Origin of the sequence: Ascidiaceihabitans sp. (genome assembly GCF_039986515.1) — a bacterium.
In the GTDB taxonomy this organism is placed as follows: Bacteria; Pseudomonadota; Alphaproteobacteria; order Rhodobacterales; family Rhodobacteraceae; genus Ascidiaceihabitans.
On sequence record NZ_JBDWQO010000007.1, the window covers coordinates 792,968 to 849,833 of the forward strand.

Genomic DNA, 56,866 nt, shown 5'->3' on the forward strand with positions numbered 1-56,866 from the left:
CGGACGCACAACCGCATGGCTGTTGCGTGCAGCAAGAACCTGCAACTGCGCCACGATGGAACGCAGATCATTCGGGGCGTGTTCGCCGTCAATCAACAGCCAATCGAAACCCGCGCCTGCGCTGATCTCGGCTATGTAGGGATCAGCAAGCCCCAGCCAGCATCCCAATTGCAAATCACCTTTGGCGATGGCGTGTTTAAACGGATTGCGCGGTGCAGGCATGGTGGCTTCCCCTTAGGCAAATGAGATGTCGACGTGACCAAATCCGCCAAAATCGGCAGTGATCTTTGCGCCAGACGGGCATTCAACGGGGCGGATGAAACTGCCTGACAAGATGATCTGACCCGGTTCAATGCTTTGACAGTATTGCGCCATGCGACGTGCCAGCCAAACCACGCTTTCGACGGGATCGTTCAGCACCCCTGCCCCAAGGCCGGTTTCCTCAACCTCGCCGTTTCGCGATGTGATCGCACCGACCCAGCGCAAATCGAACGCATCAATTTTGTGTTTTTGTGGGCCAAGAACAATGCCAGCATTGGCCGCATTGTCACTGATGGTGTCGTACACTTTGCGGGTGGCACCCGTTTCGGGGTCAGCCCGTAAAATCCGGGTATCCAGAATTTCGATGGAGGGCGCGACATAGTCTGTGGCCGCAATCACGTCATCGCGCGTCACCTCTGCACCGCCCAATGGGGCCTTCAGAACAAACGCAATCTCGGCCTCGATCCGTGGTTGAATGAAGCGGCCTGCAGACACCGTGGCGCCATGATCAAACGCCATATCGTCAAACAAGATGCCGCTGTCGGGAATGTCGATGTTCAGTGCATATTGCATCGCTTTGGAGGTCAGCCCGATCTTCCAGCCAATGACGCTGCGCCCTTCTGCCAGCTTTGCGCGGTAAATCGCGTTTTGCACCGCATAGGCGTCGTCCATGCCCATTTCGGGATGGGCTTTGGTCAACAACCCGATCTGCTGTCCGGATTTCTCGGCGGCCAACAAATCGGCGGCGGCTTTTGCGTGATCTTGCGGTGTCATAGGCGCTCGTCCTCGACGGTGTTGCGCAGGGTGCCGATGCCGTTCACTTCGACCTCGACCACGTCGCCGGGTTTCAGGTACTGCGGCGGATCAAGACGTGCGCCTGACCCTGTGGGCGTGCCGGTAACGATGATATCGCCGGGCTGAAGCGTCATAAAGGTCGAGATATATTCGATTTCGCGCCGGATCGGGTGCATCATACGCGACAGCACATCATCTTGGCGCACTTCGCCGTTCACCCGCGTGATGATACGGGCATCGTCCAACTGGCTGGCATTTGTGAAGGGCACCAGCCACGGACCAATCGCGCCCGAATTGTCCCAGTTCTTGCCTTGTGTGACATTGAATTTGGCATGACGGACCCAATCGCGGATCGTCCCTTCGTTGCAAAGAGTGATCGCCGAAATATGGTCGTAGGCATCGGCCTGACTTATGCGCCGGCCCGTCTTGCCGATGACAATGGCCACTTCGCCTTCATAGTCCAAGGTTTCGTTTTCCGGCGGGCGGATCAGCGGGCGATTGTGGCCGGTGAACCCGCTGGCAAAGCGTGGGAACAAAGACATGTATTTGGGTTGCTCGGACCCGTCTTTGTATTCCGCATTGCGGTCGGGGAAATTCACGCCAACACACAAAATACGCGGGGCGTTTGGCAGTACCATTTCAAATTCGAAATCCCTATGCGTCACGGCCTTGTTTTGTGCGGCTTCCTCTAGCGCTGCAAAACCACCCGCCTGAACCACATCCAACAACGTAGGCCACTGCGGAAAATCAGCGTTCAGGGCAATCATGCCGTCGTCTGTCACTGCCCCGTAAAGGGTTTGATCATCTGCGGTATATGTCGCGTATTTCATTGAATTTGCTCCCAAACTTCGCGGATGACGGCATGGGCCATCATCACATCATCGCGTGTTGTATCGAATTGGCCCACTTGGAACCGGATTACCTTTTGCCCCTGAAACGCGCCCTGCGTCAGGTAAATACGCCCGTCGTTATTCAGCGTATCAACCAACCGCTGCTGCATCGCGTCATCGCCTGGGCAGCGAAACGAAAACAGGCTTAGGATCGGGTCCGTGGTGATCTCGAACCCCTCCAACGCGCGAATGGCATCGCACAGTTCTTGCGCCCAAGCGACGTGATTGCGGATGCGTGTGCGCAGCCCCTCAAGCCCGTAGGACCGCAACAAGAACCAGATTTTCAGCGCCCGGAACCTGCGCCCAAGCGGGATTGTCCATTCAGAATAGTTCGTGACAGCGTCGCCTGTGGTCTTCAAATACTCAGGTTCGATCTTAAGCGTGTTCAGTTGCGGTGTCGCATCCCGCAAGAACTGCACAGAACAGTCAAACTGTGCCCCAAGCCATTTGTGTGGATTGAACACGATACTGTCAAAGCCGTCGACGTCTTCCCAAAATTCCGACCGGAATTCCGGGCAGATCATCGCCGACCCCGCCCATGCCGCATCGAGGTGGGTGTAGAGGTCATGTTTGGCCGCAACTTTCAAAAGCGGACCAAGCGTGTCGGATGCGCCGATCCCCGTGCCGCCTGTGATTGCGATGATCCCTGCCGGTGTATGGCCTGCGTCCAGATCGGCGGTGATTGCGGTTTCCATTGCCGCCACATCTATCCCGAATTGTGCACCCTTTGTTGGGATTTTGACCAAATTTGCCTGCCCGATCCCTGCGACCCAGCATGCGCGATCAATGGATGAATGCACCTGATCGGAACAGTAAATCCGCAGATGGCCCTTGCCTGACAATCCGTCTTTGTTGCCTGTGTATCCGGTAGCGCGTTCGCGCATCGTCAGAACCGCAGACAGCGTCGCCGATGATGCGCTGTCTTGAATGACGCCGGTAAACCCGTCCGCCAGCCCAAGCGCTTGACGCAACCAATCAACCATCACGCCCTCGACTTCTGTGGCGGCGGGTGACGTTTGCCATAACATGCACTGGGCAGCGACGGTGTTAACCAGTTGTTCCGCCAACATCGACGGTGGTGCGGCGTTTGCAGGAAAATACGCAAAGAAACGCGGATGCTGCCAATGTGTCATGCCGGGCATCACGATGGCTTCAAAATCTGCAAGGATCGCCGCCATATCGTCGCCCGCCTCGGGCGGTGTCGGGTGCAACTGCGCAGCGATCTCCCCGACCGCAGTCTGGGCGCGTACAGGTATATCGCGCAATGACTTGTGATACTGCGCCCCCCAGTCAGAGATATGCTTGCCCCAATGGGCGAATTCGTCCCAGTCCATGGTTTACTCCGCCGCTTCAATGCCACCCATACAGATGTATTTGATTTCCATAAAATCATCGAGACCCTGCCGTGCACCTTCACGTCCCAGACCTGATGATTTGACCCCGCCAAACGGTGCCTCCGTTGTCGACACATGGCCTGTGTTAACACCCACCATCCCGTATTCAAGCGCCTCGGACACCCGCCACACACGCGCGATGTCACGGCTATAGAAATAGGACGCAAGGCCGAATTCGGTGTCGTTTGCAGCAGCTATGACTTCGGCCTCTGTGTCGAACTTAAACAAAGGCGCCACCGGACCGAAGGTTTCCTCAGTGGCCACTGCCATGTCGGATGTCACACCTGTCAGGATGGTCGGTTCATAAAACGTGCCGCCCAATGCGTGGGGCTTGCCCCCAAGGGTCACAACCGCGCCTTTGCCTGTGGCATCAGCAATATGGCTACTGACTTTCGCGACAGCTGCGTCATTGATAAGCGGTCCAAACACCACACCGTCATCCGCACCATTGCCAACAGGCAAATCCTTGACCTTGGCTGCCAGTTTTTTGGCAAATGCATCATAAACCCCCGCCTGCACGTAAATGCGGTTCGCACAGACGCAAGTTTGACCATTGTTGCGGAACTTCGACAAGATCACCCCGTCAACGGCGGCATCCAGATCGGCATCGTCAAACACGATGAAGGGCGCGTTGCCGCCCAGCTCAAGCCCCAGTTTCTTGATCGTGGGTGCAGATTGCGCATAAAGTTTCGCGCCCACACCTGTTGATCCGGTAAAGGTCAACTTGCGTACAACCGGACTGCTTGTCAGCACGCCGCCAATGGTCGCCGCATCCCCGGTAATGACCGAAAACAGACCGCTGGGCAGACCAGCCTCTTCAGCCAATACCGCCATTGCCATGGCCGAAAATGGCGTTAATTCGGACGGTTTCAGAACCATCGCACAGCCCGCAGCAAAGGCAGGCGCCGCTTTTCGGGCAATCATCGCGTTCGGGAAATTCCAAGGCGTGATTGCGGCCGTGACCCCGATGGGTTGCTTGACACACAAGATGCGTTTGTCGGGGGCATTGGTTGGGGTGATGTCGCCATACGCACGGCGTGCTTCCTCGGAAAACCATTCGATAAAGGACGCGCCATAGCCGATCTCGCCTGTCGCTTCGGCCAATGGCTTGCCCTGCTCGAACGTCAGGATGCGCCCAAGATCATCTTGATGGGCCATCATCAGATCAAACCAGCGCCGCAGCACATTGCTGCGATCTTTGGCCGTGCGTGCTGCCCACGCCTTTTGGGCGACCTCAGCCGCATCAATCGCCTGTTGGGTTTCGGCGGCGCCAAGGTTTGGAACATATCCCAACACAACACCCGTCGCGGGGTTCGTTACTGCGATATCTGCGTCGCTTCCGGCAATCCATGTGCCCCCGACAAAGGCCGCTTGGCGAAAGAGGTCGGGGTTTTTAAGGTTCAGACCCGTCATGGCGCAATAATCGGGCTGGCTTGGATTTCAGAATCTTTGGTATCGACGCCAACAAACGTCGTGCCGTGTTTGAACCAGCTTTCCGGTGCCGCCGCCCCCCAAAGTGTCTGGCGTTGCGGGTCTTGCAGGTCCCATTTGATCGGCTCCAGATCCGGATCAACGGTCTGGTAGTCAGAGCAGTAAATCTCGATCCGGTGCCCGTCGGGGTCAAGGATATAAAGGAAGAACGCATTGGAAATGCCGTGGCGACCGGGGCCGCGTTCGATGTTGTCGACATAGCCGGTTGTGGCCATCAAATCCAGCAAATCAATGATGTTCAACGGCGTTGGCACCCAGAACGCAACGTGGTGCATCCGTGGGCCTGTGCCATTGGTGAACGCCATGTCATGCACGCCCCCTTTGCGGTGCATCCACGCGGCCCAAAGCTTCTTGCTGTCGTCATCTTCGGTATATTCCGTCACACGGAACCCAAAATCGCTGTAAAATTCCACGGACGCATCAACGTCATGGCTAAAGCAGTTAAAGTGGTCGATCCGCAGCGGCTTCACACCACGGTACAGCGCATATTTTTGATGGATTGGCGCAAGGCGGTCCATCTTGTGATAAAATTCCAGCGGAATGCCCATGTTGTCAGAGGTCAGCAGCGTCTTGCCTTGGTACGGGCGATCCACCCAGGACGTCGGGCGGCCTTTGCCTTTGAAATAGGCTTCGGCCTTGTCCAGATCGGCTTCATCGAAGGTTTTGAAACCCATGACCTCGACTGTGCCCGGTTGATCGGACTTTTGCAAAATGATGCAGTGGTGGCCGCGTTCTTCCATGGCGCGCAGATAAATGTGGCTGTCGGATTCATCTGTCACCTGAAGGCCCACGATCTCTGTGTAGAACGTGCGCGACGCAGCCAGGTCTTTCACGTTCAGACACACATGGCTTAGGCGGATGGTGTTAAAATCGGGATACAGATTTGGTGCGGGTACGGGCATTACAGCGCTCCTAACTTGGTGATTTTATGGTGTCCTGTGGCAAAGCCGATGTGCTTTTGCTCCATGTAGAATTCAAACGACCAATCGCCGCCATCGCGCCCTATGCCGCTTGCTTTGACGCCACCAAAAGGGGTGGGCAAGTGACGGACGTTCTCGGAGTTGACCCAGATCATGCCGGCCTCAAGGGCTTCGGTGAAGCGCAGTGCACGGGTCAGATCGTTGGTCCAGACATAGCCTGTGAGGCCGTAATCGATGTCGTTGGCCATCTCAAGGGCGTCTTCTTCGGTGGAGAACGGAATGGATGTCAGCACAGGGCCAAAGATTTCTTCTTGTGCGATGCGCATTTGGTTGGTGGCGTTGGTGAATAGCGTGGGGCGGATGAAATACCCCTCGTCCCCAACCGTCACACCACCTGCGGCCACTGTTGCACCGTCATCTTTGGCAATGTCAAAATAGCTGGTGACTTTGTTAAAGTGTTCTTCGGTCACAAGCGGTCCGATTTCAGTCGCCGGATCCAGCGGATGGCCAACTTTGATGTTGTTGACCCGCGCCACCAGTTTGGCCTCAAAATCTTCGCGGATCGTGTCTTGGATCAGCAAGCGTGACGATGATGTGCAGCGTTCGCCATTGATCGAATAGATCATGAAAATCACAGCATCCAAGGCGCGATCCAGATCGGCATCTTCAAACACGATGACAGGGTTTTTGCCGCCAAGCTCAAGGTGGTTGCGTTTCAGCGTATCTGCCCCTTGCTTGGTGATCAGCGACCCTGTGCGGCTTTCGCCCACAAAGGCAATCGCTTTGATCTTGGGGTGTTCACACAGCGCTTTGCCGGCCCCTTCACCAAACCCGTTGACGGTGTTCAATACTCCGGGGGGCAGGCCTGCCTCCTCGGCGATCTCAACCAAAAGACGCGCCGTCAGTGGCGATGCTTCGGCCGGTTTGTGCACCACTGTGCAGCCTGCCGCCAACGCTGGCGCAATCTTCCATGTGGACAACATAAAGGGCGTGTTCCACGGCGTGATAACCCCAACCGGCCCGATGGGTTTACGCGTTGTGACGTTCATAAGCGTCGGGGACTGCAATTGCTGTCCGTCGCGGGCCTGCACGACTTGATCTGCAAAATAGCGGAAGTTCTCTGCACCGCGCAGGGCCGCTTTGGACATGAATTTATAGGTCTGGCCGGTGTCCCAGCATTCGCACAGCGCGATTTCTTCGGCGCGTGCCTCGATGCCTTCAGCGATTTTGATCAGGATTTTCTTGCGCTGCAATGCAGGCATATCGCGCCATGCAGCAAAGGCATTATGTGCTGCATTGGCCGCCGCGTCGATGTCCACAGCCGTGCCATGTGCCACGTCACAGATCAAGGATTTGTCCACGGGTGACGAATTTTGGAAAACACCACCATCGCCTGCCACATCTTGCCCCGCGATCCGGTTCAGGATGCCGGTTTTGCGGAACCGGCCCAGAAAGCCGTCCAACTTTGCAATGTTATCATCGAGTACAGTCATGATTGATCCTCCAGGTGGTCGCGAATGTTGCCAAATTTAGGCGACAGATCGGCATTGATGTCGCGCATCTCGGCAGAAAGCGCGATGGAACGGGTGGCCATAGCAGGGGCCATGAAATCTTTGAGCGCGGCAAAGATGCGCGTGATTGCGTCACGTTTTACATCATCAACACGCCCTTCGCGCAAGCGCACGGACAAGTCGATAAACCCGTGTTTTGGATCGCCATTCGCCATTGCAAAGTGATCGACGCGCGTGGCCCGCACCCGAACGCCCGCCATGGGGAACGTGTCGATCAAAGCGGCCTCGGATCGGATGACTTCGCACAAAGCGGCCATATCCACGACATCCTCAAGGTTGGCTGAGTATTCGATATGGAAGTGAGGCATTTCATTTCCTTAACATGTTAATTGTTGCCAAGTTAATTAATGCTATGATGCATTGTCAACATCTTCTTTGGCCTGCATTTGAAGGAGATCGAAGATTTGAGGCACCATGACCAAGCAGCTCCCCTCCACGTCCCGATCCTTACCCATTGCGCTGATCCGCGCCCGTGAAGGCGTGATGTCCCCGATCCGTGACATGTTGTCGGAAACGGGCATCACCGAACAACAGTGGCGCGTCTTGCGCGTGCTGGTCGAATTCGGCCGGATGGACGCCAAAACTTTGGCAGACCGATCCAGCCTGCTGTTTCCAAGCCTGACGCGCATTGCCGCGACACTGCGCGACAAAGATCTTGTGACACAAACGCGCGACGACAAAGACCGCAGGCGCCAATTCATCGAGATCACCGCCAACGGGCAAAAGATTATCGACGACCACAGCCCCCAAGCCGCACAGATCGTAGCGGGGTTCAAAACGGCCCTAGGTGACGACGACTATGAAAGATTGCTGGATCTTCTGGCGCGTCTTGATCCCGGCGCAGATCCCTAAACCGCAACGGTGCCGTCTGCGCACCACCCATCAAATATCTCAAGCACTTTGTCGGCAAACCCCGCGTCATTGATGTGGCACGCAATCCTATGGGCCGTAACATTGGCAGGCAAAGTCGCTTCAATTTCAGTCAGAAAATCCGCAAGACCGCTTGCGTTGTGCAAATCAGCGCCTGCGCGGTCCCATTCGCCCAAACCGTCTTCGGGCAAGATCATTGCGACAGGTCCTTTGGCGGTGGCCAATTGGGTGGAATGTGCGCGCGCAACCTCTTTGCGTTCCTCTGCCTCCAGCACGATCGATGTCAAAAGGCGGTTGTGTTCGTGATTCATATGGGCGTCCCATCTGGCGTCCAACGGTTGCCATCCCACAACGTCCACAAGGTCATAGCACCCCGGCGCCACGATCTGCGGCGTGCCATTCGCCCCTGCGTTGGTCAAACGATCCGCCCCTGCGGAAATGTTTGAACCATGGATATGATTGCCTAATTCTTGGGTGCAAAGGTCAAGGACACAGGCAAAAGCCCCCTGCCCTGCAAGGCTTTCAAACGCCCGCCCCCCCATGCCAGTTGCATGAAACACAGCGACCTCAAAGCCGCGGTCTTCCAATGCGGGCTTCAATGGGATCACGTATTTTAATGCCGACGTCCCAAGCGACATCATCCCGATCAGGGGTTTGTCAGGATCAGGCATCTGCACCGCGCGCGCCGCACCAAGGACAGCGCCCGCGGCCTGGCTTAGCGACGCTTTGCAAACCGAGTTCAAACCGTACAACCCGCCTGCCCAAAGGATCATTTGAGTATCCGCCGCAAGCCGTTCTGCGGGGATAAGCGGGGAAAACGAAACCGTGGACACGATGTATTTAGGCACACCAAGCGGCAAGGCGGCAGCCACATCCAACGCAAGATCAGTGCCCATTGTACCGCCCAACACGATCATTCCGTCGAATTTACGTTCCTGATAAAGCCTTGCGGCCAACAGCGACGCCCCCGATGCCATGATCTGCATTGCCGTGTTTTCGTTGCCTGACGCGATGGCGGCTTTGATGGTGCTTCCGCCCTCTCGTGCGACATCGTGTTTGGAATAATCGCAAGGCTTTGACGGATCGCCCAGCACCGACACATCCATCGTCACAACGTGGCCGCCCTGATCGCGAATGACACCCGCCAGAAACCCCAATTCGTCGTCCTTGGTGTCATAGGTCCCGATAACGAGAATGGTTTTGTCAGTCATAGTTTGATCCAGGCTGTTTTAAGATTGGTATATTTTTCAATGGCATGCAGGGACTTGTCCGATCCGTTTCCGGATTGACCGACACCGCCCAAAGGCACAGTACCGTCGGCGCCGCCATATGTGTTGATGTGCATCACCCCCGTGCGCACGTCGCGTATCATACGGTGTGCGCGGCTTAGGTTTGATGTCCAAGCCGCCCCCGCCAAACCATACACGGTTGCATTTGCCAATTGCACTGCCTCATCGTCGGTGTGAAATGGGGTCACGCCCAAGACGGGGCCAAACACCTCTTTTTGGGTCAATGTTGCATCGCGCGTCACGCCAGTGACAATCGTGGGCGCCATGTAATAGCCGCCTGTGTCCTGCATAATCCGGTCGCCACCGGTGATCACCTGCCCACCTTCGGCTTTGGCGGTGTCAACAAATCCAAGGTTCGCATTCAATTGTACTTCGGAATTGACCGCACCGATATGTGTGTCGACTTTCAACGGGTCTCCGACGCGCATGGCCTCGGTTGCTTTGACAACGGCCGCGACGAAATCATCATGGATTGACGCTTCGACCAGCAACCTTGATCCCGCCACACACACCTGTCCGGCGTTGCGGAAAATGCCACCCGCAGCGACCTTTGCGGCCTCGTCCAGATTGGGGGCATCGGCAAAAATAATGTTGGGGGATTTGCCGCCCAGTTCCAGATAAACCCGTTTCATGTTGGACCGTGCCGCGTAGTCCATCAGCCGCCGTCCCGTGCCGCCGGATCCCGTGAAAACCAGCACATCTATGTCCATCGACAGGCCCATAACCTCGCCCACGACGGCGCCTTCACCTGTCACGGCGTTCAGAACGCCAGGCGGCAACCCGGCCTCAAGCGCCAGATTACACATTTTCATCAATGACAGCGACGCTGTTTCGGACGGTTTCAGCACGACTGAATTGCCCATCGCCAATGCAGGTCCAAGTTTCCAGGCCCCGATCATCATCGGGAAGTTCCAAGGAATGATCGCCCCCACAACACCCACCGGTTCCTTGTGGATCATGCCCAGCACATCCGCCCCCGTAGGGGCAATTTCGCCATAAATCTTGTCCAGCGCTTCTGCGTAGTAGCGGATCGTGCCGGCCGCTGATCCCGGTTCGGCCTTAAGCGCCATGCTGATTTCGGTGCCATTGTCGCGCACGCCAAGTACGGCAAGTTCAAGTGCGTTGGCCTCGATCAGGTCGGCCCATTTCATTAGCACCTTTTTGCGGGCAGCGGGCGGTTGCCCGGCCCAACGACGGTCCTCAAACGCGGCGCGGGCCGAGGCAATCGCCGCGTTCATATCTGCGGCTGTGCCTTTGGCTGTGGTCGTCAAAAGCCGCCCGTCAATCGGTGACAGAATGTCCATCATTCCGCCGTCAGACGCAGGAACATGTGCGCCCTCAATCAAATGGGAAAATGCGGGAACGGGTTGCGCACGAAGGGCGTCAATTTTTTGCTGGTCCATTGGTCCTACCGTTGCTGGCTGTCGTGAAAATCGTGATCTTCTTGCGGCTGTTGGGCGCGGTATTCCTTGATCAAGGTCCGCACATGCAATGCCAGAACCAACAAGATAATCACAAACAATACAAAGGTGATGGGCCGGTCGATCATATCGAGCGGTGACTTAAGCCGCGGCATGGCAGAGCGCAGTTTGACCTCCATGATGCCGCCCAAAACCATGCCCAAGATGATTGGCACAATCGGCAGGTTCAGGCGTTTTAAGATCAAACCGAAGACACCGAAGACGGCGGCGATCATGCAATCTGTCAAAGAATTTCGCAAAGAATAAACCCCGACAAACGACAGGATCAGGATCATCACACCCAGAAACCGTGTCGGCACGCGGATGATTTTTGTCAGCAAATTCGTCGAGAACAGCAAAAACACCATCACAATGACATTCAAAGCAATCAGCGCGAAATAAAGGCCGTAAACCAGATCGATGTTGTTCTGAAAAAGCTGTGGTCCGGGGATCACATTGTGCACGTAAAACACCGACAACATCATCGCGGTCAACGCTTCACCGGGAATGCCAAGCGCCAGCAAAGGGATCATGGCCGCAGCAGGCACAGCGTTGTTCGCGGCCTCGGATGCGATCAGCCCTTCAGGCGATCCTTTGCCAAATTTGTCCGGATCCTTGGATGTTTTCTGGGCGTAGGTGTAGCTCATGAATTGGGCGGTGAATTCGCCTGTGCCGGGGATCATTCCAAGGATCACACCAAAACCGGACGCCACCGTTGCCACACGTTTGTGTTTTAGCAACTCGCGAATACCGACAGACATGCGCCCCTTCACCGGTTTGGCGTCGGGGCTGCTGTCAGGATCACCCAGCAAGAAAAACGCTTGGCTCAATGCAAAAAGGCCAAGCACCACAACAATCAGGTTCACCCCTGAACTTAGAAACGAATACCCAAACGTGTAGCGCTGCGTGTAGGTCACGGCGTCCAGCCCGATGGTTTGCAAAAAGATGCCAAGCATGGCCAGCATCCCGGCTGCAAAAATTTGACCGCGGTGGGCCAAAATCACAAGAATGATGCCCAAAAGAGCCGCCAGAAAAATCTCGCGGCTTCCGAACATAGGCGCAATAAGCGCAAGCACAGGCGACAGCAAGATCAGGCAGCCAATACCAAAAATCCCCCCCCAAAAGGAGGCGGAATAGGCCAGTGACAGCGCACGGTGACCTTCGTTGTTTTTCGTCATGGGATAGCCGTCGTAGGACGTCAGCGCATTCACCGCAGTGCCCGGCGTGTTGATCAGGATCGCAGGTATTGCGCCGCCATACATGGACGATCCGTAAATTCCCAAAAGCATCGTCAGACCCACAATCGGATCAAGCGAGAACGTCGCAGGCAGCAAGATCGCAATAGCGACCGCAGGGCCGACACCGGGGATCGCGCCGATTATGACGCCACCGATTGACCCGACAAACAACGCAAGGATCACATCCCAGCGGGTTAGCATTTCAAGGCCAAGAAAGATATTTTCCATCGCTTAAGGTCCGATCAAAAGTATGTCAGCATGATTTGGCGCACACCATCCGGCAGCACCTCATAAATTCGACCTGCAGGCAAATTGACCTTCAGCAGGGTCTTGAACAAAACGACAACCACAAACGACGACACGGCGGCTGCACCAAGCATTTTGGCGCTGCGGTATCCTGATCGCAGGGCCAGCAGAACTGCAAAAATGATCGTTGTGGGCAGGTAACCCGCGTAAGGCACCACCGCCGCATAGACAATAAACCAACCCGCATATTCGATAGATTTGACCCAATGCAGGACCTCGCGCCACCGCCCGTCGATGCGTTCCGACAAAGCCGATCCAAGCAGATGAAACGCCGCAAAAAGCGTCATCGCGCCAAGTGACACGGCAGGCCAGAACCGTGGCTGTGCTGCCAGCTTTCCGCGCGATTTATAGGCGGTTTGATCAAAAATCTCTGACAAAAGAAACACAGCGCCAATCAAAAACACCCAAGCAAACACGATGTCTCCGGGGCGGCGATAGCGTTTGAACAAAGATTGAAGCGTTTTGACGCGCGACATGGCCAGCCCCCCGATCAATAATTTGGACAGTCAGAAAGTTAGACAGTCATAAATAGAAATGGTCGGGCCGCAAAAATGCCGCCCGACCAAGGCAGGCTTACTCAGCAAGTTTTGCTTCGATGCCGGCCATTGTTTCCATATCTTTTTTGATCTGCTCGACCACTTCACCAGCAGGCTGCCAGTAAACAGACGCACCGGTTTCTGCAGCCAGCTTTTGTGCGCGCTCGGACATCATTGTCTTTTCAGCGACAGCAATGATCTTGTCTTGGACATCTTGCGGTGTGTCGGTGCGCACGAACAAGCCATTCCACAATGCCACATCCAAATCAGGTGCCAATTCGGACACAGTTGGCGCGTTTGGCGTGAGCGGAATACGCTCGGACCCAATGGAGGCCAGAACCTTGACCGTATCAAGACATGGCAAAATCAGTTGCAGCGTTGTGTTGATAACATCCACATCACCCGAGGCCAGTGTATTGCAATCCAGTGCATCAAAAGCGGCATCGGCTGCATAGCTAAAGCCCAATTCTTTGGCCAAACCGAATGTCACCTGCGTTGGGACCAGCGGTGCGCCAAAGTGTCCAAGCACCACGTCGTTGTCTTGTGCGTGGGCGGCAAGACCTTTCATGTCGTCGTAAGGCGTATCGGCACCGGCCGCGATGACAAACGGATATGTCAGGAAATTGCCAAGCGGCACAAAGGGGTCCGGGTTCAGCTCTGGAATGCCGATAAACGGACCAACAACCGGGATCGCAATGATGAACGATCCGATGGTGTAGCCGTCAGCAGGTGCGTTTGCGACGTCAATCGCACCCGGAAATGGGCCACCGCCCCCGCCCGGTTTGTTCACAACGGCAGTTGGCACACCGTATGCTTCGGAAAAATCTTCTGCGATCATGCGTGTCAGCACGTCTTCCAGATCACCCGGAGGCCACGGCACGATAAATTCAACTGGCTTCTCCGGGTACTCCGCCAAAGCGGGTCCTGCGAGGGTTGCCAGCGCAAGCGACATGGCTGTCATCGACTTCGTAAACTTGGACATTTCTTTCTCCCTATTATTGGTTCACATATTGAACCGCTGTTCTGTAAAAAAGGTTGCCTTGTTAATTAACCTGTGTCAAACTTTTTTTGCAAAAGCCGCAATGGGGCCGTTTCAAATGTCGTCCGTGATCAAAGCACTCGATCTTCTAAGTCACTTTTCTGCCAGCCAACCCGAAATTGGCCTGTCACATCTGTGCCGCATTGCAAAACGTGACAAGGCAACAACCTATCGCCACCTCCAGGCGCTTGAAGTTGCGGGATTTATTGAACAGAACCCTTCAACCAAACAGTACCGTCTTGGTCCGGCCGTTCTGAAACTTGCGCAGACCCGCGAAGCCACGGTGCCCCGCAAAGCCAGCACCGAAGGCCCCTTGTTTGACCTGACTGAAAAAACGGGCGAGACGGCGCATGTTACGGTTTTGTCTGGCACAAAGATGTACGGTTTAGCCGCCTGCGAGTCGCAACGGCATGGCACCCGCGCGATCATCGACATTGATGTTTTTCCGCTCCACGCAACCGCGTCGGGCCTGTGTGCATTGGCTTTCGGCCCTGACGCCTTGATGAATGCCGCAGTGTCCAACCTTACCCCGTTCACCAAAAGCACCGACACCGAACCGGATGCTTTGAAAAAGACGGTTCAAGCGATCCGCCAGACGGGATTTGGACGCGCAATGCGTACCTATGAGGCCGAGCTTGAGGGGCTGTCAGCCCCCCTGTTTGACCAGACAGGCCAGTTTGCAGGTGCCGTGTCCGTTGCAAGCGTTGCCACGCGGTTCACGCCTGCCTTGGAACGTACCATCAAAGAACACCTGATGATCGCCAGCCGCGACATCAGCCGCAACTGGGGTGGCACCATCCCGGACGATATCGAAGGTCTTTGGGCCACATCACTCACCGCTCGCCATGAATTGGAAACCGGATCATGAAAGACTCAAACTTTCTTAAAGAAAACAACGGCCGCCTGATGTGGCACCCGATGACGTCCCCCAAAGACAGCATCGACAACCCGCCAAAAATCATCACGGGATCGACGGGTGTAACGATCACTGACATCGACGGACATTCCGTTGTCGACGGTGTCGGTGGCCTATGGAACGTGAACCTTGGGTATTCGTGCCAACCGGTCAAAGATGCGATGGCGGCGCAGCTTGATAAATTGCCCTATTATTCCACGTTTCGCGGCACATCCAATGACGTCGCGATTGAGCTTTCGTATGAGCTGTCCGAGTTTTTTGAGCCCGACGGCATGGCCCGTGCCTTCTATACATCCGGCGGATCGGATTCAGTTGAATCCGCCCTGCGTCTTGCGCGCCAGTACCACAAACTGCGCGGCGAAGCGGGCCGCACCAAATTCCTGAGCCTTAAAAAAGGCTATCATGGCACCCACATCGGCGGCGCGTCGGTAAACGGCAACGCAAACTTTCGCACGGCTTATGAACCGCTATTGCCGGGCTGCTACCACATCCCTGCCCCCTACACCTACCGCAACCCATTCAACGAGACGGACCCTGAAAAGCTGGCACAGCTGTGTGTGCAGGCGCTTGAAGACGAAATCGCCTTTCAAGGGGCCGGCACAATTGCGGCTATGATCATGGAACCAATCCTTGGTGCAGGTGGCGTTATCCCCCCTCACAAATCATTTGCGCCAATGGTGCAAGACATCTGTAACCGCCACGGTATTTTGCTGATCACAGACGAAGTCATCACGGCTTACGGACGCACTGGGGCATGGTCCGGTGCGCGGCTTTGGGGCATCCAGCCCGATATGATGTGTACCGCAAAGGCAATCACAAACGGTTACTTCCCGTTTGGTGCGTTGATGCTGGGGCACCGCGTTGCAGAGGTGTTTGAAAACAATCCCGATGCAAAAATCGGCCACGGATATACGTATTCCGGCCACCCTGTTGGGGCTGCGGCAGCCCTTGCGTGCCTGAAAGAAACCAAACGCCTGAACGTGATTGAAAACGCCGCCGCACGTGGCGCCCAGCTTTTTGAAGGGGCGCAGGCGTTGATGGCGAAATACGACATCATCGGTGATGTACGGGGCGGCCACGGCTTGATGACCGCGTTGGAAATGGTGTCGGATCGCACCACCAAAAAGCCGATTGATGCCGCCACCGCACAGATCGTTCAGGACGTCACATATGAAAACGGTGCAATGGTGCGTATATCTGGTCCAAACCTGATCCTGTCACCGCCCCTTGTGATGACGCAAGACGATGCGACCATTATTCTGACCGCCATCGAGGCGGGTTTTGCTGCGGCGACAAAAGGTTAAGGCATGTCAGACGCGTACTTGGACCTTTGTGCACCATGAGCCGGACAACCAAAGAACTGATCGCAGACCGCGCCCGGTTGATGGGGCCAAATGTCTCGACGTTTTATGACGATCCGGTGCATTTTGTCCGTGGTGAAGGCGTTTGGCTGTGGGACGCAGAGGGGCGCAAGTATCTGGATTGCTATAACAATGTCCCGCATGTGGGCCACTGCAACCCGCGTGTCGTGGACGCAATCTGCCGTCAGGTTGCGACGTTAAACACGCACACGCGCTATCTGCATGATGGCATTCTGGATTACATCGAAAAGCTGACAGGCACGATGGATGCGTCGCTGGATACCGCAATCCTAACCTGCACCGGATCAGAGGCCAACGACATCGCCTTGCGTATGGCCGAGGCCGTCACCGGCAAGCGCGGGATCATCGCCACAGACGCCACCTATCACGGCAATACGTCGTTGGTCAGCCAGTTGTCCAAGTCCAACATTCCCGCAGTGGGCTTTGGTCTTGGGCAATATTTCCGGTTCGTTGACGCACCCGACAGCTACCGCAGACCTGACCCGGACGGCACGATCTTTGCCGCACAGGTCGCGGATCAGATCGAGGGGTTGATTGAGGACGGCACCGGTTTTGCCGCCCTTGTCGTTTGCCCCTATTTCCTGAACGAAGGCTTCCCTGACAATCCCGACGGTTGGCTGAAACCCGTGGCCGAGGTTGTGCACAAAGCCGGTGGCCTGCTGATTTGCGACGAAGTCCAATCCGGCTTTGGGCGCACAGGCACCCACCTTTGGGCACACGAGAAAATGGGCGTCGTGCCTGACATCATGGTGCTGGGCAAGCCCATGGCCAATGGCCACCCTGTGGGCGGGGTTGTGGCGCCCCGCGACATCGTGGCTGCGTTTCGCAAGGGCTACCGGTACTTTAACACCTTCGGGGGCAACCCTGTGTCCTGTGCTGCGGCCATGGCAGTGCTTGAGGAAATCGAAACCGAAAGCTTGCAGGCCAATGCCAAGACCGTCGGCGATCACGCGCGCATCCGCATGACCGCGCTGGCGGCAAAACATAACGTTATTGGCGATATCCGCGGCTCGGGCCTTATTTTTGGGGCTGAACTGGTTACAGATCATGCCACCAAAGCCCCCGCCAGCGACCTGACGGACCGCATCATCAACGCGATGCGGGCGCGTGGCATTATCCATTCAAAACTGGGCCGCCACAAAAACGCGCTTAAAATCCGCCCGCCAATGCCCTTTTCGATCGAAAACGCGGACCTGCTGTTTGACACGCTTGATGACGTGCTCAGCGAGGTCACAAGGTGAATGCAACCATCGACAAAGCGGTGCACCTTTGGGGGCTGGCAGATGCCACATACGCCCTTGTCGCGGCCCGCGAGAACGCAGTCTACAAGGTCACAACGCCCACCAGTACATTTGCGCTGCGCTTGCACAGACACGGGTATCGCACAAACGCAGAACTGGCATCAGAACTCGCCTGGATGAAAGGCGCGGGTGATTCTGGTATCAGTGTCCCCTTCCCTATCCCGTCGAAAACTGGTGACGTAATGCATGTGATCGACGGCGTTCAAGTTGACGTTTTGACATGGCTTTCCGGTGAAACCCTTGATGTTGTATTAAGCAGGTCAGACACAAAATCCCGCACCGCTTACTTTCAGACGCTTGGAATAGCTATGGCGCGGTTTCACCAAATCTGCGATGAATGGCAGCCCCCGAAGGACTTCACGCGCTGTGCGTGGGATGCTGAAGGGCTTCTTGGCGAGACGCCACTTTGGGATCGGTTTTGGGACAATCCCGCGCTTTCAAGCGCTGACCGCCGCGTGCTTATGGCGTTTCGGCAAACGGCCCAAGCAGCGCTTGCCGACCATGCCAAAGATCCGGATTATGGCCTGATCCATGCCGATCTTGTTGCGGCGAATGTTATGGCGGATGGTCCCGATTTGCAGTTCATCGATTTTGACGATGGCGGATACGGGTATAGGTGTTTTGAGCTTGCGACTGCGCTGCTCAAACACATCGATGCCCATGACTATGCGGACTTAAAACAGGCTTTGATCAAAGGGTATACATCCACCCGCCCTATCGACCTTGGCCACCTTGATTTGTTTATGGCACTGCGGGCCGCAACATATGTCGGATGGAACATCACGCGGATGGGCGAAGACGGCGGCGCGGCGCGCAATGCGCGGTTTATCACAACAGCAACACGGCTTGCTAAAGACTTCACTGGCTGACACCAAAGGCTTTCGAAAAAAGAGGCGCACTATGCAATTTCATCTTAATGGGTTCAAACCGGGGAACTATCAGGTTCCCGATGCGGCACGCAAAGCCTACCCCACGCCACCAATTCAGGATTTGCCAACTGAGGTCGACGTGCTGATCGTAGGCACCGGCCCTGCAGGTTTAACCATGGCCCGCCAGATGTCAGAATTTGAAGACATCAGCACCTGCATTGTGGACATGGCGGATGGTCCTTTGTTGTTCGGACGTGCCGACGGCATTTCGTGCCGCACGATCGAAATCATGGAAGCCTTCAACAGCAGTGAAATGGTCGAGAAAGAAACCTATAAGCTGATGCAAAACACGTTCTGGGAACCGGATGCGGCCAACCCCCAAAACATCAAACGTACCCACAAAATCGCTGACGCGCGCCTTGGCATGTCCGAATTCACACATGGCATCGTTAATCAGGCGCGCCTTCACGAACTTTTGTTGGATGGTATGGCGCATGCGATCACCAATTTACGGCCTCACTACAGCCGCGAACTGCTTGATCTGGTAATTGATGAAAGCCTGACCCAAGACCTGAATGCCCACCCGATCACCGCGACGTTCAAACGGGTGGATGACGCCGGGCGCGACAAGATCGAAACGGTAAAAGCGCGGTTTGCGGTTGGCGCTGACGGGGGGCGCAGCCGCGTCCGCAAAAGCCTTGATATTGCACTTGAGGGGGACAGCGCCGACAAGGCTTGGGGCGTGATGGACATTCTGCTGAACACGGATTTCCCCGATATCCGTGTCAAAAGCTTCATCCAGTCCAAAGATCATGGTGCAGTCATGACGATCCCACGCGAAGGGGGGTATCTGATCCGCTTCTATGTTGAGCTTGACCTGATCGACAAAGACAAACGCGCGTCAGACATAAAGATGACCGAAGTAGACATCATCGCGAAGGCGCAGAAAATTTTCCACCCCTACACTTTGGATGTCAAAGAAGTCGCATGGTGGTCGGTCTATTCTGTCGGGCAACGCCTCGCACAGCGTTTTGATAATCGTCCCGCTGATCGTTCCGATGACATCATCCCACGTGCTTTTGTTGCAGGTGATGCGTGCCACACCCACAGCCCTAAAGGGGGTTGGGGCCTGAACACATCCCTGCCTGATACCTTCAATCTGGGCTGGAAAATGGCTGCCGTTCTACAGGGCAAAAGCAAACCTGCCTTGCTGGCGACCTACAGCACCGAACGCCGCAAAGTGGCAAACCAGCTGATCAACGCAGACAAGGAGCTGTCCAAAATTGTGGCCACGCGCCCCACCGCGGGCGATGCGTCACAACAAGCAAAGGTCGACACTGCCAAGATTGAAGCTTTCATGAAACGTCAAAGCGGTTTCGTTAGCGGCACGTCCATCGAATATTTTCCGTCCTACATTTGCACCGGTCAAGACAACCAACATCTGGCAACAGGTTTCAAAATCGGCCAGCGGTTCCATTCGGTCAAAGTGTCGCGCGTGGCGGATGGCGGACACCAGCATTTGGGTCATCTGGTCAAAGCAGACGGGCGCTGGCGCATTTTTGTGTTTGGTGGAACACAAGATCCGACACAGACGTCATCAGAGGCCTATAAACTGATCGATTTTCTAGCAAACGACGCCACTTCGCCTGTGAAGAGATATACGCCGACAGGTGCCGATTGTGATGCGGTCATCGATACCTATGCAATTTTCCAGCAATCAGATTTGTCCATGCACGATCTGCATGATCAACTGTGGCCGGCGAAGGGCAAATACGGTTTGCGGGACTACGAAAAAGTGTTCCACGCGCAGGACGGAAACGACGTCTACGATCTTCGCGGAATTGACCGTGATCACGGCTGCGTCGTGATCGTACGGCCTGACCAGCATGTCGCCTCGATTTTGCCTGTTGCAGCGCATGCAGACCTGGCGCAGTTTTTTGATGCCTTCATGATTGAGCAAAGCTGAAAGATGATGCGCTGATCTCTATTCTCAAGGCAGTTTGTGTAGAAATCCGAAGGGCATTTGCATGCCCCACGTACGCTACCGAACTGTCTTGGAACGGGGCGCTAGGTTCAAGCAATAATGGTCTAGATTTTCATGAGAGGTAAATGGCGGACAGACAGGGATTCGAACCCTGGAGACGGTCTCCCGCCTACACACTTTCCAGGCGTGCGCCTTCGACCACTCGGCCACCTGTCCGTTGGGGTGCGTTTAGCAAGCCCTTGCACCGCTTTGCAAGAGGCAAAACGCACCCAAAGTCATCAATCGTCAAGATGCAGATAAACGCGCCGGTTCATCCGGCCTTTTTTCTCGATCTTGCCCAAACGCAGGCTGCCGATTTCGCCTGTGCGTGCCACATGGGTGCCACCACAGGGCTGCAAATCAATCTGGTCTGAACCCGAACCGATACGGACCAGTCGCACGCGCCCTGCCCCGCGTGGCGGCTGCACAGACATGGTTTTGACCAGTTCGGGGGTTGCATTCAACACAGCCTGATCAACCCAGTCTTCGCTGACAACCACATCCATATCAACAAAAGTGTTCAACGCCTGTTCGATCACGTCACGATTTTCCGGCGCATCGGCCATGTCAAAGTCCAAACGGCCATGTGTGGCACTGATCGACCCGCCTGTGACCCCGTAAGGCAAGGTCACAGACAACAGATGCAACGCCGTGTGCACGCGCATGTGTTTGTAGCGGCGCTCCCAGTCCAGTTGTTGGACCACAGTCGCCCCTACAGGCGGCAATGCACGGGGTTCGGCGGGAACCATAACGATCTGTTCTTTATCCCCTTTGACGGTTGTGGCGATTGGCAAATGTTGTCCGTCCCACACCAACACACCACTGTCACCGGGTTGCCCGCCGCCTGTGGGATAAAACAGCGAAGCATCCAGCACCACACCACCCTCAGCGGTGTGGGCGATCACGCGGCCCTGCGCCTCGCGTAGATAGGCGTCATTGCGAAACAGTGGATCAGTCATGTGCCGTCGCCTTTCAAAGCCTCAGGATTGCGCAACCAGATGTCACGTTGTGCAAATGGTATCTCGATGTTTTCGGTCGCAAAGCGTTCCGCAATCTGGTGGTTCATTTCGCTTTTTACCGACAACATCCAATTGACGTCCCGCAAGATAACGCGAATTTCGAAATCAAGTGAATCTGCGCCAAACCCCGAAAAGACGACCGCTGGCGCCGGATTTGCCAGCACCATCGGATGTGCACCTGCGATTTCGCGCAATATCTCTTCGATGCGCCGGGTGTCGTTTCCGTAAGCCACGCCCACAGGCACAATCAAACGCCCGATCGTATTGCCACGGGTGTAATTTGTGACGGTTCCCGACACCAAATCCGCGTTGGGCACAATCACATCGGTACGATCAAATGTTTCGATGCGCGTGGAGCGTACAGAGATATCGCGGACGTATCCCATTTGACCGCCAACTTGGATCCAGTCCCCTTCCGAAATGGGACGTTCGATCAGCAATATGATCCCGGATACAAAGTTGGACACAATGTTTTGCAAACCAAAACCGATGCCCACCGACAACGCCCCGGCCACAATCGCCAAAGAAGACAGATCAATGCCCGCAGACGTAATTGCAATCAACGCTGCCAGAAATATCCCCACATATCCCAAACCGGACACCATCGCCACCTGAGCACCTGGATCCAGTTTCGTTTTGGGCAAAAGGTTGTTCTTCATCGTGCCCTGCACAGCGCGTGTCAGAAAATAGCCGATCATAAAGACAACGATCAACGTAATGAAACTGCCCGGGCTGATGGTTGTATCGCCTATCGAGACCCCGTTGCGAAACCGCGACCACAGCTCTGTAAGATCGGTCAGACGTGCGCCCCAAATCAAGGCAAAGACCGGCAAGGTCAGAACCAACAGGAAGAAATTGATCAATGTCGGCAGCAGCGCCTCGGACGGGTTGACCGAAGGGGAAAAGAACGCAAACAAATCACGCACGGCCTCATTAATTTGCGTGATGGCACCACACAACGCCAATGACAAAATGGCCGGATAGATCAGGGCCAGCGCAGCACCAGAATATCCGATGATGGCCAAAATAGGCGCCCCGAGACCGATGATCATAGAGGCCTTGGACAGCAGCGGCACCACCTGACTGCGATACGAGCCTTCTGCTGACAATGTGCTTTTCGATGGATCGCTTTTGTGCAGCAATTGGCCGATACGGAACAAAATTATGCCCGCCAGAGCGATCAATGGAAAATCAAGAACAGCCGTTGTTTCCAGACTGTGACGATCAAAATCGCTGAGGCCTTCCAGCAAAAAGCGCAATGCAAGAATGATGCCCAAAAGCATCGCATAGACGCGCCCTTCCCAGCGGCGTTTCGGGCCAAGCCCCATTGGGGTTTCGACTTCTTTCGCTTTGGCGAAAATGCGGCTGCCCAGCCAACGCGACGAGAATATGATCACACCGACGATGGGCAAGCTGCTGATCAGCATGTCTCCGCGCGGGCCATAAAAACCTGTCGCATCCAAGGCCTGCATCAAAGCAAATATGCCCAAAATCGGGAACAATATCTGACCCAAGGACACGACAAACCCGGTAAAACCGGCGCTTGCCTGGGTTTCACGGGCTTGGATCCGAACAGCGAATTGTTCGCTCCATGTGCGCGACCGCAACAACAACACGGTTGCAGCGACGAACAAGATCATGATCAACGGCAGATTGTTTTGCGCGTTTGCACGTGCCGTCGGGTTTGAGAAAGCGGATGTCACACCATCCCACAAGCCTGTCAAAGATACGCGCAGGTCGCGCAGTGCGTTGTTCCAAAGGCTTGGGTCCAAGGGAACAGGGCCTTTGCGCAGCAATTCATCAGACTGGCGTGCACGGATAATTTTGTCAATTTCAGACACAAGGCCATTTGCACGGCTGAACGCCTCTTCGGCAGTCCGGCGGGGGGTGGTTAAAACTTCAAGCTGGCGTTGCAATTCATTGCGGCGTACCCCGATTTCAGCCGCTTCGCTGCTGCCTTCTTCAGGGGCTGGGCCAAGGGCTGCAATTTGTTCGTTCAAAGTATTGATGCGGCTGTTGTTCGCAGACAGTTGCGCCTGAAACTGGGTACGCCAATTCACAATATCCTGACGCAGCACCCCGAATGCAGCGTCAGACGCTTTCCCGCTTTCAAGCGCGGCTTCAGCACGTGTGGCAACCCTTTCCCACGCCGCATAGTCAGGTGTTGACTGCACTGTGGTTTGCGCAAATGCCTCTGGTCCGCCCATCGGGCCAGATACACTTAGGAATACCCCCAAACACAGCGCGGTCAGGAAACGGACCATCAAACGTCCTCAAACATGCTGGGCAAATCAGACGCGCCACGTTCCAGCCATTCCGGCACGGGTAAACCTTTTTCACGCAAAAACGCAGGATTGAACAGTTTGGACTGATAACGCGTTCCAAAATCACACAAGATGGTCACGATGGTATGCCCGGGGCCTAAATCCCGTGCCAAACGCATGGCACCTGCGACATTCACCCCAGAGGAGCCGCCCAGACACAGGCCTTCGTGTTCCAGAATGTCAAAAACAACAGGCAGGGCTTCGGAATCGTGGATGTTGTAGGAAAAGTCGGGTTTCAGGTCTTTGAGGTTCTCGGTGATGCGCACTTGCCCGATCCCTTCATTGATCGATCCGCCATCCGTCATTTTTAACTCACCCGATGTGTAGAAATTGTACAGCGCCGCACCATCGGGGTCCGCCAACCCGATCTTCACACCTTTGGGCTGCAAAAATTCCGCGACGCCGGCCAATGTACCACCTGAACCAACTGCACAGATAAAGCCGTCAACCTTGCCGCCGGTCTGTTCCCAGATCTCTGGACCCGTCGTTTCAATGTGAGCTTGCCGGTTTGCAGTATTATCAAACTGGTTTGCCCAAATGGCACCATTTGGTTCTGTTTTTGCAAGTTCAGCAGCCAGCCGTCCCGAATAACGCACAAAATTGTTCGGATTGCGATAGGGCGCCGCAGGTACTTCGACCAGTTCGGCCCCCGCTAAACGCAACATATCCTTCTTTTCTTCAGACTGGGTTTCGGGAATGACGATCACGGTTTTAAATCCCATGGACGCGCCAACAAGGGCCAGACCGATGCCTGTGTTGCCAGCCGTTCCCTCGACGATCGTGCCGCCCGGTTTCAAGTCACCGCGCGCGATCGCATCTTTGATGATGAACAAGGCGGCGCGATCCTTGACCGACTGGCCGGGGTTCATAAATTCGGCTTTGCCCAGAATTTCACATCCGGTCGCAGCACTGGCTTGGTTCAACCGCACCAAAGGGGTCTTTCCAATGGCCTCTGCAAGGTTTGTTGCAATGCGCATAATATCTCTCCCGGGTGGTCAGAATTCAATGGTCTGGATTGGTGTAGCGACGAGTCCCGTAGACCTCAAGGCACGGCGGTACAAAGGGGTGCGAGATACGCTAGAGATTTGCGCGTAAACGATCCCTGTTATGGGCCAACCAATAGGCACACAGCGACAACGGGATATTGGCGGCGGCCCGGTCTTGTACCAGTGTCATCAGTGCGTCAAATGTCAGGATATGGGTTCGAATGTCTTCGTTTTCAGTGTCCAACCCGGACACGCCAGTCACGTATTCAGACAAATCAGTGACCCCGACGTAGACGTAGAAGAATTCAGAAGACGTTCCGGGCGACGGGTAGCCTTCTGCAATAGGTTCAAGCACATCCAGAACCAACCCCGCCTCTTCTTGCGCTTCACGGCGCGCACAGTCCATTGGCTGTTCGCCTGCGTCCACACGACCTGCAATGGGTTCGTATTGCCACGCAACAGCATCACCGCGCCCGATTGGTCCGACACGCAACTGTTCCACCAGCAACACGCAATCGCGGATTGGATCGTAGGGCAGCACAATCGCAGCATCTGCACCAATGAACACCGCCCGCTGCAACGTGTTGGACATGCCCCCGCGGAATTTTTCGTGGCTTAGCGTCAAAGCATCCAAAGCGAAGAAATCTGAATAAATGCGCGTACGGTCCATAACATCCACGACACCGTTCAAAGTGCCACCGCCGTGACGAACATCACGGGCCGCAATCTGCGACGCTGCACGCGCCCTGATCATCGGATACATCTGAACGATGGTTTCGGGGGTGCGTGTCCCAAAGTAACTCATGACCTCACGGGCTGCGATACAGGTCAACTCAGCCCAATGATCCGCCCACTGGCTGAGTACCCAAAGGGCGCCTGCAGTGACGCCTTCTTCAGGTGGAAAATAGATTTCGGCGGTGCGCCCGTTGCGCAGCCACTTGGTGCGCAATTCATAGCCGTATCCGCCTTCATAGAAATCCAGACGGGCCAAATCGTCATCTGACAGATCAATCAAAAGCAACCCGCGCGCATCATCTCCGGGTGCGGATTTGATCAGCGGAAATGCACCCTCTTGCGCACTGAACACCGAATGGTCCGGTAAAATTGCAGTGTCATAGCGGATGTCAGCAGCTGGCCGCCCAAGAACAATTTCCAACAACGGAACATGTCGCAACGTGCCGTAAACAAACAGGTTTTTCATCTGTCAGCGCCAACGATGCCATGCGACTTCGGTGCACAGGCCCGCAATGATGCCGCCCAACACAACCACAACCGCAATTGGTATCGTGGCCATAACCAGCGCGTATTCCATCATCAGCTCAACCACAGCAATCAACGCCTCGAACGCATTGTCATAGCGGTTGCGCAAGGCAAGTCTGAGCATTTCGTTGACGCCTTGCACAAAAAGACCAAGAAAGACCAAGGAAACAACGCCGGTAAACCCGTTATTGATCGCAAAGGTCAGCCCCCTGCCCGCACGCCGCCCCACCAAAGACCATCCGACAACCACACCAAGCAAAACATTGACGTAGTTGAAGTAGCCAAAGTTCATATCTTCTTCCATCAATGCGCGGATCATATCCGACAGAATAAAGCCAAGCGCCCCCAACAGGATGGCCGCAGTTAGTTTTGCTCCATCAGGCATCTTGGTGCTCGTATGTGGTTTGCATTAGCCGGGTCTTTTAATAGTGATCTGTGTTACGTCACAGTTGGCACTTTCAAAGGTGGACGCGCAAGAGGTCAGATAAAAATTCCACATCCGGCGAAACCGGTCATCAAAGCCCATTTCCGCGATTTGGTCCCATTTTTCGTTGAAAGTCTCATGCCAACGGCGCAGCGAGATGTTGTAGCTTTGGCCAAATTCCACCGACTTTTCGACGGCGAGACCCGCTTTGACAACTTGCTCGCGCAGCGCGGCGGGGCTGGGCAGCATGCCGCCCGGAAAAATGTATTTCTGGATGAAATCCACACCACGACGATACACGTCCCACCGGCGATCCTGCACGGTGATGATCTGCAATGTTGCATTTGCGCCCGGCTTTAGACGCTCGCGCACTGTTTCAAAGTAGACCGGCCAGTATTTTTCGCCCACAGCTTCGAACATCTCGATACTGGCGATGCCGTCATAGGTGCCTTTCTCGTCTCGGTAGTCTTGCAGCTTGAAGTCGACCAATTCCGAAAGACCTTCCTTTTCAATGCGTTCTCTGGCGTAGTTAAACTGTTCTTCACTGATGGTCAGACCAGTCACTTTCAGCCCGCGTTCTTTGGCGGCGTATTCGGCAAACCCACCCCAGCCGCAGCCGATTTCCAGGACATGATCACCGGGTTTAACGCCCATCTGGTCAACCATGAGGGCATATTTCGCCCATTGCGCCGCCTCATGGCTTTCCTGTCCAGTTTCAAAGAGCGCCGAGGAATACGTCATCGTTTCGTCCAGCCAAAGACCATAGAATTCATTGCCCAAATCATAGTGATACGAGATATTCTTGCGGGCTTGGTCTTTGTGATTGCGCTGCAACCAGAAGCGGAACTTTTCAAACCAGCGCACCAGTCCAGCGCCAGGAAAGCCGTCATAGATACCTTCGTTGTCGGCGTGAATCAAATCCATGAAAGCCTGCAGGTCGGGCGTGCTCCACCATTCATCAAGGTAGGCATCACAAAACCCCAGATCACCTTCGCGGATCAGGCGGCCAAACACATCGCCATTGTGTATCTCGACTGTGGCAACGGGCCCGGGGTTCTTGCCATCGGCCCGAAACACCCGCCCATCGGGCATAACAAAGTCCAAACGGCCATTGTTCATGTCTTGCACCATTGCGAATACGCGCGTGAAGTAGCGGGGCAAACCGCGCTGCCCGTCCGTTGTCGTCAAAATCATTCACATTCCCCGTTTCGCTTTTCGCGTTTGTGTCAACTTACATTGACACCAAGTGTCAACACAAGCGTCTGTTCGTCATTTTTGAATTAGAAGTCTCTGTTTTCATAGGCACTTAGCGCCCGTTTGCGTCCCTCGTCCGCAGGAACGATGGGGGACGGGTAAGTATCATCCACTTTCAGGCCCCAAGCCTTTGGAATCGCATCAAAATAAGAACGTGCATCATCATGCACATTCTTGCGGCCCTCAGCGATCCAACGGCTCACGTAATCGCGCTGTTTGTCGAACTTGTCCAACTGTGTAACGGGGTTGAACACGCGGAAATAGGGCGTCGCGTCTGGCCCTGATCCGGCGGACCATTGCCAGCCCATTGCATTGGCGGCAGGGTCCCAATCGATCAAACAGGCCTCAAACCATTTCTGGCCAATTTTCCAGTCACATAGCAGGTGTTTTGTCAGGTAGCTTGCCACGATCATACGACCACGGTTGTGCATGCGGCCCGTTACGTACATTTCACGCATCGCCGCGTCCACAAACTGGATTCCCGTGCGGCCCTGCTTCCATGCTTTGACTTCGGCGTGGTTTTCATCCGTGTTCCACGGGAAAGCATCCCATGCTTCTTTCCAATTGCTGTCCAGAATACGGGGGGTGTGGTGCATCAGGTGGTACGCAAATTCGCGCCAAACCAGTTCTTTCAAAAAGGTTTCTGCCCCCTGTTTGCCTTCGTGCATCGCGCGTCGCCCCGCATGCCAGCACTGATAGGGGCTGATTTCGCCCAAGGCCAGATTTTCGCTTAGATTGGATGTGCCATCTTTCCAAGGCTGGTCGCGGCCCTCGTTGTAGCCTTGGGCCAGATGCGTGATGAAATGGTCCAAACGGTCCTGTGCCGCCGCCTCGCCCAAACGCACATGGGGGCGGACAACATCTGCGCCACGGCGCATTGCGGCGCCCATCTGCCAGTCGTCCAAATTATCGCTTTCGGGCCATGTGTGTGGCGCAGGCATGTTTTTGGGTGCCGGCAAAGGTGCTGCCACGTCGCGGCCCTTCACCATATTCCAAAACGGCGTATAGACTTTGTAATACCCGCCCGTCTTTGTTTCGACGGTCCAGGGTTCAAACATCACATGACGCGCAAAGCTTTTTGCGTCGACGCCATCCTCTTTCAGTGCGGCTTTCACAGCAGTATCGCGTGCCACGGCATCCGGGTCATAAAGGCGGGTCCAATGCACAGCCCCTGCCCCGGTTTCGCGTATAAGATCACGCAACACCTCTAGGGCGTCGCCTTTGCGCAAGATCAGCTGGCTGCCTTTGGCATGCAGCGCCTCAGCCAAATGGCCCAGCCCAAGCCCCAAACGCCACTTGGGGGCAGCCCCCAACGCGTCGACAGTATCATCGTGAATAAACACAGGGATCACCGCGCCACCGTTTTCGCAGGCAGCCAGCAGCGCAGGGTGGTCGCTTAGGCGTAAATCCCGACGCAGCCATACCAATGTGGGTTTTGAATTGCTCATAAAGCTCTCGTGGTCCAGTCTTTCAAAGAAATACGACTGTGCATAAGCGCTGGATCACAGATCACGTAAAAGTCACGATAAAACATCGTCCAAAGCGGTCAACAATTGGTCCATTTCCGCGTCACTTGTGTAGTGGGTAAAACTCAGGCGCAGTACACCCTTGTTTTCGGCGTCCACCCCCATCGCGGACAAGGCACGCACAGCGTAAAAGTCACCGCCCCCTGCCATGATCCCATGCGTGGCCAGTTTGGCGGCCACGGGTTCAGCGGCATCTTCAAGCGCCAACGCCACAGTGGGCGCACGCACAGATGCGTCTGACGGCCCGATCAAACGGACAGAGTTTCGCGCGGCCACCGCATCCAGCAAAGGCTGCAACAGTGTGACTTCACGCGCCCGCATCAGATCATGCACAAAACGCCCCCTTTGCGTGGGCGACACGGCGTCTTCGGCGTGATGGTCATAAAGCGCGTCCACGTAATCCGCCATGCCCGCACAGGCCGCCTGCTGCGCGTGGTCCTCACCCGCGGGGGTAAAGCGCTTGTACAGTTTGTCCGCGTTGAAGAAATGCCCCTGATTGGGCAACAAGTCCCCCAATGCGCGGCGGATCACCATAAGACCCTGATGCGGTCCATAGGTTTTATAGCTGGAAAACAGATAGATATCCGGCCCAAGGTTGCCCACATCCGGAAAGCCGTGCGGGGCATAAGACACGCCATCCACACATACAAAAGCCCCAGCAGCATGGGCCAAAGCGGTGATTTCCACAACGGGATTGATATGCCCCACGACGTTGGAACAATGGGGAAAACACACAAGACGCACTTTGTCATCCAACAGGTTTTCCAGATCCTCTGGGTTCAATTCACCCGTTTCGGGGTCAATCTTCCATTCGCGGATCTCGATGCCGCGGTCCGCCAGCCTGCGCCACGGACCTGTGTTGGCCTCGTGATCCTGATTGGTCACGATCACAGCCTCACCGGCTTGCATCATTTGGCCAAAGGCCTGTGCCAGAACATATGTGTTTTGGGTGGTTGAGGGGCCAAAGCTCAGCTCGTCCGCATCAACGCCCAAGATGGCAGACATGCGGGTGCGCGCCTCGTCCATTTCGGCCCCCCCCAAAAGGCTGGCGTCATAAGGGGCATAAGGTTGCACTTTGCGTTGCGTATAAAAGCGTGTGAGCCGGTCAATAACAGCACCACAAGTATAGGACCCGCCCGCGTTTTCAAAGAACGCCTGTCCTTGCAACGACGGCTCCTGAAAGGCTGGAAATTGTGATCTTACGAAAGCCGAATCAAGCATCATGGTCAGGTGTCTTTCCCTTGGCGTTATAAACGTCTGCTTAAATGACCATACGTGGCAACATGTAAAACGGCAATTCCGTTATAAAGCGAGACTTAGGGGATCAAAAATCTGCACCCTTGCCCGTTTTTCAGCAACTAAGCGTCGCAAACTTCCCTTTCATTGATGAAGTAATCTTTTACAATGACCACGCGTGTGTCTTGGCTCTTGAAAACCTAGCACCTTGGTGTTGTCTGCAAGGCAAAAGCACACGAGCCGGACAAAACAAATACCAAAAATAGATCTGAATGATCAACAACGAGGGAACACAATGTCAATCAAACCGCCGTTTACAGAGCTTGAGATTAACACTCAAGACTCTGGATTTTATGAAGGCTATAGCCTTCCTATCGCCTTAATATCAAAAATCAGTATGGTTCTGCTGGTACTCTGGGCACTCGTCTTTCCCGTTGGTGCAGGCGAAATGCTGTCCTATGTCAACGGCACATTGTTGAAAAGTTTCAACGTCTTTTACATCATCGCAGTTGGCGTGTTTGCATTCTTCTTATTTGTTGTCGCTTTGATCCCCTCGACAGGCCGCCGCACGTTGGGCGTTGCAGGTCAAAAACCGGAATTTTCCAACTTTTCATGGTTCTCTATGATGTTTGGCGCCGGTTTGGGCGTCGGACTTATGACATTTGCAACAGCGGAACCTTTGGGCCTTTGGGGATCAAACCCATTGGTTGTTTCCGGTGCCGTTGCAGGCAATTCAGAAGACGCGCTTCAATCTGCGTACCGTTACACGTTTTTGCACTACGGCTTCCACGCATGGGCCATCTATGTTGTGACGGGTCTTAGCTTGGCCTACTACGCCTATACACGTGACATGCCACTTACTATCCGTTCCGCACTGACGCCTCTGATCGGCCGTTTTGCCAACGGATTTTTTGGCCACATCATTGATGTCTTGGGTGTTGTTGCAACGATCTTGGGCGTATCCGTGACAATCGGCTTTGGCGTCAGCCAGTTGGTTGATGGCGTCTATTCAATCACAGGCGCAGGCTGGATGATGGACACAACAGGTGAAACACCCGTTGCAACCAAAACCGGCTTGATCGTGGCGTTGGTTCTGATCATGGGCATGTCCATCGTTTCCGCTGTATCCGGCGTTGGCCGCGGCGTGAAATACCTTTCGAACCTGAACCTGGTTTTGTCTCTGATCTTGCTGCTGACGTTCATCATTTTCGGATCGTTCATCTTTGCAATGACCACATATGCAACATCCTTTGTCGACTACATCCTGAATTTCGTTCAAATGAGTTTTGGCGCCTATTCGCCAATGTCACTTGAAGAATTCACAGCAGCAGCGCCCGCCTCTGTGCAAGCATTGGGTGCTGAAGATCTGGCGTCGGTTTACAGCAGCGCAACAGGTCCTTGGGGCAGCCTTGGTGGCTTCACTGAAGGTCTTCCAGCAGCAGCAGCAGCCCTGTCAGAAGCAGACATCGCTGCAGCATACGAAGCTGGTAATGAAGGGCGTCAATTCGGCTGGCAAGCAGGTTGGACCACGTTCTATTGGGCTTGGTGGATCGCGTTCTCGCCATTTGTTGGCTTGTTTCTGGCCCGCATTTCCAAAGGCCGTTCCGTGCGTGAATTCGTTCTTGGTGCAGTGATTGCTCCATCGTTGGTCTGCTTTGCATGGATGACGATTTTGGGTGGTACAGCGATCGATCTGTCTTTGACAGACGAAGCGGCCAAAGCGTCCATCGTTGGTGCGTCTAACTCTGCCAAACTGTTCGTAACACTTGAGCAAATGTTGTCCGGTGGCTTCTTGCAAGCAATCATCATCATGTGTGTTGTCCTGATTATGACTTTCTTGGTGACGTCCGCTGACTCGGGTATTTTGGTGATGAACACCATCATGTCCGGTGGCGCAGAAGAAACCGGTGTGTTCCACCGTATTATCTGGGGCGTGATCCTGACGTTGGTCATCGGGACGTTGCTGCTTGCGGGTGGCGGCGGATTGTCCGCGTTGCAAAATGCGATGATTATCGGCGCATTGCCCTTTACCATCATCATGGTGGGCATGGTGCTGTCGCTGACCAAAGCACTTTACAATGATGCACGTCGCGACAACTAAAAGCTGACATTGCAACAATACCTTGCATGAAAAACGAAAGGTGCCAGAGCAATCTGGCACCTTTTTCTTTTGCGCGGTTCGGCTTAACTGCCAGAAGTCTTACGACAAAGCCGCGGAAACCTTACAATACTGCCTTAATTTTCTCGGCATTGGCTTTGATTTCATCCATATCACCCATCACCCCCGGTCCGGTGATCGGCACACCTGCATGTCGCGGATGGATGTGGAAATGAAGGTGGAACACTTCCTGCCCACCTGCAGCCTCAGAGAATTGCCACAGCGTGATGCCATCCGCTGCAAACGCTGTTTTGGCAGCATTGGCGACTAGATTTGCAGTTTTCATACACGCGGCCAATTGCGCCGGGCTTGCATCAAGCAAGTTCACACATGGGGTTTTCGGGATCACCAGACAGTGCCCTTTTGTGCGGGGCATAATGTCCATGAAACACAATGTGTCATCGTCCTCATAGACCGTGAAATTCGGGATTTCACCACGGAGGATCTTGGCAAAAATATTCTGGTCGTCGTAGGTGGTCATAAGGGGCTCCAATCTGGTGTCGAAGCCCCTCTTAGTGTGATCAGGCGTTGACGTCTACGACAACGCGGCCTTTGACTTGGCCTTGTAGGATGTCTGCAGCCAATTTTGGCAAATCCGAAAGGGTCGCAGGTTGCACCATCGCTTCCAGCTTATCCATGGGCAGATCAGCCGCGATGCGTTTCCAGGCCCGCAAACGGTTGTCGTATGGCTGCATGACACTGTCGATGCCCAGCAAGTTCACGCCGCGCAACAAGAACGGAATGACCGTCGCAGGCAGACCCGCGCCGCCAGCAAGACCAACAGAGGCCACCGACGCGCCGTATTGCATTTGCCCCAGCACGCGCGCCAGCATTTCGCCGCCCACGGCGTCGACGCAACCACCCCATGTTTCGCCCTCAAGCGGACGCTTGACGGTTTCATTCAGATCTTCACGCGGCACGATCTGGGTCGCCCCCAAAGACTTCAGATAATCGCCAGTCTCTGGACGCCCGGTGACGCCAGCAACATCGTGACCCAATGCCGCCAGAATAGCGACAGCCACCGAACCCACGCCACCCGCAGCGCCTGTGACCAGAACGGGACCGTCTTTGATGCCATGGTCTTCCAAAGCCATCACAGACAGCATCGACGTAAAGCCTGCCGTGCCCACAGCCATCGCCTGACGTGTGTCCAAACCGTCTGGCAGCGGCACAAGCCAATCTGCTTTCACACGGGCCTTTTGGGCATAGCCGCCCCAATGGACTTCGCCAACACGCCAGCCGGTCAGAACAACCTTATCGCCCGGCTTATAGCGGTCATCGTCAGAGCTTTCGACGGTGCCAGCAAAATCGATGCCACCCACATGCGGGTATTGGCGCACCAAACCGCCGCCTTTGGGGGATAAGCACAGACCGTCTTTGTAGTTCACAGTTGTATATTCGACCGCAACAACCACATCGCCGCTTGGCAAGTCATCAACAGACAGCTGTTGAACAGCTGCTGTCGCTTTGCCTTCCTCGTCTTGCGTCAAAACCAGTGCATCAAACATCATATTCTCCGTTCCGGGGACCAACCCCTTGCTTCATCTCGCAAAATAAACCTCCCCCGGAGGGTCCGGCAGAGGTAAAATTCAAATCCAGAAGGTTTCATGCACCACGGCTGGGCGCATCCCGTCCGGCGTTTCCACTTCCAGCTCGGTGCCTTCGTCCCAATGGGTCATCCGCACCATACCAATAGCCACATTGGTCTTGAAGTCCGGGGACCAAGCCGCAGACGTGACCTGCCCGCGCTTTTTGCCACCGGCGTAAAGCGGCCAAGCCCGATCGCAGCCCGGCACAGGGTCACCACCAATGGAAATGGCGCGCACCTGCTGTACGGGACCTTCTTTGGCCACGCGCAACAAAGCATCGCGACCAATACACCCAATCGCAGTCTGAGTATCGCAGAAGCGGCCCAACCCACATTCATGTGGCGTGTTGTCATCGGTCATATCGTTGCCATAAGACAGCAGTCCACCCTCGATCCGCTCGATCCCGTTGGGGCAGCCGGCGCGCACGTTCAAATCTTCACCCGCTGCAAACAAGGCATTCCAAAGCGGCATGCCGACCTCGCCATTCTCGACGTAGATCTCAAACCCGCCCTGCTTGGAATACCCCGACCGCGCGATGGCCAGATCCTGCCCTTCGAACTGGAACATATCAAACTTGAAAAAGCGTATGTCACGAATGCGGTCGCCGAAAACACGGGACAACAAATCTTCGGACTTGGGGCCCTGAATAGCCAGCGGACTGACATCGGGCTCGTCCACCAGAACATCCAGACGGTAGCCGTTGGCAATGCCCTTGACCCACAACAGCAAGTCGCTGTCGGCAATAGAAATCCACCAACGATCTTCCGCCAGCTTCACAGCCACGGGATCGTTCAACATGCCGCCCGTTTCATCAACAATCGGCACATAGTAGCACTGCCCGGGCAGCATACGGCGCAAATCTCGTGGGGTCAGCATTTGCATCAATCGCCCTGCGTCCGGGCCGCGCAACTCGACCTGACGCTCAACCGCCACGTCCCAAACCTGAACATGGTCCTTAAGGTGGCGATAATCGGCTTCAACGCTTTCAAAAACCGTTGGCAGCAACATACGATTGTAAACGGTGTAAGCTTTGACGCCCGCAGCCTCTACCCCGTCAGAAAAGGGCGTCCGGCGCAGCCGACGCGATGGCGAAATGATGGCCATACTTTTAGTCCTTTGGTAAAAAGAAAAGATCGCTGACTGGCGCATTATATCCAGCGGCAGTCAGCATTGCGTGAACCTGACCCCGGTGATGGGTCTGGTGATTGAAGAAATGCACCACACACTCCCCCATCGATTTGGAAACCTCTTGACCCAGGACACGGCTGAACATGGTCAGATCACCGTGAAGATCCACAGATTTCAATTTGGAAGCCCATAGGGTCAAACGCCCGTCCAGACGAAACCGTTCAGCGCTCCATGCGGCCAACGTAGGATGCAGGGTCTTGCTGTCATCCACACCGCCGAAAGGCGCAGGCAACGCCGGATCGAAGCGGTTCATCCACAGCATGTCACCCCACATAAGATGGTTTAACGTACCAAGAATTGATCCGAAAAATGCGCCACGATCCAACATCAATTCATCTGTAGTCATCGCATCAAGTGTCGATGATAACTGACTGTTTTGCCAGGCATTATAGCGTGACATCAGTTGAACATAGGCCGGATCAATCACGGCTTGGGGCCTTTCCAGTCAATCGGGCAAATCTCTGCCGACATACCGTCAAAATCCCAAACACGACCGTAGTCACGGACCTTAGATTTCAGACCTTTGGCCGCAATAATATCCGGCCCCATCCAGTATTTGGAATTGGATACCATCACCGGATGGTCTTTGTCTTTGCCGGCAAGCATTTCAATCTCGCCCTGGATTTTGCGGCCAATCATGATGGAACGTTTGTTGCCATCGCGCACAATCTCAACCGGCGCACGTTCGGCCCCGATGATCTCGGACACCAGCATCGTAAACAGACCCGTGGTGCCGCCCGCGGCGCCTGAGAAAATCTGCAAAATACCGTTGTAGGCTTTGTCGCTTGCCCGTTCATCTACATAGGCTGCAACCTTCCAGTTTCCTTCGCCCATACGGCCCGGAATATCGACCAGAAGACCCACATTCAGATCTGACAGGTCTTCGCCCTCATAGTGCCCTTCATCAATGGCAATCGCCATCCAGGCATGACAATGCCCTTCTGTGGGCGGGTGGGCACCAAGGCTCACAACGCAGGGGCAAAACACGGTGCATGAGCAGTTTAGAAACAATTCACCTTTGATGGCCCAGTCTGTCGGCGTCATGCCGCGGCGCCCCGGATTTGGCATCCGGCTGTCGATACGTTGCGAAATCGGCAACCGATCCGCCTCGGGTTTTCTGTTTACAGCCATCTTATCCTCCTGAAATCAAAGTGTTACCAGCCACAGCCAATCCAGCCACAACCAAGACCACACCCATAGGTTTTGTCACCTTATGCCCGATCTGGGGCAATTTTTCGAGTACCATAAAAAATGTCGCAGCGCCCATCCAAAGCAGGCTCATCACGCCGCCAACAAATCCAAGCACCATAAACCCCCAGCAGCAGCCAACGCAAAACACACCAAGGCCCAACCCCATACGCATGCCGCCTGCAAATCCGGTTTTCCAATGACCCAGAAAATACATCATCGGGGAATGGCAAACGCCGTGGCAGATTTCTTTGGCGCGTGTGAATTGAAAGCCGCCCACGACCAAAAGCAAAGTGGCTGTGAACCATGGCGATTTCGCGATCCCCAACATGTCGATGACACCGCCAAACAGCAGTCCCAACTGAACGGCCGTGATCAGCGCCGCAAAGGCCACCCACACCACGAAATACCCCAGCAAAACGCCAAGCCACCCTGCCCGCGTGCCATCTGCCGAAGACATCAAATCCTCATAAGACCGCAGCGTCGGCACCATCGTCGGAAACATCATCGCGGCCATCATAATGGCCCACATCGCAAACAGTGGTCCAAAATTTGCCATGGGCATATACATCGGCATACGCGGATCCATCGCCGCCATGCGCTGCCCCATCTCACCGGGGCGTCCGATCCAATCAAGGTCCATATCGACGCTCATCGCGTACATCATCCACCACGACAACAAGATCGCGGCAAAAAACGCCAACCACAGGCCAGAGCGGACAACATGAGACATCGCGGACCCTTCCTGGTAAGCGACTCAGATACGGTTGCCAATCAAATGCCAGACAATTAAAGTCTGCGTCAAACATTAAATGTAAGACAAATGAAAATAGACCCAAATTCCGCTGCTGATCTGTCGGCACAAATCGCCTCAGCCATACGCGATAGTATCGTGTCGGGTGCTTTGATCGTGGACCAACGCTTGCCGTCAGAGGCAGAGCTTGCCGACCAGTTCGACGTCTCCCGCCCCACCGTGCGCGAAGCCCTCAAACGTCTCGCCGCCCAATCCCTGATCCGCACGCAACGCGGCGCCACGGGGGGCGCATTCGTCAACAAACTCAGCTTTGAAGAGGCCTACCCCCAGCAAATCACCACCTCAACGCTGCTGCTGTCCATGAACGCCGTCAGCTTTGAAACCGCCTGCGAGGCCCGCTATGCATTGGAACGCTCCTGCGCGCCCCTATCTGCCAAACGCCGCAGCCCCGATCATCTTGCCACCATGCGCGCCGAAATCCACCGCCAAGGGCAACCGGGGCTGACGGACGAGGCGTTCTGCGCCTCGGATGTGTCGTTCCACCGTGCTTTGGTCGATGGCGCGGGCAATCCGGTGCTCAGCTACCAATTGGCAGGCGCAGTTGAGGCGATGCAGCCCTTGATGAACATGATCACGTTCACAGCCCGCGACCGCGCCCGCATTGTGGCGCTGCACACGGACATTGCGGATGCTTTGGAAAAACAGGATGCGGATGCTACGTTTGATGCATTGAAAGCGCTTGAGGTGGAAACGCAGGCGTTGGCGCAAAGTGTGTTTGCCGCGCGTGAAAAACACTAAGCCTCAAGAGCCAACTATTTCTGAGCATACATCCTCATGTATTCGCGAACGCTATCCTCGAGCTCTTTCTTGTGAGGTGCTGCCAAGTCTGTTTTGCCAATTTCAGCAAGAAACTCAGCGCCAAGTAAGTCTGTCTGATGAATTACCATAAACGTTTCTATAACATTCAACGCATACTCACGGTCTGGCCCATGTGTTCTTTTTAGCGCTATTAGCAATATACGGCCCGCGAACTCTGTCTCTTGATAGTAAATCGCAGAAAGCGCAGCCTCGATAACTTCCACATAAGATTCAGAATTTGAAACAGAATTTAACAACTGAGTGCGTTCAATTTTTTCAGGTTCAAAATATTCCATCAAGTTCCCTTCGCACATCGACAAACTCACCACTCGCCCCACCGCACCAATCCAATCACCGCAGACGCCATATAAAACCCCTGCAACAGCAAAAACGTCCAGCGCCGGTCAATCACCGCCCAAGCGGCAAACAGTGACGCCGAAATGAACAACAGCGAAAACCCCAAAACCTCGTTGCCTGTGTTGGATGCAATCAGCAACGCGTAGATCATTGCCGAAACCGACCCCGTAATCTCAAAAACGGATGTTAACTTGCGGTTGGTCATAGCTTGCCTCTTTGCGCGACGCTGCTAGGTACTGCAGCATGATAGACACCATAAACATCATCGCAGCCCTGCTCACAATTGTCTTTGGGCTTTTTGGGTTTCTCGCACCGCGCTACACCGCCAGCGCACTTGATCTGGAACCAACCCATTCCACAATGGGGCTTAGCGAAATGCGCGCTTCTGTGGGGGGGCTTTTTGTAGCAGCAGGGATTGCGGCCTTGTTAATCGGCACACCAATAGCCTATGCGATGATCGGTTTTGCCTTCGCGGGGGCTGCAACGGGTCGCGTGGTATCGCTTTTTCTGGACAAGCCACCGATCAAAAAAGTACTTATTTTCGGCGGGATAGAAGCCGCTTTGGCTGCATGGATGATAGGCGCAAACCTGTGATCCATCTTCATCTCGCAAAATAAACCTCCGCCGGAGGCTTCCAGCATTTGCAACCCGGACAAACCTTTCCTATATAGACAATGTCCTTCGGGACTATGGACATAAACGCGCTCGTCATAAGCGGATCGGACCCGGGGGCGGTACCCGGCGACTCCACCAAACATCCTTCATTTGAGGATCATGGGGTCGAAACAGGATCGACGAACGTCTAAAGGGGTTAGCTTTGTCTCGGCTGTCTGCCACCGTTATCGGCGAAAACTGTACAATTGCAAATGACAATCGTGCTCCAGTAGCGATGGCCGCGTAAGCGGTTTCAGCTTCTGAAACTTAACTCCTTGGGTTTAGCGATCTAAGGCGGGGTTCGCAGGTACCTGGCAACAGAAACCTGCACTTTCCCTTCTTCCCTTCAGATCTACCAAAGCGTTTTCCACCACCCATTGCTCTCCGATAGGTTGTTTAAACAATTTTAACAGCTTGACTTTATCTCTGGTCTCAACAGCAGCGGACAAATGGCAAGCCTTTGGAAAACAAACACGACATTCTAAAGCGCTATTACAAAGACGTTTGGGAACGCGGCAACCTTGACGCGATCGACGCATATTTCGATTTAACAAGTGATGCAGACAGACTGTTGCCGGACCGCCGGATCGAACCCGGCGAAATCTGTGAATGGGTTGGGATCATACGCAGCTATGTGACGGACATCGACGTCAAAATCATAAAATCGATTGAAGAAGGCGATTGGATCAGCGCGTTTTTGGTGATTGAGTGCCGCCGCTTGGATACTGGCCAACCCGTGAAGGCCCATCAACACATTATGCTGCGGTTCACAAAAGACAAAATGATCGAAAACTATCCGCAATTCGACTTTCTGCAGTTCTTTGAACAGATCGGGCTTCTGCCGGAAAACTCTCTTGAGCTTTTGATGGGTGGGACCCGCCTGAATTGACAACAGACATTTTACAAAGCTTTTGACGCCGAAAACCAACGCGACCTCGAACCTTCCAGTCCATGAACTATACCCGCCCTTTCCAACCTGCCCGCTTTGGAAAAGCCCGTTTTTTTGCACGCCATAGATTGACCTTTTGACCAGCCAACAGGTACCAATGATGCATGGGGTCAATTGCGAACACCCCGTGAGGCGTCAGCCCAAGTGTCGCATGTTTCCCTTGTTTAAAGGATGCATGCTTATGGCTGCCCCAAATGAAATTACACCGGCCCAATTGCTACGCAAAATCGGCACACCCGATGTCCCTGTAATCGTCGATATTTCAATCCCGGAGGACTTCGAAGACGATCCCATGCTGATCCCTGGTGCGATACGGCATGCCCACACCGATATTGCAGGGTTGATGGCAAAACTAAGTGGCCGACACAGCATCATGGTATGCCAAAAAGGCATCAAACTAAGCCAAGGTGTCAGTGCGTGGTTGCGCAGCGAAGGCTTGTCTTCCCAATACCTGCAGGGCGGAAATTATGGCTGGCGTGCCCACGCAGGCGCCCCCCGTGTGCCCTTTGCAGCATTGCCCGTCACGGCGGGCCCAACCACCCTTTGTGTCACGCGGCACCGCCCAAAAATTGACCGCATCGCTTGCCCGTGGCTGATCCGGCGCTTTGTCGATCCGAACGCCCGTTTTTTGTTTGTGTCTCCTGCGGAAGTCGCGGGCGTCGCACAGCGTTTTGAGGCCACGCCTTTCGATGTCGAAGGCGTCTATTGGACCCATGACGGCCCAAAATGCACCTTCGACAAAATGCTTGATACCTTCAATCTTCGCACCGACGCGTTGGATCGTATCGCAACCGTGGTGTGCGCCGCCGACACCAATAAACTGGATCAAAGCCCCCAAGCCGCAGGTCTTCTGGCGCTGTCTGTCGGGTTGTCACGGCAGTACCGTGACGACAATGCCCAAATGGAAGCTGGCCTTGCACTATATGATGCGCTTTACCGCTGGGCGCGGGACGGACAAAACGAAACCCACGACTGGTCCGGGGATCGCACATGACACAATCGGTTGCTCTTGCCACATTTTTACGCGCTTTCGGGCGCATCGGGCTGCTGTCATTTGGTGGGCCCGCGGCACAAATTTCGCTGATGCACGACGAACTGGTCGAGCGGCGTGCCTGGATGTCCGAACAGGACTTTCTGCGTGCTTTGTCACTGTGCATGTTGCTTCCCGGCCCCGAAGCCATGCAACTTGCAACCTATGCAGGGTGGCGGTTGCGCGGCACCTTGGGTGGGTTGATGGCTGGGCTGCTTTTTGTTGTGCCCGGCGCGTTAATCGTGGCGGGTCTGGCTTGGGGATACGTGACCTTTGGACAAGTTCCGCTGGTGCAAGCTGCCTTTGTGGGGGTCAAAGCCGCGGTCATCTGCGTGGTTTTGCAAGCTTTGCTTCGGATGAGCCGCAAGGCGCTGAACACCCGCGCCGATTGGGCCTTGGCGGCCTTGGCCTTTGTGGCGTTGTTTTCATTCGGGCTTCCGTTTCCAATTTTAATCGCGATCGCAGGGCTTTGGGGGTATCTGACTGCCAACGCCACAGCCTCTCAGCCCCCAACCACAGGCCCGACACGCGGCCATTCGCTGCGTAGCATTTTGGTATGGGGCGGCTTGTGGCTTGCTCCTATACTGGCTCTTTGGCTAACAGATCAGGCGTTTCTGACCGAGATTGCCTTGTTTTTCTCAAAACTTGCCGTTGTCACTTTTGGCGGGGCCTACGCCGTTTTGGCCTATATGACCCAATCAGTGGTGCAGGATTTCGGATGGATCAGCACGCGCGAGATGATTGATGCTTTGGGGTTGGCTGAAACCACGCCGGGGCCTTTGATCCTTGTGACCGAATTTGTGGCTTTTTTGGCGGGATATGCCCAAGGGGGATTGGGTCAGGCACTGGCGGCAGCAGGCCTTGCACTTTGGGTGACATTTATTCCCTGTTTTCTTTGGATATTTCTGGCGGGACCTTTCATAGACCAGCTTGGCGCCAAACCGAAACTGGCCGCCGCCCTTTCATCCATAACGGCCGCAGTGGTCGGGGTGATCCTGAACCTTTCGCTGTGGTTTGCCTTGCATGTTATGTTCGCTGACATCCATCGCTGGGGCGCCCTCCCCCTGCCCCGACTGGACACGATCAGCTACAGCGCCCTTAGTTTGACCCTGATCGCGGCCTACCTTTTGTTGCGTTTGAAAATTGGCCTTTTGACAGTGCTTGGCATCAGCGCTGCGGTTGCGATTGGCCTGTCCCTATTCTAATCCACATGCCCCCTTTTCACGCCCGTGAAATGGGGTATGGTAAACATAAGACTTAAGGGGATCAAAGATGACCGGCACGATCGACTACGGCAATCTGATGCACTCTGCCATGCGCGGGCTAATTAAAAAAGTGCTGACGGATGTGGCCGCAAACGGCTTGCCGGGCGCGCACCATTTTTTCATCACCTTCGACACCCACCACCCTGATGCCGAACTGGCCGATTGGCTTTCGGACCGGTATCCCGGTGAAATGACGGTCGTGATGCAGCATTGGTATGACAAGTTGGAAGTGGGCGACGACGGGTTTGGTGTGACGCTGAACTTCGGGGATGCGCCAGAACCTCTTTATGTGCCTTATGACGCCATCAAAACATTTGTCGATCCGTCCGTTGAATTTGGCTTGCGCTTCGAGACGCAGGACGAAGACGATGAAGACGGGTCCGACACGCCCACAGAAAACAGCTTGCCAGACATTCTGCCCACCGCACCGGCAACACCTGCCTCTGCACCCACGGCAAGCGAAGACGTAAAAGAAGCCGAAGTCGTGTCTTTGGACAGCTTCCGCAAATAGTACAATTGCTTTGAAGGCGTGGGGGCGGTAAACCGCGCCTAAACCAGCATTCAGGAGCACACCCATGTCCCAAACCCGCACAGAAACCGACAGCTTTGGCCCTTTAGAGGTCCCTGCGGACAAATACTGGGGTGCTCAGACCCAACGCTCTATTATCAACTTCCCCATCGGCTGGGAAAAACAACCCATCGCTATCGTGCGCGCCTTGGGTGTGATCAAAAAAGCTTGTGCGCAAGCGAACATGACACAAGGGTCTTTGGATCCGAAACTGGGCGACGCCATTGTGCAAGCGGCGGGCGAAGTGGTCGAGGGTAAATTCGACGACAACTTTCCGTTGGTGGTCTGGCAGACGGGGTCAGGCACACAATCCAACATGAACTCTAACGAGGTCATCGCAAACCGCGCCATCGAAATTCTGGGCGGCGTGATCGGATCGAAAGACCCCGTGCACCCCAACGACCACTGCAACATGGGGCAGTCGTCCAACGATACTTTCCCCACAGCCATGCACATTTCAGCCGCAATGACCGCGCGTGACGTTCTGTTGCCCGGTCTGGAAAAACTGCACGCGGCATTGCAAGCCAAGGTCGAGGCGTTTGATGGCATCATCAAAATCGGGCGCACACATACCCAAGACGCCACGCCTTTGACACTTAGTCAGGAGTTTTCAGGCTACACCCATCAGGTTGCGATGGGCATCCAGCGCGTCAAAGACGCCTTGGGCCGCATTTATGAACTGGCACAGGGCGGCACCGCCGTGGGCACGGGCCTGAACACCAAAGAAGGATGGGGCGAAATGGTCGCCGCAAACATGGCCGAAATCACCGGCCTGCCCTTTGTGACCGCCCCCAACAAGTTCGAAGCTTTGGCCGCCCATGATGCCATGGTCGAAATCTCGGGTGCATTGAAAACAGTGGCCGCATCCCTGTTCAAAATCGCAAACGACATTCGTTTGTTGGGGTCTGGGCCCCGCTGCGGCCTGGGTGAATTGATCTTGCCCGAGAATGAGCCGGGATCCTCCATCATGCCGGGCAAGGTGAACCCCACGCAATGCGAGGCACTGACGCAGGTGTGCATCCACGTTATGGGCAACGATGCCGCAGTGGGCTTTGCCGGATCGCAAGGGCATTTTGAGTTGAACGTCTACAAGCCCATGATGTCCTACAACGTGTTGCAATCTATGCAACTTTTGGGGGACGCTGCGTCCGCATTTACTGACAATCTGGTAGACGGTTTGGAAGCCGACGCGGACCGCATCGAAAGATTGATGCGCGAATCCTTGATGCTGGTGACGGCTTTGGCCCCTGAGATCGGCTATGACAACGCCACGAAAGTTGCCAAAACCGCCCATAAAAACGGCACCACATTGAAAGAAGAAGCCATCGCACTTGGCTTTGTGGACGCCGAAACATTTGAGCGCGTGGTGCGCCCAGAAAACATGGTTGGGCCTAAGTAAATGAGCGCACCCGTCAATTTAAATCGGGTGCGAAAGCAAAAAGCGCGGGCGGCCAAATCTGTCCGCGCAAACGAAAACGCGGCGCTGCACGGGCGCACCAAGGCTGAAAAAGCGACCCAAGTTGCCGCGGACCAAAAAGCCCTACGCCACCTGGACAATCACAAGCGCGACACATGAGCGGACGCCCCATCAAACATTCGCTCACGTTGAAAGGACACCGAACATCAGTGTCGCTAGAAGACGCCTTCTGGACGGCCTTTCGTGAAATCGCCGCGACAAAAGGTGTACCGATCAACGCTTTGGCTGCTGAAATAGATGCAGCGCGGGACCCCGAGGTGGGGCTGGCATCTTCGATCCGGGTCTTTGTTCTGTCTGAGGTAAGCAAGTCTTAACCTAGAATTGCTTTGATCGAAGGATGATGCGATCCCCGTCCCCTCTTAGCCCAGAACGTTGGATGCTGGACATGTTCAGCTCCAAAGCGGCCAGATCGGGCGCTGTTATCCGCCGCAAGGCCCGCGATATCGAACGCTATGCAGGGATGAACAGATTTCTAGGCGAATGCGCACGGCGTGGGTTCCAAGTGATCGCAAACGAAGACCAAATCATCATCATCTGCAACCAATCACCTGTGCATCGGCTGTACGCCCCGTTTTCTTTAAAAGAAAACGATCCGGACACTTTCAAAGTGTCCGGCCCACGTTTCGATCAAGCCACAGATGCTTGATAAATTTTCCCGATGTTTTGCCCCAACGCGGCGTCAAAGTCGGCATCCGCCATGTCCCGCTGCAACCCTTCGGTCAAAGCACGACTAAAGCTTGCGATCATTTTTGAGTTTTCGGACAACCGCGCACAAGCTTCATCTGTGGAATACCCCCCCGACAGCGCCACGACACGCATCACACGGGGGTGGTCCGCAAGTTCATCGTATAGGCCGGGCATTTCCGGAATGGTCAATTTGAGCATCACGTTCTGGTCTGCGTTCAAACGTCCAACATGCGCCATCAGCGCCTCTTTCAGTATCACTTCAGCTTCCGCTTTGCTGTCAGAGTTGATGTTCACTTCCGGCTCTACAATCGGCACCAGACCAGCAGCGATGACCACACGGGCCACGTCGAATTGTTGGGCTACGACGGCCTCGATGCCAGCAGCGTTTGCGGCATGGATCACGGACCGTTCTTTGGTGCCAAACACCCCACCTTGCGCGGCAGAGGCCAAAACGTCCTCTAGGCCCGGCATCGGTTTCATCACCTGACAGTCATCAGCGATGTCTTCCAAACCTTTGTCGATTTTCAAAAATGGCACAACACCGCAATCATCCCACAGGTAGTCAGCAACGGCCTTGCCTTTGATCTGCTCGGCAAGCGTGCGTTCAAACAGAATGGCGCCGATGACTTTGGACTGGTCGAAATCCGGTGCCAAAATAATGCGTTCGCGCATCTTCTGGATTTCGGCAAACATTTCGTCTTCAGTATCGAAGACGCTCGCGTCCACACCGTACAATCCCAACGCCTTCGGAGTAGACCCGCCGCTTTGATCCAAAGCCGCGATAAAGCCTGCTCCGGTTGCCATTTGCGCGCGTTTTTTGTCCAAATCTGACATGTCGTACCCCTGATTCCTCTTGTCTGCGCAGGGTGTAGTTCAACCCGCGCCGAATTGGTATATGTTAGCGGCGGACAATCTTCAGACGAATACCCGACTTGGAGCGCACCGTTAGATGCGCCACAGGCACAGGGGGCATGTCTTCTTCATAGCTGATCCGGAAGTCGCGCAATATACGCGATAGCAACAAAGGCCCTTCGATCATCGCAAACCCGGCCCCCGGACAAACCCGCGCCCCTTCCGAAAAGGGAATATACGCGTCGCGTCCACATTGCTTGCCATTCTCTGTCTTCCAGCGATCCGGATCAAAATCATCAGGCCGATCCCACAGTCGCTCATGGCGGTGCAGATGCCACGGGCTCAGCACCACTTGGCTGTGTTTTGGAACGGCGCGTTGGCGAAACGTCTCGGGGCACGTAGTCTCGCGCACCATCATTGGCACCGGTGGATATAAGCGCAAAGTTTCGCGAAACACATCCCGCGACAGGCGCAGCTTTGACATCACAGCAAAATCGCAGCCCTGCATCGCCTGTGCTTCTGCAGCCAACCGGTCCTGCCAGTCGGGGAACTGCGCCATCAGATACAGCGCCCATGCCAAAGCGGACGCGCTGGTTTCATGGCCTGCCAGAAAGAAGATCGCGACCTGATCCACCATCTCATCGGTATCAAACCGGTCCCCCGTTTCGGGATCCGTTGTGGTCATGATCTTTGTCGCCAAGTCCGCAGGCGCAGTGCCCGCATCGATTTCCGCCATTCGGGTTTGGGTCAATTGCGTGATCAGCGCCCGAATACGCGCAGCACTGGCGCGCGTATCACGGCGAAACAGACGCGGCATCCAACGCGGCAACGGCACGAAGGCCGCAATGTTCAAAATGGGCTGACTGCGTTGGTAGATGCGGAATTCCTCGAACACATCGCGTGCTACAGCGTGTTCGATGGGTATGGAAAACAGCGTGCGAAAAATCACATCTGCCGCGGCATGGCTGGTTTCGCTTTCGATTTCGACAGTTTGTCCCGCCACCGCATCCAACCTGTGCGCCGCCGCTTCTGCCGCGTCCCACATCGCGCCAAAGGTCTCGCGCACGCGCCCCCCTTCGAAAGCAGGATCAATGATGCGGCGTTGGCGTTTCCATGTGTCGCCGTTGGTCAGAAACACCGAATTGCCCAGCAACGGGCGCAAACCTTCGCCGATCCTATCGGATTTAGGGAAATCATCAGGCCGGGTCTTTAACACTTTTTTCACAAGCTCTGGCTGGTTCACCATGTAGCTGCGAAAGAACGGCGTACGAAATTCTGCCATCCAGGCACGGTATAGCCGGGTGGGTTGTGCCGACAGAATATCCTGTCGAAACAGCTTCATATACTGCCAAAGCGACACTTTGTTAGGGCGGCTTGGGGGTTTGGGGGGCTGGGTCATGGCGTCACAGACGTGAATTTGGACACGGCATGATCAATGCGGGATTTCGACGGTGGTCTATCCTTGTAGCGCTCTGACAGTGACACGGGGCCGGCTGTAATCTGGAAATAATCGTAATCCTTAGGACGATCAAAGGCGCACAGGTACTGAAAGTGCAAGCGAAAGAACTTCCAACGCAATGCCTTCCAACGCTGGGGGCTTAGGCTTTGTGTGAACCGCGCAGAAAACACCAACGGCCAGATTTTGCTATCGGGGGCCACACCGGACACCGATACAGGATCACACAAGGCAAAGGCGCAACCGTCACCGGGCGCTGTTACATCCACCCACGTCAATGCGTCCTGCGCGGACAAGAACTGCAAATCAGCGCGCAAACGATGTGCGTGGCGCAAAAACGACACCATCGGCACCACCTGCCCCAAAGATAAAAACGCCAGCTTTGGTCCCTGCTTTGGAACCGCCCCTGCCCGGATCAGATCCGATAGAATAGAGACGCCCAGATGCGCACCTGAGGAATGACCAACCACCAGCACCTCGTCCACGTCATCCCGCAAGGCCTGCGCAATCGTGGACTGAAATTCCGCCATACGGGTTTCAAGCTCAGGTGGGTTTTCACCCTTGGACGCTGCCGAATAGGCATAGTCATGCATCAGGTAATAGACAAAGAACTTGCCGTCGTTTTTCTTGAACCAACGCAACACCAACCAGAAGGCAAGGCACCCGCCCGCGACAGCCAAAACAAGCGTTTCTTCGAACCAACGCGGCCAGATAACCACAGGGCCATAAATGGCCTCTTCCAGCAAAATCGCGGCTTCTGCGATCACTGTGCCCGCACCATAAAAGGCTAAAAGTGCTACCAGCAATTGCACGATCAACATGCCCACAGGATAAAGGGCCGCGATCACCGGCCCCTTGCGCAATCGCATCAACCGCCAAAGCGCCCCAGACCCAATGTATTCCCAAGCGGTGCGGATCATTTGCCAATACGTGGCCGGAATCGACGTGGCCATGCTGCCCCGCACAATATCGGACCACACAAGCACTTCGACATCCGCATGCACGTCTTCGCCGTCGATGGTCGCATCCACTTGCCAGCCGTAGTTGCCTTTGCCCGCCTTGGGCTTCAACGCGATGTCATAGCCGCTGATGCGCGCCTGATCGCGCCCTTCTGATCGGTACAATTCGCGGTAGCGACGCGGATGAATAGGATCATAGCCCGGAATGTAGAACACCCGGCGCCGTTTGACCGGTTGCTTATGTGCCGGCTGCTTGTTCAATTGTGGGCTGTCACTGCTCATAGACGCACCTTTGTTCGGGTGCATCTTAGCGAGAATTTGGGGCAAAACTAGGGCTTGGGATCAACCAAATTCAGCCAATGCAGGGAAGGTTTCAAGCAGCCAGAACGCCATCGACGTGAAGGCCCCCGTGACCATCGCAAGACCCACCAAAATCAGCAACGCCCCCATGCACCGTTCGATCATGACCATGTGACGCTTGATCTTGTTCATCACCCCCATGGCACGGCTGATGAAAATGGCAGCAAGCAAAAACGGAATGCCCAATCCGGCCGCATAAATGCCCAACAATAATGTGCCGCGCGCCACGGACCCTTCGGAGGCCGCCAACGACAGGATCGCACCCAATTGCGGCCCGATGCATGGTGTCCACCCGAACGCGAAGGCAAGCCCGAGAACATATGCCCCAAACGACGAGCCACCCTGGTCCCCCGCCTCAATCCGCGCCTCTTGGTCTAGAAACGGAATCCGGAAAACCCCCACAAAATGCAGGCCAAAAATGATGATCACTACACCTGAGATTTGCGCAAAAAGTATCTGATTTTGCAAGAAAAACATCCCAAAAGCCGATGCTGCAAATCCAAGGATCAAAAACACAGTGCTTAAGCCCATGACAAAAAACAGCGCCGTCACGATGGTCTTGCGACGGTCGGCGTCCTGACTGGTCATGTCGCCCACGCTCATCCCGCTCATGTAGGCCAGATAAGGCGGCACGATGGGCAGTACGCAGGGGCTGAGAAAGCTGATGATACCCGCAGTCAAAGCCACAAGCATGGCAGGCACAAGCCCTGCGTCGATGATTTCTATTCCAAACATGGCACTCTCTTAGGCGATAATTTCCAACGCGTCACGCAGATGCCGGTCACAACCTTGTGGACAGGGTGAAACATTGGACCTATCTGCCTTCTATGACCGATGACATACACACACTTGATGCGCTGGGGTTGTTGTGCCCCCTTCCCGTTCTCAAAGCCCGCAAACGCCTGCAAAAGCTGGCGATCGGTGCGCAGCTGACCATGCTGGCAGACGATCCTGCTGCTGTTGTTGATGTGCCTCTGTTCTGTATGGAAGCCGGCCACGTGTTGGTGTCTTGCAGCGACCAGGATGGCGTTCAAGCCTATGTGATCCGCAAGGCAGGCTAGCTTTTTGCGGGTTTGACGCGGGTTTCACAACGAAAAAAGGCGGATCCTTTCTGGATCCGCCTTTTTATCTGTCACAACATATTAAAGCTTATTTGGAGCCCAAGGACCACCACCCGCGCCGTTTCGGCTTTGGTGGTTCTTCTGCTTTGGGCTCCGGTTCTGGTGCGGCTTGTGCAACAACAGGTTCCGGCGCCGGGGCTGGCGTTTCAGCAACAGGTTCTGGGGCAGCTTCCACAACAGGCTCAGGTGTGATCTCTGCAACCGGTTCTGGTGCAGCCTCTGCAGCACTTTCCGCAACAACAGGTGCTTGTGCCGCTTCCGCCGCTGCTGCGGCCTCGGCTGCCTTTTGAGCCGCTGTTTTACGCGGCGCACGGGCACGTTTCGGCTTTTCGGCCTTTTCCGGCTTCGCCTCTGCCTCAGGCGCTGCTTCTGCACCGTCCGCAGCTGCGACTTTCGCTTCGGCCTCTGCAGCCTTCTGAGCCGCCGTTTTGCGCGGCGCACGCGTGCGCTTCGGCTTCGCAGGCTTTTCTTCCGCTGCGACCTCTTCAGAGGCCGGAGCATCAGATGTCGGCGCTTCAGCCTTGGTCTCTTCGGGTGTTGCGCCTTCAGCTTGCGCCTCTACCGGTGCGTCTGCGGGTTTTGCAGGTGCTTCGGCTTGAGTCCCTTCGCCCTCGGGGGGCGCGTCTTCTGCATTTGCGTCAGACCCGTTTTCGCCGTCTTGGGACGACGATTTGCGACGACGACGGCGACGACGGCGGCGTTTGGGTTTGGCTTCTCCATCGTCAGTTGTAGGTGCTGTCCCGTCCGTGCTTTCTTTTGCTTCTGCTTCGATTTCAGCGGCTTCCGCTTTGTCTGCGGCAGCGGCATCCGCTTCGTCGATTTTGTCCATAATGGATGTATCAACCGACACAACCGCCGCAGAGGCTTCAGGCACACGGCGTGTCGCCGTCTTGAATTTCTCAAGGCTAAAATCGGGGCTGATCAGCGTTGGATCACCTTCAATCCGCACCGACATGCCGTACCGCGCTTCGATCTGGGCGATATGTTCACGCTTTTGGTTCATCAAGAAGTTGGCGATGCCAACCGGGCAACGCACCAAGACTTCGCGAGAACGACGGCGGGTGCCTTCTTCTTCGATCTGGCGCAAAATTGACAGCGCAAGGTTGTCATCGGACCGGATCAGACCCGTACCGTGGCAAGCTGGACATGGCTGTGTTGTCGCTTCGATCATACCGGGACGCAGACGCTGGCGCGACATTTCCATCAGGCCAAAGCCGGAAATACGACCTACTTGAATGCGTGCGCGATCCGTTTTCAGCTTGTCCTTCATGCGCTTTTCAACAGCGGCGTTGTTCTTACGCTCGTCCATGTCGATAAAGTCGATGACGATCAGACCGGCAAGGTCACGCAGACGCAATTGACGCGCGACTTCTTCAGCGGCTTCCAAGTTGGTCTTGGTCGCGGTTTCCTCGATGGAACCCTCTTTGGTGGCCCGACCAGAGTTCACGTCAATCGCCACAAGCGCTTCGGTGACGCCGATCACAATGTAGCCACCGGATTTCAGCTGCACAGTGGGATTGAACATGCCTGCCAGATAGCTTTCCACCTGATAGCGGGCGAACAAGGGCAGCGTGTCTTCATAGCGCTTCACGTTTTTGGCGTGCGACGGCATGATCATCTTCATGAAGTCTTTGGCGATGCGGTAGCCCCGTTCACCTTCCACAAAGACCTCGTCGATGTCGCGGTTGTACAGATCACGGATAGACCGTTTGATCAGGTCACCTTCTTCGTAGATTTTCGCGGGCGCAATGGACTTCAACGTCAGCTCGCGGATCTGTTCCCAAAGGCGCAGCAGATATTCGTAGTCACGCTTGATCTCGGCCTTGGTGCGTTTGGCCCCTGCGGTGCGCACAATCAGACCTGCGCCAGTTGGCACTTCGATTTCGTTGGCGATTTCTTTCAGTTTCTTGCGGTCGGCTGCATTGGTGATCTTGCGTGAAATGCCGCCCCCACGGGCCGTGTTTGGCATCAAGACGCAGTAGCGACCTGCCAATGACAGATATGTGGTCAGGGCAGCGCCTTTGTTGCCGCGTTCTTCTTTGACAACCTGAACCAGAAGGATTTGACGTACTTTGACAACTTCCTGAATTTTGTAGCGACGTGGGCGCGGCTTGCGGACCGGGCGAATGTCTTCGCTGTCGTCTTCATCAGCAACAGATTCGATGCTGTCATCTTTGGAAGTGGCGTCGGCGCTTTTGGCTTCTTCGCCATCGTCATCCTCAGCATCGGATGCATCGTCGTCTTCAGCGGCCTCTGCCGTTTCGTCAGAAACGTCAGCAACGGGTGCGTCGTCTTCTGTTTCAGACGCATCAGGGGTCTCAACAGGGGTTTCCTTGACTGTCTCCATCGGAGACGAGCCCTCTTCGACAACACCCGCATCCTCGGACGCATCGTCCAGATCAATGGTTTCCATGCCCTTGATCTCGTCGCTTTCGACCTCAGCCGTGACGACGGCGTCATCCGACGCGACATCTTCAGCTTTGGATTTGCTGCGTGACCGACCACGCGAGCGGGACCGCGAACGTTTGGGCTTGTCGTCTTCTTCTTCGCGGGCTTTTTGCGCTTCGGCATAGGCACGCTCTTCCTCCATCAGGGCCTCACGGTCCGCAACGGGGATCTGATAATAATCAGGGTGGATCTCGCTGAACGCCAAGAAACCATGGCGATTGCCGCCATAGTCAACAAAGGCCGCCTGTAAGGACGGCTCAACACGGGTTACTTTTGCGAGGTAAATATTGCCAGCGAGCTGGCGTTTGTTTTCCGATTCAAAGTCGAATTCCTCGACCTTGTTGTCGTCAACAACCACAACACGCGTTTCTTCCGCGTGGGTGGCATCGATAAGCATTTTCTTAGGCATGGTGTCCGTTTGCACAAACGTAGAAGCGGCCTCCCCGGAGGAGCGGCAACTTTAGGGATGTGTCTTGTCAGGGCGATTGGGGACGGCGCAGCACATGCGAAGGCCGAAAGGCCCCCTGCTCTGTGTCTCAATATCGTCGCGCGCGTCATCGCGTTTCTTCTCCGACGCGCAGTGCTTCAGGGGTAGCCCCTGCAGCCAGCGCATCCATTATTTGCCGCGAAATGAAAGATCATTTTCGTCAGCGTTCTCATGACCCGTCGCCGGGTCCAATCGGTCTGTCTGGTCTTGGGGACTGGGCCTTGCCGCAGCCATCCGGTGTCCAGAACAGCGAAACTCATATATCGGTGCTGACGCGATACCGTGTCAGTCGACCTATCCCTTTAGATAAGTGGAAACACAAACCAAATACAATGGGCAATGTCCGACATAGACAGATATTCGACACCAAAGGGAAAAGGCAAAGACAGCCACAGGTTGGTCCCGTTTCCTTTCGCCCAAAATACTTCGGGGTTTGGGGCAGCGCCCCATGCCACCCCCCGGAACCTGCGCCCAAGATCAGAAACACAGATGTAAGGTGCAGTTCACTGCACCACGCGGCTATAGGTAATCGGAGCGCTGCAAACCGTATTTGGCCATTTTTTCATTCAAAGTACGGCGCGGCAAACACAGCTCATCCATAACAGAGGCGATGGACCCTTTATGACGGCGCATTGTGTTGTCGATCAGCATGCGTTCAAACGCTTCCACATATTCCTTCAACGGCTTGCCTTCGGTGGTCATGACGGGCTGCATTTCTTCGTGATCCGACATCAGCAGTGACGCGATGGTGCCTGACCCACGACGCTCTTGCAGCACCGCGCGTTCCGCTACATTGATCAGTTGGCGCACGTTTCCAGGCCAGGGGGCTTGCAACAGCTGCGCGGCCTCTTGGGCAGACACTTTGGGGGCGTCACAACCATATTCTTCTGAAAACTGCTCACTCAAACGGGTAAACAAAGTCAGAATGTCTTCGCCACGCTGGCGCAACGGCGGAACAGTGATTTTCAATGCAGCCAAACGGTAGAACAAATCAGGGCGCAATGCATCTTCGCATGTGCGACCCGCTTCTTGCATGTTGGAAATGCCCACTATGCGGGTCTCTGCGGGGGTGCCTTGATCGTTGATGACACTCAGCAGGCGGGCCTGCAGGGTTTCGGACAGCGCTTCGATGTCCTCCAACACAAGCGTGCCACCACGGGCCTCTTCAACAGCAGGCAATTGCGTGTCTTCGGGCAACATCGGACCAAAAAGGCGCTTCGACAGCACCTCTTCTTCTAGGGCAGAGCAATTGACCAACACGAATTTCTTGCCAGCGCGTGATCCCACAGCATGCAGCGCATGCGCCACAAGCGTTTTGCCTGTGCCGGTTTCGCCATCAATCAATACGTGCCCATCAGCTTGACCAAGGTCCAGAATATCTTCGCGCAGACGCTCCATGACGGGCGATTGGCCAATCAGTTTTTTCATCAACTGGCCGCCGTCAGACAGCTCACGGCGCAACATACGGTTGTCCATGACAAGACGACGCGCGTTGGTGGCTTTCTTGGCCAATTGGCTCATGCGATCAGGATTGAACGGCTTTTCCAGAAAATCAAATGCACCGACCCGCATAGCCTCAACAGCCATCGGAACATCACCGTGGCCGGTGATCATGATGACAGGCAAAGCACTGTCATGGCCCATCAGTTTTTTCAAAAACTGCATCCCGTCCATGCCGGGCATCTTGATGTCGGAAATGACAATGCCCGGATATTCGGGACCAAGGGTTTTCAACGCGTCTTCCGCGCTGGCAAATGTTTCTGTGTCGTAGCCCGACAAAGCCAACCACTGGCTGATGGATTGACGCATATCCTGTTCGTCGTCGACGATCGCGATTTTCATAGCTTGGGTCATGATCTTTTGTCTTCCTATTCCGCCGCCTGATTTTTACCAAACGGGTGCATGGTCATGCCAGCAGGTGGCATCGTTTTGGCTATCATCTCGCCTTCTTGTTCGGTCAATATGGGAAGCTTCATTTCAAACACTGCCCCTCCATGTTGACCGTCACGGGCTGTGAGACGTCCCCCCAAATCGTTGACGATGCCTGATGAAATGGCAAGGCCCAGCCCAACGCCGTCACCGGGCTGCTTGGTGGTGTAGAAGGGCTCAAAAAGGCTGTCGAGGTCCGCAATACCCTCACCATTGTCACGCACCGTCAGGGTGGCGGTTTCGCCAGCAGACAGGATGATATCGACATGCGGATGGCGGGCAGCCTTGGTGGCGTCCAATGCATTGCGCAACAGGTTCACCATGACCTGTTCAATACGCATACGATCCCCCATGACAAGCACCGGTTGATCGGGCAAAATACGACTGATTTCGACCTGACGCTGGCGCAGTTGCGGCTCCATCATGGATAGGCTGGACGCCAGCGCATCGGCCATGTTTACAGGGGAAAGCGTCTCTGCGCCCTTACGAGCATATGACTTAAGCTGACGGGTGATGGCGCCCATGCGCTCAATCAGATCATCGATGCGACCAAAGGACGAAAGTGCTTCATCCGGGCGATTGCGATTAAGCAACAAACGCGCCCCCGCAAGATATGTTTTCATCGCGGCCAGCGGCTGGTTCAGCTCATGTGAAACAGCTGCGGACATTTCGCCTAACGCCGCCAGTTTGCTGGATTGTTCAAGGGTCTGTTCGGCCACGGCCAAGGTCTCTTGCACCCTTTGTCGTTCGGCGATTTCCCGCTGTAGACGCGCGTTCAACTGGCGAAGCTCTGCCGACTCGCGCTGCACAAATGCCATGCGCCCCGCCGTGCGCCGGCTTAAGAAATAAAACGCCAGCGCCAGCAGAATCGCAAACCCCATAATCTCGATGGCCAAAACCCCGTTCACCCGCTCGCGCACAGAGGCGTAGGTGGTGAATGATTTCATGCGCCAGCCCCGAAACGGAATCTTGTTTTCCAACCGCATCACAGCTTCGCCCTGCACATAGGCGTCGGGGGGCAAAGCCGTCCAATCTGCGGTCGCCTGAATGGCGCGTTGAATGGCGCTTTGGGGGTTTTGCCGCGCCAAGGCGTCTTCTTCGGTGCGCCCCCGCCAGCGCGGTTCCGTTGACAAAATGATCGTGCCGGTGCTGTCGGTCACGATCAAAGCATCCGAAATCCCCGCCCAAGCGCGTTCGAATTTTTGCAGATCCACCTCGACCAGAATGACACCCAAAGTGTCTCCGCCCGCCTGCATGCGTCGCGAATGTGTAAACCTGTACCCGCCACTTTCCCGCTGACCCACCGTGAAAATCGTCCCTGATCCGCGTAAAGCATCCAGAAAATAAGGCTTAGATCCGTGGTTGGACCCAAGCAAATTCCGGTCCGTTGCAGCCACAGTGCGTCCGTCGCGATCCAAAAGCATCAAAGACGCCGCACCGATTTCTTCCACAAAAGACAGCAACCGCTGCGTTGACCGGGAATAGTCCGAAGAATTCAAAGCCCCCAACAACGTGGGATCACGCGACAAGAGTTGCGGAACGATAGAGTTCTGACGCAATTCAGCCTGCAGGTTGCCGGAATACAACGCCAAACGCAGTTCCGCACGGTTGCGCGTGGTTTCAGTGAAGCGGTCCGTCAACAATCTGTTGGTGATGGATATTGTGGCGACAGCCAACACCAGCAACAATACAAGCGCCAGACGCACCCGCCAGCTGATGGCTTTGTTCTTACTGAAAACGCGTTCACCGACCATGGCAGGCACCGTAACCCGCCTAAGTCCCAGTCTCAAGTTACGCGGGCGTCAACGCGCCCGTCAACGCGCGGAAAAGCGCCTGTCCATCCGTTCCACCATGCCCCGCATCCGCTGCCCGTTCCGGGTGAGGCATCATGCCAAGAACACGACGATTTGCAGATAGAATGCCGGCAATATCGGCTTTCGCGCCGTTTGGTG

55 protein-coding genes, 1 tRNA gene and 1 other RNA gene (2 of these 57 cut by a window edge) are annotated in these 56,866 nt (G+C 55.1%); 19 read left to right on the plus strand and 38 right to left on the minus strand.

What is annotated here, in order from left to right; all coding sequences use genetic code 11:
* The 8 genes in view from ABJL60_RS06515 to ABJL60_RS06550 are tightly spaced (at most 12 nt apart) and all read right to left on the minus strand, a layout consistent with a single transcriptional unit that may run on beyond the window.
* Positions 1-222, minus strand: the beginning of a protein-coding gene (locus tag ABJL60_RS06515; RefSeq protein WP_348373593.1) for an HpcH/HpaI aldolase/citrate lyase family protein. It extends 573 nt beyond the left edge of the window; only the first 222 of its 795 coding nucleotides appear in the window; the start codon lies at positions 220-222; its stop codon lies beyond the left edge, outside the window.
* 12 nt (positions 223-234) lie between these two features.
* Complete coding sequence (hpaH, locus tag ABJL60_RS06520) at positions 235-1,035, minus strand: 2-oxo-hept-4-ene-1,7-dioate hydratase (protein WP_348373594.1); 801 nt, start codon at positions 1,033-1,035, stop codon at positions 235-237.
* Positions 1,032-1,886, minus strand: a complete 855-nt coding sequence (locus ABJL60_RS06525; protein WP_348373595.1) for a fumarylacetoacetate hydrolase family protein — start codon at positions 1,884-1,886, stop codon at positions 1,032-1,034. The genes hpaH and ABJL60_RS06525 overlap by 4 nt, the downstream gene beginning before the upstream one ends.
* Positions 1,883-3,280: a pyridoxal-dependent decarboxylase gene (locus tag ABJL60_RS06530; protein WP_348373596.1), complete on the minus strand. Its 1,398-nt coding sequence runs from the start codon at positions 3,278-3,280 to the stop codon at positions 1,883-1,885. Before ABJL60_RS06530 ends, ABJL60_RS06525 begins: the two co-directional genes overlap by 4 nt.
* A 3-nt stretch (positions 3,281-3,283) precedes the next feature.
* Positions 3,284-4,753 (minus strand): NAD-dependent succinate-semialdehyde dehydrogenase, encoded by a 1,470-nt coding sequence (locus tag ABJL60_RS06535; RefSeq protein WP_348373597.1) that lies wholly within the window; start codon positions 4,751-4,753, stop codon positions 3,284-3,286.
* Positions 4,750-5,733: a 3,4-dihydroxyphenylacetate 2,3-dioxygenase gene (gene hpaD, locus ABJL60_RS06540; protein ID WP_348285560.1), complete on the minus strand. Its 984-nt coding sequence runs from the start codon at positions 5,731-5,733 to the stop codon at positions 4,750-4,752. The genes ABJL60_RS06535 and hpaD overlap by 4 nt, the downstream gene beginning before the upstream one ends.
* The gene (hpaE, locus tag ABJL60_RS06545; protein ID WP_348373598.1) at positions 5,733-7,244 is read right to left on the minus strand and encodes a 5-carboxymethyl-2-hydroxymuconate semialdehyde dehydrogenase; all 1,512 of its coding nucleotides are present in this window, start codon (positions 7,242-7,244) and stop codon (positions 5,733-5,735) included. The genes hpaD and hpaE overlap by 1 nt, the downstream gene beginning before the upstream one ends.
* Positions 7,241-7,630 (minus strand): 5-carboxymethyl-2-hydroxymuconate isomerase, encoded by a 390-nt coding sequence (locus tag ABJL60_RS06550; RefSeq protein WP_348373599.1) that lies wholly within the window; start codon positions 7,628-7,630, stop codon positions 7,241-7,243. The genes hpaE and ABJL60_RS06550 overlap by 4 nt, the downstream gene beginning before the upstream one ends.
* Before the next feature lie 106 nt (positions 7,631-7,736).
* Here ABJL60_RS06550 and hpaR point away from each other — a divergent pair, with 106 nt between their 5' ends.
* On the plus strand, positions 7,737-8,174 hold the full coding sequence (gene hpaR / locus ABJL60_RS06555) for a homoprotocatechuate degradation operon regulator HpaR (RefSeq protein WP_348373600.1): 438 nt from the start codon (positions 7,737-7,739) through the stop codon (positions 8,172-8,174).
* On the opposite strand, the gene ABJL60_RS06560 is transcribed toward hpaR, so the two are convergent.
* The 5 genes from ABJL60_RS06560 to ABJL60_RS06580 form a co-directional block, all read right to left on the minus strand.
* The gene (locus ABJL60_RS06560) at positions 8,171-9,403 is read right to left on the minus strand and encodes a Tm-1-like ATP-binding domain-containing protein (RefSeq protein ID WP_348373601.1); all 1,233 of its coding nucleotides are present in this window, start codon (positions 9,401-9,403) and stop codon (positions 8,171-8,173) included. The two genes, hpaR and ABJL60_RS06560, sit on opposite strands and share 4 nt — an antisense overlap.
* Positions 9,400-10,884: an aldehyde dehydrogenase family protein gene (locus ABJL60_RS06565; RefSeq protein WP_348373602.1), complete on the minus strand. Its 1,485-nt coding sequence runs from the start codon at positions 10,882-10,884 to the stop codon at positions 9,400-9,402. The genes ABJL60_RS06560 and ABJL60_RS06565 overlap by 4 nt, the downstream gene beginning before the upstream one ends.
* Positions 10,885-10,889: 5 nt before the next feature.
* Positions 10,890-12,407, minus strand: coding sequence for a tripartite tricarboxylate transporter permease (locus tag ABJL60_RS06570; protein WP_348286373.1), 1,518 nt, complete (start codon positions 12,405-12,407; stop codon positions 10,890-10,892).
* A 14-nt stretch (positions 12,408-12,421) separates the two neighbouring features.
* Positions 12,422-12,961, minus strand: a complete 540-nt coding sequence (locus ABJL60_RS06575; protein ID WP_348373603.1) for a tripartite tricarboxylate transporter TctB family protein — start codon at positions 12,959-12,961, stop codon at positions 12,422-12,424.
* A gap of 97 nt (positions 12,962-13,058) precedes the next feature.
* Complete coding sequence (locus ABJL60_RS06580; RefSeq protein ID WP_348373604.1) at positions 13,059-14,003, minus strand: tripartite tricarboxylate transporter substrate-binding protein; 945 nt, start codon at positions 14,001-14,003, stop codon at positions 13,059-13,061.
* 115 nt (positions 14,004-14,118) lie between these two features.
* Between ABJL60_RS06580 and ABJL60_RS06585 the strand changes: the two genes are divergently transcribed.
* From ABJL60_RS06585 to ABJL60_RS06605, 5 genes are read left to right on the plus strand one after another with little or no spacing between them, the layout of a single operon-like run.
* Positions 14,119-14,928 (plus strand): IclR family transcriptional regulator, encoded by an 810-nt coding sequence (locus tag ABJL60_RS06585; protein WP_348373605.1) that lies wholly within the window; start codon positions 14,119-14,121, stop codon positions 14,926-14,928.
* Positions 14,925-16,280 (plus strand): aspartate aminotransferase family protein, encoded by a 1,356-nt coding sequence (locus tag ABJL60_RS06590; RefSeq protein ID WP_348373606.1) that lies wholly within the window; start codon positions 14,925-14,927, stop codon positions 16,278-16,280. The genes ABJL60_RS06585 and ABJL60_RS06590 overlap by 4 nt, the downstream gene beginning before the upstream one ends.
* Positions 16,281-16,315: 35 nt before the next feature.
* On the plus strand, positions 16,316-17,599 hold the full coding sequence (locus ABJL60_RS06595) for an aminotransferase class III-fold pyridoxal phosphate-dependent enzyme (RefSeq protein ID WP_348373607.1): 1,284 nt from the start codon (positions 16,316-16,318) through the stop codon (positions 17,597-17,599).
* The gene (locus tag ABJL60_RS06600; RefSeq protein ID WP_348373608.1) at positions 17,596-18,528 is read left to right on the plus strand and encodes a phosphotransferase; all 933 of its coding nucleotides are present in this window, start codon (positions 17,596-17,598) and stop codon (positions 18,526-18,528) included. Before ABJL60_RS06595 ends, ABJL60_RS06600 begins: the two co-directional genes overlap by 4 nt.
* 31 nt (positions 18,529-18,559) lie before the next feature.
* Positions 18,560-20,494, plus strand: a complete 1,935-nt coding sequence (locus ABJL60_RS06605; RefSeq protein WP_348373609.1) for an FAD-dependent monooxygenase — start codon at positions 18,560-18,562, stop codon at positions 20,492-20,494.
* A gap of 144 nt (positions 20,495-20,638) precedes the next feature.
* Here the strand turns inward: ABJL60_RS06605 and ABJL60_RS06610 are convergent.
* The 9 genes from ABJL60_RS06610 to ABJL60_RS06650 form a co-directional block, all read right to left on the minus strand.
* A tRNA-Ser gene (locus ABJL60_RS06610) sits at positions 20,639-20,728 on the minus strand.
* A gap of 62 nt (positions 20,729-20,790) precedes the next feature.
* A complete protein-coding gene (locus ABJL60_RS06615) occupies positions 20,791-21,510 on the minus strand; it encodes an alanyl-tRNA editing protein (protein WP_348373610.1) in 720 nt (239 codons plus the stop codon).
* The gene (locus ABJL60_RS06620) at positions 21,507-23,834 is read right to left on the minus strand and encodes a DUF3772 domain-containing protein (protein ID WP_348373611.1); all 2,328 of its coding nucleotides are present in this window, start codon (positions 23,832-23,834) and stop codon (positions 21,507-21,509) included. The genes ABJL60_RS06615 and ABJL60_RS06620 overlap by 4 nt, the downstream gene beginning before the upstream one ends.
* Positions 23,834-24,871 (minus strand): cysteine synthase A, encoded by a 1,038-nt coding sequence (locus tag ABJL60_RS06625; RefSeq protein WP_348373612.1) that lies wholly within the window; start codon positions 24,869-24,871, stop codon positions 23,834-23,836. The genes ABJL60_RS06620 and ABJL60_RS06625 overlap by 1 nt, the downstream gene beginning before the upstream one ends.
* A 100-nt stretch (positions 24,872-24,971) precedes the next feature.
* On the minus strand, positions 24,972-26,081 hold the full coding sequence (locus tag ABJL60_RS06630; protein WP_348373613.1) for an NUDIX domain-containing protein: 1,110 nt from the start codon (positions 26,079-26,081) through the stop codon (positions 24,972-24,974).
* A gap of 3 nt (positions 26,082-26,084) precedes the next feature.
* Positions 26,085-26,525: a TrgA family protein gene (locus ABJL60_RS06635; protein ID WP_108830093.1), complete on the minus strand. Its 441-nt coding sequence runs from the start codon at positions 26,523-26,525 to the stop codon at positions 26,085-26,087.
* 24 nt (positions 26,526-26,549) lie between these two features.
* Positions 26,550-27,758: a cyclopropane-fatty-acyl-phospholipid synthase family protein gene (locus ABJL60_RS06640; RefSeq protein WP_348373614.1), complete on the minus strand. Its 1,209-nt coding sequence runs from the start codon at positions 27,756-27,758 to the stop codon at positions 26,550-26,552.
* Positions 27,759-27,844: 86 nt separating this feature from the next.
* Entirely contained in the window at positions 27,845-29,266 is a 1,422-nt protein-coding gene (locus tag ABJL60_RS06645; RefSeq protein ID WP_348373615.1) for a deoxyribodipyrimidine photo-lyase, read from the minus strand.
* A gap of 72 nt (positions 29,267-29,338) precedes the next feature.
* Positions 29,339-30,568 (minus strand): aminotransferase class V-fold PLP-dependent enzyme, encoded by a 1,230-nt coding sequence (locus ABJL60_RS06650; RefSeq protein WP_348285453.1) that lies wholly within the window; start codon positions 30,566-30,568, stop codon positions 29,339-29,341.
* A gap of 307 nt (positions 30,569-30,875) precedes the next feature.
* On the opposite strand from ABJL60_RS06650, the gene ABJL60_RS06655 reads away from it, so the two are divergent.
* On the plus strand, positions 30,876-32,681 hold the full coding sequence (locus ABJL60_RS06655; protein WP_348373616.1) for a BCCT family transporter: 1,806 nt from the start codon (positions 30,876-30,878) through the stop codon (positions 32,679-32,681).
* 121 nt (positions 32,682-32,802) lie between these two features.
* Here ABJL60_RS06655 and ABJL60_RS06660 read toward each other — a convergent pair whose 3' ends face one another.
* The 6 genes from ABJL60_RS06660 to ABJL60_RS06685 form a co-directional block, all read right to left on the minus strand.
* Positions 32,803-33,219 (minus strand): HIT family protein, encoded by a 417-nt coding sequence (locus ABJL60_RS06660; protein WP_348373617.1) that lies wholly within the window; start codon positions 33,217-33,219, stop codon positions 32,803-32,805.
* Between the two features lie 40 nt (positions 33,220-33,259).
* Complete coding sequence (acuI, locus tag ABJL60_RS06665; RefSeq protein WP_348373618.1) at positions 33,260-34,246, minus strand: acryloyl-CoA reductase; 987 nt, start codon at positions 34,244-34,246, stop codon at positions 33,260-33,262.
* Between the two features lie 81 nt (positions 34,247-34,327).
* Positions 34,328-35,431, minus strand: a complete 1,104-nt coding sequence (locus tag ABJL60_RS06670; protein ID WP_348373619.1) for a dimethylsulfoniopropionate demethylase — start codon at positions 35,429-35,431, stop codon at positions 34,328-34,330.
* A 4-nt stretch (positions 35,432-35,435) separates the two neighbouring features.
* Positions 35,436-35,942: a DinB family protein gene (locus ABJL60_RS06675; protein WP_348373620.1), complete on the minus strand. Its 507-nt coding sequence runs from the start codon at positions 35,940-35,942 to the stop codon at positions 35,436-35,438.
* Entirely contained in the window at positions 35,939-36,646 is a 708-nt protein-coding gene (locus tag ABJL60_RS06680; protein WP_348373621.1) for a DUF1326 domain-containing protein, read from the minus strand. Before ABJL60_RS06680 ends, ABJL60_RS06675 begins: the two co-directional genes overlap by 4 nt.
* A gap of 1 nt (position 36,647) precedes the next feature.
* The gene (locus tag ABJL60_RS06685; protein WP_348373622.1) at positions 36,648-37,436 is read right to left on the minus strand and encodes a DUF2182 domain-containing protein; all 789 of its coding nucleotides are present in this window, start codon (positions 37,434-37,436) and stop codon (positions 36,648-36,650) included.
* Between the two features lie 90 nt (positions 37,437-37,526).
* On the opposite strand from ABJL60_RS06685, the gene ABJL60_RS06690 reads away from it, so the two are divergent.
* Positions 37,527-38,255, plus strand: coding sequence for an FCD domain-containing protein (locus ABJL60_RS06690; protein WP_348373623.1), 729 nt, complete (start codon positions 37,527-37,529; stop codon positions 38,253-38,255).
* Between the two features lie 14 nt (positions 38,256-38,269).
* Here the strand turns inward: ABJL60_RS06690 and ABJL60_RS06695 are convergent, their stop codons facing one another.
* The gene (locus ABJL60_RS06695; protein ID WP_348373624.1) at positions 38,270-38,611 is read right to left on the minus strand and encodes a hypothetical protein; all 342 of its coding nucleotides are present in this window, start codon (positions 38,609-38,611) and stop codon (positions 38,270-38,272) included.
* 26 nt (positions 38,612-38,637) lie between these two features.
* Positions 38,638-38,877 (minus strand): hypothetical protein, encoded by a 240-nt coding sequence (locus ABJL60_RS06700; RefSeq protein ID WP_348373625.1) that lies wholly within the window; start codon positions 38,875-38,877, stop codon positions 38,638-38,640.
* Between the two features lie 38 nt (positions 38,878-38,915).
* On the opposite strand from ABJL60_RS06700, the gene ABJL60_RS06705 reads away from it, so the two are divergent.
* From ABJL60_RS06705 to ABJL60_RS06750, 10 genes are all read left to right on the plus strand, one after another.
* Positions 38,916-39,266 (plus strand): DUF4345 family protein, encoded by a 351-nt coding sequence (locus ABJL60_RS06705; protein ID WP_348373626.1) that lies wholly within the window; start codon positions 38,916-38,918, stop codon positions 39,264-39,266.
* A 43-nt stretch (positions 39,267-39,309) separates the two neighbouring features.
* Positions 39,310-39,658, plus strand: a transfer-messenger RNA (tmRNA) gene (ssrA, locus tag ABJL60_RS06710).
* Between the two features lie 128 nt (positions 39,659-39,786).
* Entirely contained in the window at positions 39,787-40,215 is a 429-nt protein-coding gene (locus ABJL60_RS06715) for an ester cyclase (RefSeq protein ID WP_348285442.1), read from the plus strand.
* A 241-nt stretch (positions 40,216-40,456) separates the two neighbouring features.
* Entirely contained in the window at positions 40,457-41,269 is an 813-nt protein-coding gene (locus ABJL60_RS06720) for a sulfurtransferase/chromate resistance protein (protein WP_348373627.1), read from the plus strand.
* A complete protein-coding gene (gene chrA, locus ABJL60_RS06725) occupies positions 41,266-42,510 on the plus strand; it encodes a chromate efflux transporter (RefSeq protein WP_348373628.1) in 1,245 nt (414 codons plus the stop codon). Before ABJL60_RS06720 ends, chrA begins: the two co-directional genes overlap by 4 nt.
* A gap of 67 nt (positions 42,511-42,577) precedes the next feature.
* Complete coding sequence (locus tag ABJL60_RS06730) at positions 42,578-43,081, plus strand: ClpXP protease specificity-enhancing factor SspB (protein WP_348285439.1); 504 nt, start codon at positions 42,578-42,580, stop codon at positions 43,079-43,081.
* Positions 43,082-43,145: 64 nt separating this feature from the next.
* Entirely contained in the window at positions 43,146-44,537 is a 1,392-nt protein-coding gene (fumC, locus tag ABJL60_RS06735) for a class II fumarate hydratase (RefSeq protein ID WP_348285438.1), read from the plus strand.
* Positions 44,538-44,714 carry a DUF4169 family protein gene (locus ABJL60_RS06740; RefSeq protein WP_348373629.1) on the plus strand — a complete coding sequence of 59 codons (177 nt, stop codon included), beginning with the start codon at positions 44,538-44,540 and terminating at the stop codon, positions 44,712-44,714.
* Complete coding sequence (locus ABJL60_RS06745; protein WP_348373630.1) at positions 44,711-44,929, plus strand: ribbon-helix-helix domain-containing protein; 219 nt, start codon at positions 44,711-44,713, stop codon at positions 44,927-44,929. Before ABJL60_RS06740 ends, ABJL60_RS06745 begins: the two co-directional genes overlap by 4 nt.
* Positions 44,930-45,000: 71 nt before the next feature.
* Positions 45,001-45,261 (plus strand): aspartate aminotransferase, encoded by a 261-nt coding sequence (locus ABJL60_RS06750; protein WP_348373631.1) that lies wholly within the window; start codon positions 45,001-45,003, stop codon positions 45,259-45,261.
* On the opposite strand, the gene ABJL60_RS06755 is transcribed toward ABJL60_RS06750, so the two are convergent.
* The 4 genes from ABJL60_RS06755 to ABJL60_RS06770 all read right to left on the minus strand — a co-directional run bounded on the left by ABJL60_RS06755 (position 45,243) and on the right by ABJL60_RS06770 (position 49,664).
* Positions 45,243-46,136, minus strand: coding sequence for a fructose bisphosphate aldolase (locus tag ABJL60_RS06755; RefSeq protein WP_348285434.1), 894 nt, complete (start codon positions 46,134-46,136; stop codon positions 45,243-45,245). The two genes, ABJL60_RS06750 and ABJL60_RS06755, sit on opposite strands and share 19 nt — an antisense overlap.
* A gap of 64 nt (positions 46,137-46,200) precedes the next feature.
* Entirely contained in the window at positions 46,201-47,553 is a 1,353-nt protein-coding gene (locus ABJL60_RS06760) for a cytochrome P450 (RefSeq protein WP_348373632.1), read from the minus strand.
* Positions 47,550-48,851, minus strand: a complete 1,302-nt coding sequence (locus tag ABJL60_RS06765) for a hypothetical protein (protein WP_348373633.1) — start codon at positions 48,849-48,851, stop codon at positions 47,550-47,552. Before ABJL60_RS06765 ends, ABJL60_RS06760 begins: the two co-directional genes overlap by 4 nt.
* Before the next feature lie 60 nt (positions 48,852-48,911).
* Entirely contained in the window at positions 48,912-49,664 is a 753-nt protein-coding gene (locus tag ABJL60_RS06770; RefSeq protein ID WP_348285431.1) for a cytochrome c biogenesis protein CcdA, read from the minus strand.
* A 92-nt stretch (positions 49,665-49,756) separates the two neighbouring features.
* On the opposite strand from ABJL60_RS06770, the gene ABJL60_RS06775 reads away from it, so the two are divergent.
* Positions 49,757-49,990 (plus strand): sulfurtransferase TusA family protein, encoded by a 234-nt coding sequence (locus tag ABJL60_RS06775; RefSeq protein ID WP_348373634.1) that lies wholly within the window; start codon positions 49,757-49,759, stop codon positions 49,988-49,990.
* A gap of 88 nt (positions 49,991-50,078) precedes the next feature.
* Here ABJL60_RS06775 and ABJL60_RS06780 read toward each other — a convergent pair whose 3' ends face one another.
* From ABJL60_RS06780 to purQ, 4 genes are all read right to left on the minus strand, one after another.
* The gene (locus ABJL60_RS06780) at positions 50,079-52,907 is read right to left on the minus strand and encodes an Rne/Rng family ribonuclease (RefSeq protein ID WP_348373635.1); all 2,829 of its coding nucleotides are present in this window, start codon (positions 52,905-52,907) and stop codon (positions 50,079-50,081) included.
* A gap of 597 nt (positions 52,908-53,504) precedes the next feature.
* Positions 53,505-54,839, minus strand: coding sequence for a sigma-54 dependent transcriptional regulator (locus ABJL60_RS06785; RefSeq protein WP_348285428.1), 1,335 nt, complete (start codon positions 54,837-54,839; stop codon positions 53,505-53,507).
* A 14-nt stretch (positions 54,840-54,853) separates the two neighbouring features.
* Positions 54,854-56,668: an ATP-binding protein gene (locus ABJL60_RS06790; RefSeq protein WP_348373636.1), complete on the minus strand. Its 1,815-nt coding sequence runs from the start codon at positions 56,666-56,668 to the stop codon at positions 54,854-54,856.
* A 37-nt stretch (positions 56,669-56,705) separates the two neighbouring features.
* Positions 56,706-56,866, minus strand: partial view of a phosphoribosylformylglycinamidine synthase subunit PurQ gene (gene purQ / locus ABJL60_RS06795; protein WP_108828234.1) — the 3' end only. It continues 508 nt past the right edge of the window; only the last 161 of its 669 coding nucleotides appear in the window; the start codon falls outside the window, past its right edge; it ends in the stop codon at positions 56,706-56,708.

Bases quoted from the DNA above. Each gene is read 5' to 3' on its own strand.
- ABJL60_RS06550 (WP_348373599.1), bottom strand. From the start codon at position 7,630: ATGCCTCACTTCCATATCGAATACTCAGCCAACCTTGAGGATGTCGTG.
- ABJL60_RS06660 (WP_348373617.1), bottom strand. From the start codon at position 33,219: ATGACCACCTACGACGACCAGAATATTTTTGCCAAGATCCTCCGTGGT.
- ABJL60_RS06590 (WP_348373606.1), top strand. From the start codon at position 14,925: ATGAAAGACTCAAACTTTCTTAAAGAAAACAACGGCCGCCTGATGTGG.
- ABJL60_RS06655 (WP_348373616.1), top strand. From the start codon at position 30,876: ATGTCAATCAAACCGCCGTTTACAGAGCTTGAGATTAACACTCAAGAC.
- ABJL60_RS06750 (WP_348373631.1), top strand. From the start codon at position 45,001: ATGTTCAGCTCCAAAGCGGCCAGATCGGGCGCTGTTATCCGCCGCAAG.
- ABJL60_RS06565 (WP_348373602.1), bottom strand. From the start codon at position 10,884: ATGGACCAGCAAAAAATTGACGCCCTTCGTGCGCAACCCGTTCCCGCA.
- ABJL60_RS06785 (WP_348285428.1), bottom strand. From the start codon at position 54,839: ATGACCCAAGCTATGAAAATCGCGATCGTCGACGACGAACAGGATATG.
- ABJL60_RS06690 (WP_348373623.1), top strand. From the start codon at position 37,527: ATGAAAATAGACCCAAATTCCGCTGCTGATCTGTCGGCACAAATCGCC.
- ABJL60_RS06525 (WP_348373595.1), bottom strand. From the start codon at position 1,886: ATGAAATACGCGACATATACCGCAGATGATCAAACCCTTTACGGGGCA.
- ABJL60_RS06740 (WP_348373629.1), top strand. From the start codon at position 44,538: ATGAGCGCACCCGTCAATTTAAATCGGGTGCGAAAGCAAAAAGCGCGG.
- ABJL60_RS06645 (WP_348373615.1), bottom strand. From the start codon at position 29,266: ATGAGCAATTCAAAACCCACATTGGTATGGCTGCGTCGGGATTTACGC.
- ABJL60_RS06615 (WP_348373610.1), bottom strand. From the start codon at position 21,510: ATGACTGATCCACTGTTTCGCAATGACGCCTATCTACGCGAGGCGCAG.
- ABJL60_RS06730 (WP_348285439.1), top strand. From the start codon at position 42,578: ATGACCGGCACGATCGACTACGGCAATCTGATGCACTCTGCCATGCGC.
- ABJL60_RS06620 (WP_348373611.1), bottom strand. From the start codon at position 23,834: ATGGTCCGTTTCCTGACCGCGCTGTGTTTGGGGGTATTCCTAAGTGTA.
- ABJL60_RS06705 (WP_348373626.1), top strand. From the start codon at position 38,916: ATGATAGACACCATAAACATCATCGCAGCCCTGCTCACAATTGTCTTT.
- chrA (WP_348373628.1), top strand. From the start codon at position 41,266: ATGACACAATCGGTTGCTCTTGCCACATTTTTACGCGCTTTCGGGCGC.
- ABJL60_RS06630 (WP_348373613.1), bottom strand. From the start codon at position 26,081: ATGAAAAACCTGTTTGTTTACGGCACGTTGCGACATGTTCCGTTGTTG.
- hpaR (WP_348373600.1), top strand. From the start codon at position 7,737: ATGACCAAGCAGCTCCCCTCCACGTCCCGATCCTTACCCATTGCGCTG.
- ABJL60_RS06745 (WP_348373630.1), top strand. From the start codon at position 44,711: ATGAGCGGACGCCCCATCAAACATTCGCTCACGTTGAAAGGACACCGA.
- ABJL60_RS06535 (WP_348373597.1), bottom strand. From the start codon at position 4,753: ATGACGGGTCTGAACCTTAAAAACCCCGACCTCTTTCGCCAAGCGGCC.
- ABJL60_RS06720 (WP_348373627.1), top strand. From the start codon at position 40,457: ATGGCTGCCCCAAATGAAATTACACCGGCCCAATTGCTACGCAAAATC.
- ABJL60_RS06770 (WP_348285431.1), bottom strand. From the start codon at position 49,664: ATGTTTGGAATAGAAATCATCGACGCAGGGCTTGTGCCTGCCATGCTT.
- hpaH (WP_348373594.1), bottom strand. From the start codon at position 1,035: ATGACACCGCAAGATCACGCAAAAGCCGCCGCCGATTTGTTGGCCGCC.
- ABJL60_RS06575 (WP_348373603.1), bottom strand. From the start codon at position 12,961: ATGTCGCGCGTCAAAACGCTTCAATCTTTGTTCAAACGCTATCGCCGC.
- ABJL60_RS06560 (WP_348373601.1), bottom strand. From the start codon at position 9,403: ATGACTGACAAAACCATTCTCGTTATCGGGACCTATGACACCAAGGAC.
- ABJL60_RS06765 (WP_348373633.1), bottom strand. From the start codon at position 48,851: ATGAGCAGTGACAGCCCACAATTGAACAAGCAGCCGGCACATAAGCAA.
- ABJL60_RS06790 (WP_348373636.1), bottom strand. From the start codon at position 56,668: ATGGTCGGTGAACGCGTTTTCAGTAAGAACAAAGCCATCAGCTGGCGG.
- ABJL60_RS06580 (WP_348373604.1), bottom strand. From the start codon at position 14,003: ATGTCCAAGTTTACGAAGTCGATGACAGCCATGTCGCTTGCGCTGGCA.
- ABJL60_RS06670 (WP_348373619.1), bottom strand. From the start codon at position 35,431: ATGGCCATCATTTCGCCATCGCGTCGGCTGCGCCGGACGCCCTTTTCT.
- ABJL60_RS06775 (WP_348373634.1), top strand. From the start codon at position 49,757: ATGACCGATGACATACACACACTTGATGCGCTGGGGTTGTTGTGCCCC.
- ABJL60_RS06635 (WP_108830093.1), bottom strand. From the start codon at position 26,525: ATGCCTGATGGAGCAAAACTAACTGCGGCCATCCTGTTGGGGGCGCTT.
- ABJL60_RS06760 (WP_348373632.1), bottom strand. From the start codon at position 47,553: ATGACCCAGCCCCCCAAACCCCCAAGCCGCCCTAACAAAGTGTCGCTT.
- ABJL60_RS06650 (WP_348285453.1), bottom strand. From the start codon at position 30,568: ATGATGCTTGATTCGGCTTTCGTAAGATCACAATTTCCAGCCTTTCAG.
- ABJL60_RS06640 (WP_348373614.1), bottom strand. From the start codon at position 27,758: ATGATTTTGACGACAACGGACGGGCAGCGCGGTTTGCCCCGCTACTTC.
- ABJL60_RS06605 (WP_348373609.1), top strand. From the start codon at position 18,560: ATGCAATTTCATCTTAATGGGTTCAAACCGGGGAACTATCAGGTTCCC.
- ABJL60_RS06755 (WP_348285434.1), bottom strand. From the start codon at position 46,136: ATGTCAGATTTGGACAAAAAACGCGCGCAAATGGCAACCGGAGCAGGC.
- ABJL60_RS06585 (WP_348373605.1), top strand. From the start codon at position 14,119: ATGTCGTCCGTGATCAAAGCACTCGATCTTCTAAGTCACTTTTCTGCC.
- ABJL60_RS06680 (WP_348373621.1), bottom strand. From the start codon at position 36,646: ATGGCTGTAAACAGAAAACCCGAGGCGGATCGGTTGCCGATTTCGCAA.
- ABJL60_RS06530 (WP_348373596.1), bottom strand. From the start codon at position 3,280: ATGGACTGGGACGAATTCGCCCATTGGGGCAAGCATATCTCTGACTGG.
- hpaE (WP_348373598.1), bottom strand. From the start codon at position 7,244: ATGACTGTACTCGATGATAACATTGCAAAGTTGGACGGCTTTCTGGGC.
- ABJL60_RS06700 (WP_348373625.1), bottom strand. From the start codon at position 38,877: ATGACCAACCGCAAGTTAACATCCGTTTTTGAGATTACGGGGTCGGTT.
- fumC (WP_348285438.1), top strand. From the start codon at position 43,146: ATGTCCCAAACCCGCACAGAAACCGACAGCTTTGGCCCTTTAGAGGTC.
- ABJL60_RS06625 (WP_348373612.1), bottom strand. From the start codon at position 24,871: ATGCGCATTGCAACAAACCTTGCAGAGGCCATTGGAAAGACCCCTTTG.
- ABJL60_RS06685 (WP_348373622.1), bottom strand. From the start codon at position 37,436: ATGTCTCATGTTGTCCGCTCTGGCCTGTGGTTGGCGTTTTTTGCCGCG.
- hpaD (WP_348285560.1), bottom strand. From the start codon at position 5,733: ATGCCCGTACCCGCACCAAATCTGTATCCCGATTTTAACACCATCCGC.
- ABJL60_RS06695 (WP_348373624.1), bottom strand. From the start codon at position 38,611: ATGGAATATTTTGAACCTGAAAAAATTGAACGCACTCAGTTGTTAAAT.
- ABJL60_RS06570 (WP_348286373.1), bottom strand. From the start codon at position 12,407: ATGGAAAATATCTTTCTTGGCCTTGAAATGCTAACCCGCTGGGATGTG.
- ABJL60_RS06595 (WP_348373607.1), top strand. From the start codon at position 16,316: ATGAGCCGGACAACCAAAGAACTGATCGCAGACCGCGCCCGGTTGATG.
- acuI (WP_348373618.1), bottom strand. From the start codon at position 34,246: ATGTTTGATGCACTGGTTTTGACGCAAGACGAGGAAGGCAAAGCGACA.
- ABJL60_RS06780 (WP_348373635.1), bottom strand. From the start codon at position 52,907: ATGCCTAAGAAAATGCTTATCGATGCCACCCACGCGGAAGAAACGCGT.